Here is a 57,671-nt window from a genome sequence, read left to right as displayed (position 1 = left end):
CCCGCTCCGGCAATCTTCCCCGACTCCCTCTCCCTGACCCCGCGCGCACCCAAGTTTGAAGGACGAGGTACTACGGCGCCGTCCTCTTCGAAGAGTGAGGACGGCGCTGTGGAGGGTGAGCTCGAGAAGTAAGACCCTCGCGCTTATGCGCTCCAAAGGGACGCCGCCCCGTCAACACCCTTAACGCACGCTTCGCGATTCCGCTCACTCTCATGTGCTCGCGCGCTCGCACGCGTGTCGCTTCATCCCGATGCCAGTTGATCGCGCGATATCTCTCTTTTGCTCTCGCTTATCTTCCGGGGTCAGAGTGAGTAGTGTTTGCGTGCGGGGTGTCGGTCGGCCAACTGGCTCGGGGCTGGCGTTAAGGGTGTTGGCCGACCGACACACCACACGCACCCTGCACACGTTCCCGCACGCACCACCACCGGCGACGTCCCCACTAAAATCCCTTTCCCGTTCTACCTAACGGAACACCCGCGAGCGCCCGGGCTCTCGCCCCGCCTAATCTTGAGGCAGACACCACCTCCGGCTTCTCACCGTTGAGCAGCCGAGCAGATACCTCAAGAAAGGGTGCTTATGTCACGCGAAGAAATGGAGTCCCGCCCCTTCACCGCGGCGATTGTGGGCTCTGGCAATATCGGCTCCGACCTCATGTTCAAGCTGATGCGCCGCTCCAAGCTCATCAACCCCAAGTACATGATTGGCATCGACCCCAACTCAGACGGTCTGGCGCGCGCTGCCAAGCTGGGTCTGACCGCCAGCCACGAGGGCGTGGACTGGTTGCTCTCCCTGCCCAAAGATGAGCTTCCTGACTTCGTGTTTGAAGCTACCTCTGCCAAGGCCCACGAGTCTAACGCTCCCCGCTATAAAGAGGCGGGCATTCGCGCCATTGATCTGACTCCGGCGGCGGTGGGCCCCTACATCTGCCCGCCGGTGAACCTGGATTCTGTTGAAGATATTTGGAACGTCAACATGATTACCTGCGGCGGCCAGGCAACCACCCCGCTGGTGGCCGCCGTCTCTAAGGTCGTAGATGTTGAGTACGCCGAGATCGTGGCTTCTCTTTCCTCCAAGTCGGCTGGCCCCGGCACCCGCGCCAACATCGATGAGTTCACCGAAACCACCTCGGAGGCCCTGCAGAAGGTCGGCGGTGCTCAGAAGGGTAAGGCGATTATTATTCTCAACCCCGCCGAGCCGCCGGTGATGATGCGCAACACCGTCTACTGTGCCCTGCCCGCTGAGGCGGCAGCCCCGGGCGAGCTCCAGGAGAAAATCAAGGAATCCATCGCAGAGATGGTTGCCAAGGTACAGGAATACGTGCCCGGCTACGAACTCACCGCTGAACCCCAGTTCGACGAAGCGAACGAGCGCTGGGGCGGCTGGGGTCGCGTGACCATGCTGGTTCAGGTGCGTGGCGCGGCAGACTACCTGCCCGAATACGCGGGCAACCTCGACATCATCACCTCGGCCGCAACTCGCACCGCAGACATCATGGCTGAGAAAATCCAAGCAAAGGCAGGTAAGTAAGACATGGTACAGGTACTTCCCCACCACCCCGGCGGCCCCTACGAAGTCCGCCTGACTGACACCACCCTGCGCGACGGCTCCCACGCCGTCTCCCACCAGTTCACCGAGCAGAACGTGCGCGACGTCGTCCGCGCCCTGGACGACGCTCGGGTGGAGGTCATTGAGGTGACCCACGGCGACGGTCTGGCGGGTTCCTCCTTCAATTACGGCTTCTCGGGCACCAACGAGATGGATCTGATTTCGGCGGCGGTGGATGAGGCGAAAAACGCCAAGATTGCCTGCCTGATGCTGCCCGGTCTGGGCACCCTGCACGAGATGAAGGAGGCGCGTGAGCGCGGAGCTGAGGTGATTCGTATTGCCACCCACTCCACCGAGGCAGACATCTCGATTCAGCACTTCCAGGCTGCCCGTGAGATGGGTTTTGAGACCGTGGGCTTCTTGATGCTCTCCCACATGAACACTCCGCAGGGGCTGGCAGAACAGGCTCGGATTATGGCTGATGCGGGTTGCCAGTGCGTTTACGTGGTGGATTCCGCCGGCCACCTGATTCTTGAGGATGTATCAGACCGGGTTGATGCCCTGGTGCAGGAACTCGGTGACGACGCTCAGGTGGGCTATCACGGCCACCAGAACCTTTCCTTTGGCGTTGCTAACTCGGTGCTGGCGGTGCGCGCAGGTGCCCGCCAGATTGACGGTACCCTGGCTGCCCTGGGCGCTGGCGCCGGTAACTCACCCACCGAGGTGCTGGCGGCTGTTTTTGAGCGACAGGATATTAAGGCTGACGTGGATGTTCCTAAGCTGCTGGACGCCGCCGAGGACGTCGTCAAGCCGATTATGACCCGCATTCCGCTCATGGACCGCTCCTCGATTGTTCAGGGCAAGGCAGGCGTTTACAACTCCTTCCTGATTCACGCCGAGCGAGCCGCTGAGCGCTACGGTGTTCCCGCCCACCTGATTCTTGAAGAGATTGGCGCCCGCAAGCTGGTGGGTGGCCAGGAAGACATGATTATTGATGTGGCGGTGGCGCTGAAGAAGGAGATGGCGAACGGCTAGTCAGTAGCAGATTCGCTCGGTACACTTTGAGGGCGGGAGTACACACATACATGTGTACTCCCGCCCTCAAAGTGTACCGAAAGGGGCCTTAGCCGAAGGTAATTTCCAGGCTGCCCAAATCGCCGTAGTCGGCGGTGATTTTCTCGCCCGAGACCACCGGTAGAGCCCCGGTGAAGGAACCGGTGAGCACAAACTGGCCAGCTTTGAGGCTCACGCCCTGCTCAGAGAGTACGTTCGCCAGCCAGGCAAGGGGTTCTGCGGGGTTGCCCATCACATCGCGGCCTGTTCCCGAGTCTTTCTCCTCCCCGTTGATGCGTAGGGTGCAGGGGACTTCGGTGAGTTTTTCAAAGGGGACGGCGATCGGTTCGGCTCCCAGCACGATTGCGCCGCAGGAGGCGTTATCGGCTACGGTATCCACCAGTTTGATGTTCCAGTCCTCCACCCGGGAATCAATGATTTCGATAGCGGGGTAGACCGCTTCGGTTGCTTCCAGCACGTCTGCAACGGTTACGTCGGGGCCGGTGAGGTCTTTGGAGAGCTTGAAGGCGAGCTCGGGTTCAACCTTGGGCGCGATAAAGCCGCTGGTGGGCACGGTAGCTCCTGCCTCGTAGACCATGTTGTCGAGGAAGAAGCCGAAATCGGGGGAGTCTACGCCCAGTTGCTTCTGCATGGCGAAAGAGGTGAGGCCAATCTTGTGCCCTGCCAGCTTGCGGCCGGCCGCCAGGTGACGGTTGAGCTGCACGGTCTGAATAGCGTAGGCATCGTTGAGGGTTGTATCTTCTAGCTGCTCTCGAATGGGCGCAATGGGCTTCCTGCTCTCGGTTGCCTCAAACAGCGCATTGCCGAGCGTCTCAATCTTTGCCGAACGGTCGGTCACAATTAACTCGCTTTCTCTGGGGCCTGCTCAACGGTGAGAAGGCAGAATAAAGGTACCGTGACTCACGCTACCGGGGTTACTCCCAAGAAAAGGATTGAGGGTTTCACTGGGTGGAACGGCTAGCAGAGCGCTCCTGGGCATTCATCGTGGCAGCGAGCGCTCGCGTGGCCTCAAAGCACACCTGGCGCAGCATGGTGGCGTGATTTTGCGGTATAAACCTACCCACTGGCCCCGAGACCGAGAGAGCTGCAACCGGGCGGCGGTTGCGGTCAAGAATTGGGGCGGCAACACAGTTGAGGGTCCGTAAGATTTCGGCGCGGTCGTAGGCAAGGTTCTCGGCACGAACCTGAGCGAGTTCTGCCCGGAAAGATTCGGGGTCAACGATGGTATTGGGAGTCCAGGCGCGTAGGGGCTGGGTAAGAACTTCCTCAATCGCTTGGGAATCGTGGGCCAGCAACACCTTTCCCACCGCGGTACAGTAGGCGGGCACCCGACCGCCTATGCGGGAGGGGCTGCGCACGTGCATGTGGCCGTAGAGTTTATTGAGATAGACAACGTCTTTGCCGTCGAGAACCGCCAGATGCACGGTCTGTTTTGTACGGGAGTAGAGGTCGGCGAGGAAGGGCGTGAGCACATCGCGCAGGGTTTGTTGAAAGTCAGACTCATCGGTGTTGGCGAGATCCTGAATCATTTTGCCCAGGCGGTAGTGGTCACCTACTCGCTCCACCGCACCGTTAGATTGCAGAGAAGCCAGTACCCGAAACGCCGTTGACTTGGGTAAGCCGGTGCGGCGGGCAATCTCGGTAACGCCAATTCCCGTGTAGGCTTGGTCGCCAAAGGCGTTGAGCACGTCCATAGCCTTGTCGATAGCTGATCGCTTATCTGGAATTTCACTGCTCATGGCTACCTCGCGGAATGGTGGTGTGACTTACTCCACCAGTGTATACAGTGGCCTAGGCTACGCGAAAATGTGTTTCATTGCTTCTCAGCGCAACTACTTCTGCCCCCAACCCCTGAGCTTCTTGGAGCCCGCCATAAATGCCTTGGCCGCAAAGCGGGCGCCCCGGGCAGAGGCGGTGTTGCTTTCGGCGAGCGAGTTCAGCTCCTCGGCGCTGGTTGCTTCAACGGGCTCCACTGAGCCGATGTCGCTTGCCTGCTCCGGGGCCAGCTCCTGCGGTTCCTCCTCGGGCGCTAGCCGCGCGTCGTCCGGAAAATCAGCAGGTAGCTCGCCCAGCTTCTCGTGCGCCTGCTTGATGAGCGCGGCGGCAAATTCCTTGCGGGCTCGGGTGGTTTCCATGACCGAGCTACCCGAGCGAATCAGCTGTTCCCCCGACTTGACCAGCAGGAACATCTGCGGGTTGCGCGCACCAATCTGCGCCACCGCAGCGATCGCGTTCAGGGGCGAAACACCTGACTGCCCCTCCTCGTGGGCAATGGGCTGATCGAGGGTCCGCAGCAGCGCGTGGATGTCGCCGCCCAAGATCTCTGTCGCCGCGTCGTCCGCGTTCTCCGGCGCCCGACCGTGCAGCAGAGCCAACGCGAAGAGGTAGGTCTTAATGCTCTGCGAGGAGCCCACGTGTGCGGCGGTACTCACGCCCTGGGCGGTTTTCTGCGTGTAGGCGGAGATATTCTGGACGACGCCCGCCTGGCTGGCCGCGCGCGTGAGGTTAGCAACGCGGGAGTTGCGGGTGGCGGCGTTAAGCGCGCCGGGAATCATGTGGTTGATTCCTGTTTCTGCTCCGCCCACCAGCACAAAGTCGCGGCTAAATTTCTGGTCGATTCGCTCCGCAATCTGGGCGGGAGTTTCTTCGGGAAATTTTCTGCGCAGGGACCTAATGCGACGAATAGCCAGGGGCTCCTGGGTTTCTTCGGGGCTCGCCTCGGGCGAAGGGTTTGAGCTCTGCGCTGTAGCGGTGCGGTCTTGGTCGGTCATGGCTTCATTGTATCTTCCCGCTCAGAAGCCGGCTTCTGAACATTAAGTCGCTAAATAAACGGCCTTTTGTTCAGAAGCCGGCTCCTGAGTAGGAAGAGTCCAAACTACCGAGCGAACTTCAGCAGCTCGGGAGCAATACCGATGTAGGTGTGCGGGGTGAGCTCTGAAAGGCGCTTTTCAGCCTCGGCAGATAGACCCAGCTCAGCCACGAATTCCTTGAGGCGGGCGGCGTCCACGCGGTGGCCGCGGGTTAGTTCCTTCAGGCGCTCGTAGGGGTTGTCCATGCCCTCAACCCCGGCGATGGCCTCGGCGCGCATCACCATTTGAATGGCCTCGGCAAGAACCTCCCAGTTCTCGTCCAGGTCGGCCGAGATAACGTCCTCGGCAACGTCCAGCCGGGCAAGACCCTTGGCAACATTAGAGATTGCCAGTACCGAGTGGCCGAAAGCCACGCCGATGTTGCGCTGAGAGGAGGAATCGGTGAGGTCGCGCTGCCAGCGGGACTGAATCAGGGTGGAGCCCAGGGTGTTCAGTAGGGAGTTGGAGATTTCCAGGTTGGCTTCGGCGTTCTCAAAGCGAATCGGGTTCACCTTGTGCGGCATGGTGGAGGAGCCGGTTGCCCCCGCCACCGGAATCTGGCGGAAGAAGCGGATGGAGATGTAGCTCCAAATGTCGGTGCAGAGGTTGTGCAGCACCTGGTTGAAGTGGGCGATGGAGGAGTAGAGCTCTGCCTGCCAGTCGTGGTTTTCAATCTGGGTGGTCAGGGGGTTCCAGTCCAGGCCCAGTCCGGTCACGAATTCTTCGGAAATCTTCAGCCAGTCGGCCTGGGGAGCGGCGGCAAAGTGGGCTGAGAAGGTGCCGGTTGCACCGTTGATTTTGCCCAGGTAGTCAGCCGATTCTACAGCCTTGACCTGGCGGCCCAAGCGGTAGGCGAAGACCGCCAGCTCCTTGCCCAGGGTTGAGGGGGTGGCGGGCTGGCCGTGGGTGCGCGAGAGCATGGGCACGTTCTTGGAGGCCTCTGCCATCTCGTTAATCTGCTCGACGAGCGCGCGGGCGGCGGGCAGCCACACGTTAGTGACGGCGTCCTTGATGCCCAGTGCGTAGGAGAGATTGTTGATGTCTTCGGAGGTGCAGCCAAAGTGAACCAGCGGCTTCAGGCGCGCCAGGCCCAGGCCCTCAAGACGGTTGCCGATGAAGTATTCGACTGCCTTCACATCGTGAACGGTTACAGCTTCGATTTCTGCCAGTTCAGCCACCGACTCCTCGGTGAAGTCGGTGACGATTGCGCGCAGACCCGCCTTCTGCTCATCGGTGAGCGGTTCGAGACCGGGGAGAACCTTGTTTTCGCAGAGGTAGATGAACCATTCAACCTCCACGTGCACGCGGTCGCGGTTAAGGGCTGCTTCGGAGAGGTAGTCAACCAGGGGTTCGGTGGCGGCCTTGTAGCGACCGTCGAGAGCGCCGAGGGCGATTCCCGCGCCGGTAAGGGAGTGGCGGCCATTGGGCAGAGTAGTGCAATTATCACGATGAGACATGCTTCTATTTTGACACGCGCGCTCGGCGGTGCCGGTGAAGTCGGCGTAACGGGGGAGTAAAACTCCCGGCGTTGCGGGCGAACCTGTGGATAAGTGCCGGGATTCCGCTCAAATCTTCCACTCAAAACCTGTGGATAACCAGATTTAATGATGTTTAATGCTCTTTTATCCACAATTTATATTTTTGCTATTTACAGCCTGATTTTAATCTCTATAGTTTTGGGTATGGACAAGAATCGCAGGAAGGAATGCGGCAATGGGTCTTGATGCGGGTGAAGTGCTGTCTGCTGTGGCCGGTCTTGGATTAGGGACGGCGGCCAGTGCAGCGGCTGCCTCGGAGCTGGTGGGCCTGGGGCAGGTGGTGCGGGAGCGTGCCTTTGCTCTTGCTCGGGAAGTAGAGGGGCTGGCCCGCCAGTCGGACTCTGCCCAGCAGGGGCTTGCAACCTGCGAAGAAATTCCATGGAAGGGGCAGGCTGCCGAGGCTTTCAGGCTGGTGGTCCATGAGCGCCAGCTTCGGCAAGGGCAGTGTTCCGAGGGTCTGAGTAATGCCGCCGAGACCGTGCGCCTGGCAGGTGAGGCTTTGGCTGCTGAACTGGATGCCCTGGCGGGGTCAATTTCTGCCGCGGGTCGAGCCGTAGATTCAGCGCTGAGACAGGCGGCGTCGTCCTTACCCGAACTCAGCGACGTCACCGACCTCTTACGCGACCACAGCGTGGTGTTTGCGCAGTCGCAGCTGGATTCGCTGATGAGCCAGCCGCTGGTCAGCTCGGTGAAGCGGGTTTTAGCCTAAAAGTTTCTGAGGGAGAGAGGGAGAAAACATGGCGGGTGTGGCTCAGAGGGAGCTGGCGATTGCCGGGGGCGGCGGGCGCCTGTATGTAGATACCGATTCGATAGAGGAGGCGGGGCTGCGCCTGACGGCCCTGGGTGAAGAAAATCTGAGCATCGGGGCTAGGCTGGCTCCGCTTGCTGCCCAGGTGGCGGCCCTGCTGGGCCTTGAAGCTACCGGCACAGGCGCCCGGGCTGCTGGCATGCTGACTGCGGCGGCAGCGGCTTGCGGTGCTCAAGGGCTGGAGCTGATGACTGTGGGCTCCAGCGCGAAAACCGCGGCTGAGACCTATGCCCAGGCAGAAGACGTTGCCAACCGCTGGCTGAACGAGCTGGCGCTGGAGGTGCCGGGAGCCTTCTACTGGCTGGCAGAGCAGTCTGCTCCGGACGGAAAAATCGGCGAGAAAATCGATGAATACACCGGGGATATTTGGCTGTCTGAGCTGACCGCTAAGGCTCTCTTTGGGTTTGGCTACTACCTAGATACGAAATTCAATGGTGAGGGCTTCGCCAAAATCCGCGCCAAGAAAGCCCTGGATAAGATAGGAATTCCGGACTCTCTGCGCGAGGGTCTGGCTGATTTTGCCTTTGACCTATCCAAACCCTGGGGCTCTTACCGGGATCTGGCGGATGATAGCGTTCGGGTGAAGAAAATCGATTCGGCAGACCGGTCATCTCGCGGTGCCCAGGCCCGCTCTGACCTAGAAAAGCAGCTAATCGATTACCCAGAAACCGCTCTTGACTACGCCCACAACCTCGATATTGTGGGGCAGCTGATTGAGAATAACGACCGCGAACATGCCGCTGCCGGGGACGTGATTGAATACGGCGGCATCTATTTTCAAGTGAGCCGCGATGAGCAGGGGAATATCTCTGAGGCCCGCGTCTACGTGCCCGGTACCGACATGGATAAAAAATTTCTTCCCTACTCGGGGGAAATTGCCTCGGTGGGGAGCAACCTTGAAGAAGTCAGTCATGATCCCACCACCCCGATTGAAGACAGCACTGCCTACATACAGCTACTGGATCGCGGGCTCCGTGAACTCGGGCTGGAAAACTCCGGGGTGCCCGTCTATCTTGCGGGCTTTAGTCGCGGGGGAATCGTGGTTGCTAATGCAAGTAGCAATACAGAAATGCGCTCAAAATATAACCTGCAGGGCGCCTATATTCAGGGTGCGCCGGTGGGCGATGATTCCCTGCCAGACGACATTCCCATTACCGTGGTCAGAGATCGCGGAGATACGGTTCCCAAACTTCAGGGAAACGGGCGGGAGCCTTTTCAGGCAGACAATGTGGAATATATCGACACCGACTACTTCGGTGTCACCGAAAGCGGCAGGGCTGAGGCAGCCTCTGAAGACATTGATTTCTGGGGCTCTCACGGCTCGGCAGAATACGTTGAAGCCTTGAAGGCCTCTGGCGGAGCAGAGGGTCAGCTGAGTGAGAATGACCCGCTTCAGCAGGCAGAAACCTACCTGGTTGAGGGCTCCACCTGGTCACCTTCTACCACCAATGACGACATTGCTTTTTACACCGAAACCAGCATGGCGGTGGCTGGCTACGACCTGGTGGAAACTGTCGGAGACAGACTCAAGAATCCGCTCATGCAGGCCTTGCCCGACCTGTCCGAGGATTTTGACTACAGCGATTTTTACACAGACTATATTGCCCCGCGCATAGAAGAGCACCCGAGTCTGAGATACCTCAGCCCGGGTGCTACATTCCACGGCTACCGCTATTATCTCTATGCTCAAACCGCGCGGGCCCGGGCAGAAAATGCGGCTGAATTCGCCTACATTCCGCCCGAGCCCGCTCAGTAGCTAGTAGCCAGGAGCTAGCTTATGCAGGGTACATGGGGTTGTGACCCGCGGTGACCTTTTCCGACTCTCGTACGGGGCCGGGAGCGGTGGCGCCTGCTGCCTCATCGAAGGGGGAGCCACCCAGAGCCTCGCGGCCGTGCGGGGTCAGCCAGCCGGAAAGATCCGGGCCCGCGGGCACAATCTGAGTGGGGTTAATGTCCTCGTGCACGATGTAGTAGTGTTCCTTGATCTGCTGGAAATCTACGGTATCGCCGAAGCCGGGGGTCTGGAAGAGGTCGCGGGCATAACCCCAGAGGTTGGGCATGGAGGCCAGGGTCTGGCGGCCGCACTTGAAGTGGCTGTAGTAGACGGCGTCAAAACGCACCAGGGTGGTGAAGAGGCGAATGTCAGCCTCGGTGATGTGGTCACCCATCAGGTAACGGCGAGTAGACAGGCGCTCCTCTACCCAATCCAGCGCCGTCCACAGACGTTCAAAAGCTGCCTCGTAGGTCTCCTGAGAACCGGCAAAGCCGCAGCGGTAGACTCCGTTGTTGATCTCGGTGTAGATGCGCTTCATGACGTCGCGCATCTCGTCTTCGAGTTCGGCGGGCCAGAGGTCGGGTGCGCCTTCGCGGTGGAACTGCTTCCATTCCTTGGAGAAGTCCTCGGTAATCTGGGGGAAGTTGTTGGTGACTACCGCGCCGGATTCAATATCAACGATAGCGGGAACAGTGATACCGCGGGGGTAGTCGGGGAAGCGAGCAAAGTAGGCTTCCTGCAGGCGTTCGATACCCAGAACGGGGTCAACGCCGCCCTCGTCCAGGTCAAAGGTCCAGGAGCGAATATCGTGGGTGGGGCCGGGCAGGCCTACCGAGAGTACATCTTCAAGTCCCAAAAGACGGCGCGCAATCAGGGTGCGGTTTGCCCAGGGACAGGCGCGGGCGGCAACCAGGCGGTAGCGGTTCGCTTCTACGGGCCAGTAGTCGCGCTCGGCGTCATCGGCAAAAGCAGAGGGGTCTGCCACAATGCGGTCTTCGATGTAGTTGGTGTCGCGGGTGTATTCCTCACCTGCGTGAACGTAGGCGCCCTTGGTGGAGTGCTCGTTGGGGGAAGTGTTCTTGCTCATCTTGGTATCTGCCACCTTCGTCTTTGGGAAATACTCTCCTTACAGTATGAAGCATTTTCATTGAAAACGAAAGTAAAATTATTTTTATATTCAAATAAATTTAGGAAGTAAACTTCTGACCAGTCTCTTCACTGGGTGAAACGCGGTGTGGGAAGAAGGCCCCGCGCATACTAAGATGGGCGTTATGCGCAACACAGAGAAACCCCAGCCCCGCCCCGTTTTTGAGAAGCTCCCCAAGTATTCGGCAGGAAAGCCCCCGGTTGCGGTGGAGGGGCTGACCCAGTACAAACTCTCCTCCAACGAGAACCCACTGGGCCCGGTCGATGAGGTGCGGCAGGTGCTACGGGACTTTGACCAGACCCACCGCTACCCCGACTCCCTGGCAACCCGTTTGCGCACTGCCCTGGGCCAGCAGCTGGGGGTTGACCCCGAAGATATCGTGACCGGCGCCGGAAGCCTGGGGGCACTGACCCAGATTCTTGCCACCTTTGCCGGTGGCAACCCCGACGGCAGCCAGGACGAAGTGATTTACTCCTGGCGCTCCTTTGAGGCCTACCCCATCTGCGTGGGCCTGGCCGGTGCCAAGAGCGTGCAGGTTCCCAATAACTCCGATGGTTCCCACAACCTTGCTGCCATGGCAGAAGCCATTACCGAGCGCACCAAGGTGATTCTGGTCTGCACCCCCAATAACCCCACCGGCCCCGCCGTCACCGAGGCTCAGGTGCGGGACTTTCTGAATAAGGTGCCCTCTCGCGTGTTGGTGGTGCTCGATGAGGCCTACTTTGAGTTCTGTCAGGCAAGCGAAATTGAAGCCGGTACCCAGCCGCCGGTCAACGGACTCAACGTTTACCCCGACTACCGCAATGTCGTCGTCCTGCGCACCTTCTCCAAGGCGCAGGGGCTGGCGGGGTTGCGCGTGGGCTACTCGATCTCCCACCCCGAAATCACCGAACACCTGCGCGTCGGTGCTACTCCCTTTGCGGTCAGCTCCCTGGCGGAGGAGGCGGCTATTGCCTCAATCGAACACAGCGACCAGGTGATGCAGCGGGTTCAGCATCTGGTGGCAGAGCGCGAGCGCGTCAAAACTGCCCTGGAAGCCCAGGGCTGGTGGATTCCCGACTCCAAGGCAAACTTTATCTGGCTGGCCACCGGGGAACACACCCCGGCCTTTAGCGCGCTCGCCGAGGAAAATGCCCTGTCGGTGCGGGCTTTCGGCACCGAGGGCGTGCGGGTGAGTATCGGTGAAGACGAGGCGAATAGCCGGCTCATCAGAATGTGCGAGGGCTTCCCTCACAAGGCGCAACGGCCTGAGTAGGGTAGAATACGTGAGCTGTTACACCCCTTTCTTCTGGGGCAATCTCAGTGCTCAGGCATAGTCTTAAGCACAGTAAGTATTTATTCATCTGCACGGAGGGCATATGAGCACCCAGGTGGGCGCAGACCACAGCGCCGCAGAGAATCCTTTTGGCATTCCACCGCGGATTCAGCTAATGAATGAGGCGGGCGAGGTGAGCCAGCACGAGATCTTCAGTTCCTATCTTGAAGATGTGGACGGCGAGGTGCTCAAGAAGCTCTTCCGTCAGATGATGGTCACCCGCCGGGTGGATGATGAGGCTACCTCCCTGCAGCGCCAGGGCGAGATGGCCCTTTGGGCTTCCTGCCGGGGCCAGGAGGCGGCCCAGGTGGGTTCTGGTTTTGCCTATGCGCCCAACGACTATATTTTCCCCAGCTACCGCGAGCACGCCCTGGCACATACCCGCGGGGTGGATTTTGGGGAGCTGCTTCAGGTTTTCCGCGGCTCGGCCACCCTGGGCTGGGATGCCAAGAAGCACAACTTCCACGCCTACACCCTGGTACTGGCGGCGCAGGTGCCGCACGCGGTGGGCTATGCGATGGGCCTGAACTTCGACGCCGATATTGAGGAGCAGACCGGGGTGCCCCAGACCGGCCAGGGCCAGGTGACCGATCCGAGTAAGGACGGCGCGCGCCCGGCTGTTGCCGTCTACTTCGGCGACGGTTCCTCCACCGAGGGTGAGGTGCACGAGTCGATGGTCTTTGCAGCTTCCTACAACGCCCCGGTGCTCTTCTTTGTGCAGAATAACCAGTGGGCTATCTCGGTGCCCTTCTCCACCCAGTCTCGGGTGCCGGTATCTACCCGGGCGGCGGGCTACGGCTTTGAGGGCCTGCGGGTAGACGGCAACGATGTTCTGGCCGTGATTGCCGCAACCCGCTACGCGCTGGAGAAGATTCGCGCTGGCGAGGGCCCGGTTCTGATTGAGGCTGAGACCTACCGGCTCAACGCCCACACCACCGCTGATGACCCCAGCCGCTACCAGGCGCCGGAGATGCTTGAGGCGGCTCAGGCAAAAGATCCGGTGGTGCGTTTGGAGAAGTACCTGCGCCAGCAGGGTCTTGCCGATGATGACTTCTTTGAGTCGGTCAAAGCCGAGGCCGAACAGACAGCCCGGCAGACCCGCGCCAGCCTGCTGGCCTCAGAGCCGCGCGATTTGGACGAGCTGATGGGCGCCGTCTACGCTGAGCCGCACCTGCAGGTGGAGACAGACCGGGCTTTCTTCCGCGAGTACATGGACGGCTTTGAGGACTAGGGATTAGAGATGACTGTAGAGAAACTTCCGCTATCTAAGGCGATTACCCGGGCGCTGCGCTACGAGATGGTGTCTAATCCCAAGGTGGTTGTGCTCGGTGAGGATGTAGGTAAGCTCGGCGGCGTCTTCCGCGTGACCGACGGTCTTCAGGCCGAGTTCGGTCCCAAGCGAGTCATGGATTCACCTCTGGGGGAGGCCGGTATTATCGGCACCTCTATTGGTATGGCGATGCGGGGCTACCGGCCGGTACCCGAGATTCAGTTCGACGGCTTTGTCTTTCCCAGCTTCAACCAGATCACCTCGCAGCTGTCTAAGATTTATTCGCGCACCGCGGGCCAGTACCAGGTGCCGGTGACTATCCGCCTGCCCTACGGCGGTGCAGTGGGTTCCCCCGAGCACCACTCCGATTCTCCCGAGGCCTACTTTGCCCACACCCCGGGCCTGCGCGTGCTGACTCCTTCTTCAGCCCACGATGCCTACTGGATGCTGCGCAAGTCGATTGAGCATCCAGATCCGGTGATTTTCCTCGAACCTAAGCGCCGTTACTGGGCCAAGGGCGATGTGGATTTTTCCGATGAATCCTATGACCCTTTCAAGGCAGCTGTGCTGCGCGAGGGCTCAGACCTAACCCTGGTGACCTACGGACCGCTGGTTCCGGTGGCCCTAGCCGCCGCCGAGGCCGCTGTTGAAGACGGCCACGACCTTGAGGTCATTGACCTGCGCTCCATCTCGCCCATGGATACCGAGACCGTTGCCGCCTCGGTAGAGAAGACCGGCCGTCTGGTGATTGCCCAGGAGGCGCCCAGCTTCGTCTCCGTTGGCTCCGAGCTCGCCGCCGCTATTGCCGAGCGCTGTTTCTTCTCGCTGGAGGCACCGGTGCTACGCGTGGGCGGCTTCCACATGCCCTACCCCGTGCCCCGCGCCGAGAAAGAATACGTGCCCGGTATTGACCGTATTCTCGAAGCGGTTGACCGTTCCTTCACCTACTAATTTCCGCCTACAGTCCAAGGATTATTCATGGCTCAGATTTTCAAACTTCCCGATGTCGGTGAGGGCCTGACCGAGGCTGAAATTGTCTCAGTTAAGGTTGCCCCCGGCGATACTGTCTCTATCAACGACATTCTCTTTGAGGTAGAAACCGCCAAGTCCGTGGTGGAGCTGTCTTCCCCTTTTGAGGGCACGGTAGAGACCGTTCACGTGAGTGAGGGAGAGACCGTCGAGGTCGAGTCTCCGCTGGTGACGATCAGTGGAGGGCAGGACGACGCTGGTTCGGCTGAGTCTGCTCCTACCGCTGATACCGCCGCTGCCGGCTCTGCTTCGACAGGCGGGGAAAGCCAGAAGATTTTGGTGGGTAACGGACCCAGCGCAGACCCGGTCAAACGCCGCGCCCGCAAGAAGCCCGCCAAAACCGCCCCCGCGCCGTCCCCGGCACCCGCTCCGGTCAACAGTGCTCCGGTGCAGCAGAGCAGCGCCCAGCTCGAGGCCCAGCAGGAGCGCAAGCTACTGCGCGGCAGCCTGGGGGAGTCGCTGGGCGGTCTGACCGAGAAGGCCTCTGCCCTGCTGGAAGAGCGCCTGCGCAAGAATTCTTCTAGGGGCGAGGTGGCGGATAGGCCGGTAGGCTCGATTCCGCGGCGTCCTACACTGGCGAAGCCCCCGGTGCGCAAGGCGGCCCAGGATATGGGCATTGACCTGGCCCACGTAACCCCCACCGGCGGCCACGGCCAGGTGACCAAGCGTGACCTGCTCAACTACGCCGCCCACGTGCGCGATGCCGATACCTCATCGGAGGCACCCACCGCCGAGACCCCGGATTCCTTCTGGATTCCCGCCGGTGCCTGTGGCGACCGCATCGAGCGCATCAAGGTGCGCGGCGTGCGCAAGGCAACCGCTAAGGCAATGGTGAACTCGGCCTTTACCGCACCGCACGTCTCTATCTTTGTAGACGTGGATGCAAGCCGTACCATGGAGTTCGTCAAGAGGCTCAAGAAATCCCGCCACTTTGAGGGCGTGAAGGTTACCCCGCTGCTGATCCTTGCCAAGGCGGTGATTTGGGCAACCGCCCGCAACCCCCAGGTTAATGCCACCTGGACTGACTCAGAGATTCTGATTAAGCACTTCATGAATCTGGGTATTGCAGCCGCCACCCCGCGCGGTCTGATGGTTCCCAATATCAAGGATGCTCAGGATCTTTCCCTGCGCGAGCTGGCGCTTGCGCTGAACGAGCTGACCGTGCGTGCCCGTGAGGGTAAGACCCAGCCGGCAGAAATGAGCCAGGGAACCATGACCATCACCAATATCGGCGCCCTGGGCATTGATACCGGAACCCCGATTATTAACCCTGGCGAGGTTGCGATTATTGCCTTTGGCACCATTAAGCAGAAGCCCTGGGTGGTGGACGGCGAGGTAATTCCGCGCTGGGTGACCACCCTGGGTGGCTCCTTCGACCACCGCGTGGTGGACGGCGACCTCTCGGCCCGTTTTATGGCAGATGTGGCTGCGGTGCTGGAGGAACCGGCGCTGCTGCTTGACGAGTAGTGACCTGCTTGCGGGTGGGGTGTTAGGGGTTATAGGCAGATAAGTGTGTCCCGCCCCGGGCGCCTCACCCGAGAAAGTGGCAGAAAAGTGTGGCCACTAACATGTTTGGCGTTTATCGAGAATGGGTCAGTGTACTGAGTCGCCGCTTAGATTACAGACGCCGCTTCAACGACGTTTCGCCGGTAACGAACCGGCGATTTGTCGTTGAAACGGCGACTCGATAAAACAGGGTCATCTGCACGGTCTGCCATAATCACCGAGTGGCCATTTTTAGACCGTTTTCCTCCGATTTTCGGTATAAAAATGGCCTCTCGGGAAAGCTCAGCGATGACAAGGTATAGGTTTCTTCTTGCCGGGCTATCTAGGGTACAAGTGAAGTCCCCGAGTACAAGTATTGTCTTGTACTCGGGGACTTCACTTGTACCTTTGGCCTCTTCACGGGAATTTGCTTGTATCTTAGGTCTACTAACAGGAATCTATGTGTACCGAGAGCTTGTTTCAGCTCAAAATTCACGACTGGTCCATATTGCAGGTGCTGGAGTTTTGGGTGGGGGAGGACTGGGGTTAGCTTCTGGGGCTAAGTTGTGGGGCTGGTTGCCTTGTGGCTGTTGGGGTGCACTTTTCTGCCTATAACTCGGTTTTAGGTAGAGAAAAGGCACGATGGCCGCTCCTTCAGGGGAGCGGCCATCGTGCCTTAGAAATATGCATGTTCCACGGCTTAGAAAAGCTGTAAAACCTGCTTTATTAGTGTGGAACGGCTTGCCTGACATCCCCCAACGTCGTGGCAAGCACAAGGCGAGTCCCCCGACACGCCTTTCCGACTAGTTCCATTATTCCAAACCGTTACTTTCTTGTATGTCCCTAAATAAACTGACAATAAAGCAACAAATAGCCCACAGGTGTGGTTAAGCTAGAAGCGGTCTATCTCCCCGGTGGGAGAAATTTCTACCGCCGAGGGCTCGTCATCCTCTGAATTACCGTCGTGCACCAGCATCACCGCAATGGGATCGCCCACCGGGAAAGCGCGAATCGTAATTGTACCGCCGCTAGCGTCTTCGAGCATATCCACCGCCGCCGTAGTCACCGCGCGCATCACCGAGACCGGTAGCTGCTCCCCGCGCTCGTCCAAAATATCCACCTTGGCACCCCTGCGCCGGGCCTCTAAAGCGGCGTCCAAAATCTTCTGATTAACCACGTAGCGGCCGCGGATCGTATCGCGCAACTGAGCCTCGGTGAAGCGGAACTGTTTGATTTCCTCGGCGGTAACCGGCTCTGGATTATAGGCAATGCGGTGCAGCATATCCTCGGTAAGAGTGCGCACCTCGTAGACCCGCTGGGCCGCTACATCGCGGGCGCCTACCTCGGCAGCCTGCCGCAGCTCCGCGTTCTGCAAAAGGATGCGCGCCTGCCGGGCACGATGGCTCGCCTGCTCAATCTGATACTTGAAGAGGTGGGCTGCAAAAACAATCATACAGGGCACCAAAAAGAGCGCGGCAATATGGATGGTGGGTACAAAGAGCACCAGGTGCCACTTCAGCACCAGAAGAGACGAGAAAAATAGAACCGCCCAGCCTGCTGTAATGTGGTTTCGAACCACCAGCACCGAGCTGATCAAAACAATCACCATCAGCGGCAGGGTGATGTTTCTAGGATTGATGTTGTGGGGCAGGGCCGCGAGCATCATCTGCACCGTTCCCAGTGAAACTAGCAGAATCAGCGGAATCATAAAGGGCGGCAGCTGAAGGTTGCGGCTGGGGAAGAAGACCAGCAAGAAGCCCCAGCCAATCGAGGCAAGAAGGGGCACCCAGGCATAGGGCTCGGTCAGGGCAGCCGAGTTGTACCAGAGCAGAAATTCAACAAGCACGCAGCCCATGTAGAGGGCCAGGCTCACCCGGAAAAAGCCCGTGGAGTAGTAGGCACTAGACACTAGAGTTCACCCGGCCATTGAACGGTTACCCGGGTGCCGCGGTAGGGAGCTGACTTAATGGTCACTCGGCCTCCTACCTCTTCCATGCTGCGCAGCATAGAGACGCGCACACCCATGCGGCTCATATCGAGATTCTTCATGTTAAAGCCCTGGCCGTGGTCGAGCACGGTGCAGAAGATGTAGGGCTGGTCCTCGTCGGAGCGCAGGGCAGAGGCCGGGCGGCGCATCTCGGTGCGGATACTGATTTGGGTAGTGCGGGTTCCCGAATGACGCGCGGAGTTCGAGACGGCCTCGGTGACGGCGTGGGTGAAGGCGCGCGCCACGTTACTGGGAATCTCGGATTCGGGATCTGCCTTGGGTAGGTCTGATTCGTCGTTTTCTACGAAGCGTAGCCGGGAATTCCAGGGGGCAACCCCCACCGCAATCTGCTCGGTCAGCGATTGAAAGGTGGAGGGGCGGGCGGTGGTGGAGAAGCGTTCTGACTCGTCCTCAAGTACCCCAATAGCCCGCTGGGCCAGTGCCCGGGTACGGTCTGCGATGGGGCCTTCGGTGCGGCTGGCATCGAGCAGGGCGGCCATCACGTTATCGTGTACCAGCTTGTCGAACTCCTGCAGGGAGTGGGACTGGTCGCGGGAGCGGGTCAGCTGGAGCTGGGCGCTGAGAGTCTCGGCGTAGAGGTTGTCAGATTTCTCGGTGTAGTAGTAGGCCGCGCAGAAAAAGAAACCCAGCAGCAGGCAGCAGGTCAGAAGAAAGAGTCCGCGAGCCACCGCCTCGCTGTACTGAATATCCAGCCCCGAGGTCCAGGAGGAGCCCGCCACGCTGACGGCGTAGGCCAGGCCGAAACCCAGGGAATGCAGGGTGGTGCTACGCAGGCCGTCTGTAGTGATGGGCGTGATAAGTCCGTAGAGGCCGATGAGGGTGCACCAGGGCACCACTGTGGAGGCGTTTTCGGTGATAGCCAGCGGGTAGGTGAGATATGCCCCGTAGGCAATATACAGGGCGGGGGTTACGGTGGCCCGGGAGTATTCGCGGCGAATCCCGTTGTAGATGAGCCACATGCTGTTGGTGATAACCAGCAGGGCAAAGATACTGTGCCAGCTGGCAAAGTTGTAGCCGCTCATCTTGAGAGCGGGGTAGTTCTGAAAGATAAGAGCTACCCCGAAGACAGCAAAGAAAATCTCAAGAGAGCAGAACAAAACAAGGCTACTGGGCCCAGAAACCTGTCGATTGCTGGGGGACCAGGGCCTAGGAATGAGCCAGCTTGTTTTGCGGAGGGACTGTGCAAGCTCCTTAGTTGCACCTCTTGCGTGCTGCACCGGGGGAACCTCTGAGTATGAAGGGGGAAAGAAAGACGAAAAATGAATTAGAAGTAGCGCTCTGCGGTCTTAACGTCTTCCATGCTGTCTACCAGCCCGTCTTCAATAGCGCGAATGCGCAGGTCAATCTTGGTGGGTGCGGGGCGGCCAACACGGGCGTACTTTTCGCGGATACGGTCAATGTTGGTCTTGACCGCTGACTGCTTGATGCCCATGCGGCGGGCTACCTGAACCTGGGCAAAGCCCGAGGCGTAGAGGCGCAGGGTCTCCTGCTCGCGAGGTGAGAGAGCAGCTCGGGAGAACTCGTGGTCGCCGTCAATGGCCGCTGCCAGTTCTTTGGTAACAACTGCCTTGCCGTTGGCGATGTTCTGGGCTTCTTCCAGGGCGTGTTCCAGGGGCTCTGACTTACGTACCAGGCCCAGGGCACCCGACTTGAGCGCCTCGCGAATCAGGCTGGGGTTCTCGCCGATGGAGAAGATGAGAACTTTAATGCCGGCCTGGCGCAGTAGCTCAACGTTTTCTGAGGGGCGGGAGCGATCCTGTAAGGAGAGGTCGAGAAGAACCACATCGCACTCGCGCTTGACCTTGCCCAAATCTGCAGTTTTAGGGTCGCGCGGGTTGCGCCCCAGAGCCACCAGAAGTTCGCTGACCGTAGGAGATGCTGCGACAAGATCGACCCCCTCGGTCTTGTCTGCTACAGCTCGCATACCTTCGCGAACAACCTCGTGATCGTCAACGATAGCTACTAAAGTATCTGTCATTTTTCCCCCAAGTAAAAGCAGATGTACCCCTTTCGCCGAGGTTGTTGAGTCAGCGAACGAGGTCTGGTGTATTTATTTAAATTTTTGATGAAACTTGTTCAAGTGATTGTCATTTTAGCTTGAAGTCTCCCATAATTTTTCTTCAAGCTGAGAAATGACCTTAAAAAGGCCACACCAGATAATGACACTTTGCCCCAGTCTCGGCAAGCTGGTTGCTGAGATGTCGATGATAATTCTGGTTACACCCTGTAGTTTTCAGGCGGTAGCGCCTGTGACTTTGCGAGTTTGCGGTGGTAGCGGGTGCCCAGGGCAGAACCGCAGAGGCTGCCGATGAGGGCCAGCACCAGCAGTACCAGCACTCCGGGCAGGTCGGTGATAACACCGCGGGCAAAGAGGTTCTGTAGACCCAGCTGGGGCACCCCGGTGGCAATCTGGCCAGCCACTGTGAGTGTTATCAGGGTTGAGACAATAATGGCCAGCAGGTGCCACAGCCACACACCCAGCCCCTGCTTGAGCGGAGCAAGCCGGGCCATGCGCGCCGCGGCATAGCCGCCCAGGGCAAAGCTGAGAAGATAGAAGAGGCCGGCGAGAATGAGCCAGAGTCCTGGCCCCGCGGTGCTGCCGGTTAGCGGATGAATCAGTTGGTCAAAGCCCTCCTGAAAACTGCCGAAGGAGGGAATTCCCACCAGGCCGGACAGTCCGGCCAGCGCGTAGCTGCTGAGGTTCACCAGGCTGTAGGCAACCAGCCAGCCCAGAAGGGCCGGAAGAAACTGAATGCGGGCGTAGTTTTTGCCGGAGTAGGACGCCGCGTGGTCGGCCGGCATGGAGTAGGTGGCAGGCTGCCCGGTATAGTTCGGTGCCGCCGGATTCGGGGTAGGGGCGCTGGCCGGTCGGTTCTGGTGGGGAACCTGCTGGGGTTCCGGCTGCCGATAGGTCAGCGGCTCGGTGGGATCCTGGGCTACCCGCCGCGGCCTGGTGGCAGAAATTTCGGTGGGGGAGCGCTGATCCTGCGGGCTGAGCACGCGGGTGGGGCCGGCGTCGTCCTCATCCTGCTCCTCATCAAACGCGAAGTCCCAGGCATCCAGTGCCTCTGTGCGGTCTGAATCGGGCGACTCAGAACCAAAACGGCGAGTTGAATCCATGACCTAGCCCCTAACGCATCCTAGAAAAGTACATAGCTGATGGCCTAACGATCCCAGAGGGCCATTGCCCCAATAATGAGTGCGCCCAGTAGGCAGGCAACCAGGCCCACCGCAATCATGCGGCGAATAATCTGGTGGATGAGCTCGCGAATTTCTTCTTCGCTGGGCGGGGGTAACTGTTTGTAAGCCATGGCTTTAGTATGTCAGGTGGGTATTCATGGCACAATCGTGTGTATGCACAATGCCCAGAATCAAGCCTCAGCTGAAGAAACTTGGCCGCTGCAAAACCGGCTCTGGACCAAGAATTACACCGAAAAAACTCAGAATGTACTGAGTCTGCCAGAGACCTCTCTGAGCCACCTGATGGAGCAGGCGGTGCGGGAAGTACCGCACAAGATTGCTCTGCAATTCTTCGGTGCCACCACCACCTACGCTGAACTGGGCGAGCAAATCCAGCGCGTTGCAGAGGGGCTGCGTAAGGCGGGAGTCAATGCGGGCGACCGCGTTGCCATTATTCTGCCCAACTGCCCCCAGCATATTGTTGCTTTCTACGCGGTGGCGCGCCTGGGCGCTGTGGTGGTAGAGCACAACCCGCTCTACACTTCAGCCGAGCTGCGCCATATGTTTGAGGATCACCGCGCCAAGGTGGCGATTGTCTGGGATAAGGCGGCTGAGCACGTGACCAGCCTGCCGGCAGACGTTCGCCCGCAGGCCATCTTTGCGGTGAACATGATCGAGGCCATGCCCCTGCACATGCGCACCGCCCTAAATCTACCCCTGCGGTCGATGAAGAAGTCCCGCGAGAAGCTGGAAGGTCACGCCCGCGGAACCAAGAGCTGGAAGTCCCTGCTGAAAAACGAGCCGATTGACCCCAACCACCACCGGCCCACCGCCCACGACCAGGCGCTGATGCTCTACACCTCGGGCACCACCGGCACGCCCAAGGGGGTTATGCTCACCCACCGTAACCTTGAGGCCAACGCCCGCATGGGGGAGGAGTGGATTCAGCCCAGCGACGATGAAGTATTTTACTCGGTGCTTCCCCTCTTCCACGCCTACGGTATGACTTTGGGGTTGACCATCGCGGTGCTCTGCCAGGCCCGCCTGGTTATATTCCCCACCGTGGATATTGACCTGATTCTCAAGGCCATGAAGAAGGTGATGCCCACCCTTCTTCCCGCTGTTCCGCCGGTTTACCGCCGCCTGCTAGACACCGCTGAAGAGCGCGGAATCTCGATCAAAGGTATTCGCTACGCGGTCTCCGGTGCCATGAACCTGCCGCCCGAATTGGTGGCTGAGTGGGAGGAGAAGTCGGGAGGCTACCTGGTAGAGGGCTACGGCCTAACTGAGTGCGCGCCCCTGGTTTCGTGCAATCCGCTCAATGACACCCGCCGGGCAGGGTCCATCGGTATTCCCTTCCCCGATACCGACCTGCGCATTGTTGACCCAGAAACCGGCCAAGATGTGCCCCTGGGGGAGGAGGGCGAGCTCTGGGTGCGCGGCCCCCAGCGCTTCAAGGGTTACTACAAGCGTGAAGAAGAGACCCGCGCCTCCATCACCCCCGAGGGCTGGCTGCGCACCGGCGACATCGTCAAGATGGACGAAGACTACTTCCTCTACGTGGTAGACCGCATTAAAGAAGTCATTATTACCGGTGGCTTCAACGTCTCGCCCAGCGAGGTGGAGGTGGCGCTGCGGCGTCATGACTCCGTTGCGGACGCCGCGGTGGTGGGTCTGCCGCGCGAGGGCGGCGGAGAGATGGTGGTGGCTGCGGTGATTGCCGCCGAGGGCTACGCCATTGACGAGGCGGAACTGCGCGAGCACTGCTACAGCGAAATCACCCGCTACAAGGTGCCCCGCCGAATTTTTGAGGTTCAGGACTTCCCCCGCTCGATGCTGGGCAAGACCCTGCGCCGGCAGGTGCGCCTGCAACTGGAGGAAAAATACGGCAAACAGTAGTATTACGAATTGTTACATTGTGACGCCGTGTGCCGTTAAAAATGCCTTATAACTACTCATTTTTAGCGGCACATGGCGTCTGCTTTTCTGCCGTGTTTGAATTGAAGCAATCACTTTGTAACGGCTCCGATCGGGGCCGGAACAGCTCACATTTTGTATGACAGAAAGATTCATAGCCGTGAAGAAATTCGTTGCCTCTCTCGCAGTACTGCCCCTTGCCTTTGGCCTGGCTGCATGTGGTTCAAACTCCTCCGAGCAGGGAGCCGCATCCGGTGAGTCCGGCGACCCCATCACCATCGGTGTTGTGGGCGCAGACGCTGTACACGATGCTTTCGTAGAAGAGGCAAAGGCCGAGGGCATTGAGGTGGAGATTCAGGATCTCTCCGACTACAACCAGCCCAACCCCGCTCTGGAAAACGGCGACATTGACATCAACTGGTTCCAGCACATCGACTACCTGGCTAACTACAACAACTCCAACGGCGGAGACATTGCTGTGCTGGGTGGAACCGAAATTTACCCCCTGGGTCTCTACTCTGAGAAGTACGATTCGGTAGATCAGATTGGTGAGGGCGAGACCATCGCAATCCCCAATGACCCCACCAACTCGGTGCGCGCCCTGCTGGTGCTTGAGGGCAACGACCTGATTTCCTTCAAGGATCCCAACGTTCAGTACCCTACCGTGGATGACATCGATACCGAAAACTCCAAGGTTGAGGTTGTAGCCGTTGACGCAACCCAGGCTGCCCTCTCCCTGGGCGAGAACGCTGGCTCTGTCATCAACAACGACTTCCTGGCTGACGCCGGCCTGGAGGCAACTGACGCCATTGCTGTGGACGACGCCTCCTCCGACGCCGCTAAGAAGTACGCCAACGTCTTTGCCGTACAGCCCGAAGATCTCGACAACGAGACCTACAAGAAGCTTGTAGAGGTCTTCCACTCCGACGCTGTACAGCAGGCTGTCTCCGACAACACCCAGGGTACCGCCATTGAGGTGAACGACTCCCAGGAGGAGCTGAACAAGATTCTCGACGAGACCGAGAAGGCCCTGCAGGAACAGCAGTAACAACACTCACGCACAGAAGCGGTAGCCGTACCCCTGCCCGCCTGATACCTTGAAAACTCACGGTGTCAGCGGCAGACCCAGCGGTTACCGCTTTTATGCCGTCTATGCCTACTACGTCAAAAGCACGAAAGCATACTATGAGCTCAGAAATAGCTAAGGCCTCGCAGCCGGTTTCCCAAGACATGGTGGTTCTTGAAAACGTCACCAAAGAATTCAAGACCGGTAAAAAGACCTTTGCCGCGGTCGATGATGTTTCGCTGACCATCAAACGCGGAGAAATTTTCGCTATCATCGGCTACTCTGGCGCCGGTAAATCAACCCTGGTGCGCCTGATTAACGGTCTGGAAACCACCACCTCGGGAACCCTGACCGTAGACGGCCGCACCATCTCGGGCCAGCGGGAATCAGCCTTGCGCGAGGCACGCCATAACATTGGCATGATCTTCCAGCAGTTCAACCTGATGAACTCCCGTACCGTTGCCAGCAACGTAGAATTTCCGCTCAAGGTAGCGGGCTGGGACAAGGCAAAGCGCCGCGCCCGCGTGCAGGAAATGCTGGAGTTCGTGGGCCTGGCAGACAAGGCGAAGAGCTACCCAGACCAGCTCTCTGGCGGCCAGAAGCAGCGCGTGGGCATTGCACGTGCGCTCGCCACCTCGCCGTCCTTGCTCCTGGCTGACGAATCCACCTCAGCGCTCGACCCCGAGACCACCTCAGAGGTGCTTTCCCTGCTGAAGAAGGTCAATGCTGAGCTCGGTATTACCGTGGTGGTTATTACCCACGAGATGGACGTCGTCTCCTCCATCGCAGACCGCGTGGCGGTCATGGAAAAGGGCAGGGTCGTGGAACTGGGCAATGTCTACGACGTTTTCTCTGCCCCGCAGACCGAGGTGGCCCAGCGCTTTGTGGCAACCACCGTCAAGCAGGCGCCGTCCAAAGACGAAGCAGCAGAGCTCAAGGCCCGCCACCGCGGCTACCTGGTCAATATCGAAATTACCGAGGGCAACCAGGGTATCGGCAAGGTGCTCTCTTACCTGGGCAACCGAGGCGTGCAATTCAACATCGTGCAGGGCGGCTTGGAAACCCTACAGGGTAAGTCCTACGGCAACCTGACCCTTGAACTCATCGGCGAAGTCACCAGCGTAGACGCCGTCATTGCCGAACTCGGCACCGTAACCCGCGTGAAAGAGGTGCGTTCATGAACACCACCGGCAAGCTCGTAGCAGTCAACGAAATCAACTGGGAGACTTTCTTACCCGGTAAGCTCTGGCCCGCTATTCTCGACACCGTCTACATGGTGGCGGTGACCATGGTGATTGCAGGTTTCATCGGTCTGGTGATCGGCGGCCTGCTCTACACCACCCGCCAGGGCAACATTCTGGCCAACCGCCCGGTGAACTTCATTCTCAACGTCATCGTCAACGTGGTTCGCCCCATCCCCTTCATCATCCTTCTGGCGGCCCTGGGCCCCTGGACCGTTGCCGTCGTCGGCACCCGCCTGGGCACCAACGCAGCCATTTTCGCCATGTGCTTCGCGGCGGTCTTTGCCATTGCCCGCATCGTGGAGCAGAACCTGGTCTCCATTGACCCCGGCGTGATTGAGGCAGCCCGCTCCATGGGCGCGTCAAAGGCGCGGATTCTCTTCTCGGTGATGATTCCCGAGGCGCTGGGCCCCCTGATTCTCGGCTACACCTTCCTGGTAATCGGCGTGGTCGACATGTCGGCAATGGCCGGCTACGTGGGTGGCGGCGGCCTGGGCCAGGTGGCCATGGTCGATGGCTACCAGCGCTTCAACTCCTACGTGACCTGGACCGTGGTGGGCGTCATCATCATTATGGTGCAGCTGATTCAGTTCGTGGGTAACGTGCTGGCGCGGAAGGTCATGCGCCGATAAGGACGCCGCCGGGTTCGGTTCTCTTGCTGAGTTAGGTTCGCGTCGTCCGCGGGAGCCTCTAGCGCCTGATTCCCTCAACGCCGCCGCAAGCCCTAGGGGCTTGGGGCGGCGTTTCAGTCCATACGGCGCGTCGAGGCCTCCCGCGTTCCGCCGCTAGTTGCGCCGCGAGCATGGGACAGGGCGAACGCGGCAGCGCCGTATGGACTGAGCCCCGCCCACGATCGCTCAGCGATCGCGGGCGGGGCGAGGGAATCAGGCGCAGAGCGTTTGCCCTGGCCCCAGCACAGCCACTATCGGCGAACCTAGCGCCCGCTAATCCAGCTGGAGTCGTAGAAGTCGTCGTCCCCATGCTTGATTCCGCGGGAGAGGTCTTTTTCTAGCTGGCGCTCGGCATAGTCGGTGGGGCGGATAATCGACTCGTCGTGGTCTTCGGGCGTGTAGACCGCCAGGGCAAAGATGCCGTAGAAGAGGGCAGCCATGAGCCACAGTAGCAGAGTGATTTCTGTCCACATGGCAACGTGGCTGCGCATCAGGTTCTCGTCTTCGGGCGCGAAGAGGTAGGGAACCACCGCAATGGCGATAATGGCTGAGGCAACCCCTAAGAGCACCAGGGAGTGCGGGAACCAGAACCACTTGGCTTTCTTGTTTTTGGCAACCGGCGCCTGGCCGGGAACCCGCAGGGAAGCGAAGCGGCGGCGTCGTACGGCAATCAGCAGAAAGAGCCCCACCAGCACCACCAGCAGACCTGCCCCGGCAAGGAGCAGGTGGCCGGTGAAGAGGGGCACCAGGGTGCAGAGCAGGCCCACCACAAAGAGGGTGAAACTGAGCCCAAAATACATGCGAACCCGGGCGGCTACCGCCCGGTGGGCAGGTACCGTATAGCCGGGCTCGCCCTCAGCGGGGGCGGGATCCTGAAAGAAAGCGCTGTAGTAGGCGCGATCCTGCTCGCTCATATCTTCAAAGCGGAGCCCGAATCGATTGTTGTTGCGCTTGGTCATTCTCTTCCCACCGCCTCTTTATGCTTGGTTTTCCTTATACATGGTGAGCCAGGTGTCGAGCTGAGCGTGGAGCTGGGAATCCTCAAAAGAGGTGAAGTAGCCATTGCCCTGCGGTGCGTTTTCGGGGGTCTGGGTAAAGACCATGGTCACCGTGCCCGCGCTCTGGGCGGCCTTGACTCCGGTACCGGAATCTTCAAAGGTCAGGGCGCGCTCGGGGGTTCCGCCCAGGCGCTGAACAGCCTCGGTGTACATATCGGGGGCGGGTTTGGGGTTATCGACGTCGTTGGCGCCCACCCAGGTGCGCAGGTAGGGTGCATATCCGTAGTGGTTGAGCTTGTGGGTGAGCAGCTTGCTCGATGAATTTGAGGCGACCGCTACGGGGAGAACCTCGGAGATTTTTTGCATGACCTCAAGGGCACCGGGAATCAGCTCGACACCTTCGCCGGCAACGCTGGCCTCCCTGGCGTTAATTTCCTCAAGAACGTGCTGATAGTGGTTCTCGAAGGTCTCGTTCTCTGGAACGGTCAGCTCGGCGAGAACCTGGGCAACTGCCTGGGCGGTGGAACCGGTCAGTTCCTCTTCAAGCTCGTCTGTCATGGTGGCGCCGTACTTGGCAAAGATTTGCTTTTGGTAGGCGTTCCAGCGGGTTTCGGAGTCGATGAGAATTCCATCGCAGTCGAAGACCACGCAGGTGGGGTACCAATCGTCAGATACGGTAGTGGTGAACATATGTCTATTCTTTCATAGACGTGGGGCCCGTGCTGGGCGGGCGTAAGATACTACCCGGTCAGTAGGTGTGCCCAAGCTCCCGTTCGTCTGAGGCGGGGGAGCGGGGGTGGCTTTGAGATGATGGATGTATGACTGATTCTGCTTCTTCTGATCTTGCTAACCATCCCGAGCAGGCCCGCCTGGTGCTGGTGCGCCACGGCCAGACCGACTGGAATCTTCAGCGCAGGTTCCAGGGCCAGGAGGACATTCCCCTCAACGACACCGGCAGGGAACAGGCAGAAGAAGCGGCGCAGAACCTTGAGAATTTTGCCGGTCTGGTGCGCGAGGAAAACAGCGGTTTTTCCTGGGACTCCGTGGTGACCTCCCCGCTGTCTCGCGCCTATGAGACCGGTTCGATTATCGCCAAACACCTGGGCCTTGAGGTGGAGGGAACCTACGAGGGTATGCAGGAGCGTAGCTTCGGCTCTGCCGAGGGCGTGCAGGTGACCCCCGATAACTGGCAAAATATTGAAGAGATTTTTGAGGGGATTGAGCCTCTTGAGAACCTGCGGAAGCGCGGTATTGCGGCGCTGAACACCGCCCTTGAAGAGCATGCGGGGCAGAATTTGATTGTGGTGGCCCACGGAATGTGGATTTCGCAGGTGCTAACCGAGCTCACCGGTGAGGAAGTGCCGATTCCTCCCAACGCCGCGGTGACTGAAGTGCGGCTGGATTTGCTCAAGCACAGTAACGAAGGAGTCTAAGGCATGGCTGAGAAGATTGACCTAACCGGTTCGCTGACCCTGATTCGCCACGGGCAGACCGACTGGAACAAGAACCACCTGATGCAGGGCTCCTCCGATATTCCGCTCAATGATCGCGGGCGCCAGCAGGCGGTTGAGACCGGCGATAAGCTGGCAGACTTGGGCTTGGGCTTTGACGTTTTGGTTTCTTCACCGCTGTCTCGGGCCAGGGAGACCGCCGAGATTGTGGGCTCCCGCCTGGGCCTGGAGCTGACTGCTACCTATGAGGGTCTGGTGGAGCGCCACTACGGTGAGGCTGAGGGCTTGGACATCCCCGAAGAGGCCCGCCGTGCCCCTGATGCTTTCTACCAGGGTGTGGAGTCTGAGCGCAGCGTCTATGTGCGCGGTGTGCAGACCCTGCGCGAGATTGTGCTAGCCTACCCCGGCCAGCGCATTATCGCCGTCTCCCACGGTTCCCTGATTCGCCGTGTGCTGTCTGCCTCCAACGGCAGGGAGTGGGCTACCCCGGTGCCCAACGCCGCCCCGCTGGAGATTCCCCTGGAGGGCCTTTTCGCCTGGCGGGAGGAAGATGAGCCGCTGCTGGTGGGTAAGCCCTAGGTGGCCTCGGTTCTTTTTCAGGACGCCGCTGCCGCAGCTCGAACGCGCAGGGCGGCGCGCGCCGTCCTTAGTCTCTACTGCCTGCTCGTAGCCGCGGTGGTACTCTGGCCCGTTCACGTGGACGCCAATGCCGGAGGGGAGAGCCTGAGGCTGCTCTTGGAGACCGGTCACGCGGTGGGGTGGCTACCTGCCTGGTTCGGCTATAACCAGGTGGAATGGCTCTCTAACGTGGTAATGTTCGTTCCCCTGGGTCTGTTACTCACCCTGCTTCTTCCTGCCCGCAGGCGCTTTGGGGCGGTAGTGATTTCTGCGCTGGCCACCTGCGTGATTGAGACGGTTCAGCTGCTGCTACCGGGCCGCACGTCGTCGCTGTGGGATATTTTTGCAAATTCCCTGGGTGGATTGTTGGGTTGGGGTCTGGGAATCCTGCTGATTCATTGTGTAGCTGTGCGATTGCGTGCAAAAACACCTGTGAAATAACACAAAAAACCACGGTTTTTCGCGCTTTGAGGGCGGTTTACATTGACGAAACAACACAAACCCACATAAAATCAAATGCGCAAGGCTAGTATGCAAACCATCCCACATAGACCTAGGTGATGTGCCCTTATGTTCGCTGAAGAACGTCGCGCTGAAATAGCGAAACTAGTAGCGTCTGCTCGTAGAGTAAATGGCGCTGAATTGGCGCGCCGCTATGAGGTCACCATGGAGACCGTGCGCCGTGACCTGGCGGCTCTGGAAGCTGAAGGCAAGCTTCGTCGCGTGCACGGCGGTGCTGTGACTGTTGAACAGTCTACTTCTGTGGAGTCTTCGATTGCTCTGCGCCAAAACATGAACACCCCCGAGAAGCAGCGTATTGCCCTGGCGGCCTACGAGCTCTTGCGGGATTCCGACGTCGGGGCTGTGGTTCTCGACGCCGGTACCACCATTGAGATTCTGGCAGACCGTATTGCCGCTGATAACTTCAGCCTCAAATCCGGCGCCGACCGTCTGGTTATTACCCACGCCCTCCACATCGCGGTGAAGCTGGCTGAGGCAGACGGCATTGTGCTGGATTTAGTGGGCGGCCAGGTGCGCAAGATGACCTGGGCGGCTATCGGCGCTCGTTCGGCTGAACACTACGCCTCAATCCGCCCTGATATTGCCTTTATCGGTGTCAATGGACTCGACGCTGAGTTCGGTCTGAGCACTCCCGGGCTCAACGAGGCAATTGTAAAAACCGCCATTGTTAAGTCTGCTCGTCGTGTGGTTTTGCTCTGCGACTCGGCAAAGTTTGGGCGTGAGTCTCTGGTGCGGTTTGCCGGCCTGGAAGATGTAGACGCCATTATTACTGACAAGGCCCCCGAGGGCGACCTCGCGGCGGCGCTTGAAGAATCTAACGTAGAGGTATTGATCGCATGATTGTGACACTAACGGCTAATCCCAGTATGGACCGCACGGTGGAGCTCCCCGGGGAGCTCAAGCGCGGTGCCGTGATCCGCGCTGAACGGGCGGTTCAGGATCCCGGTGGTAAGGGTGTCAACATCGCGCGTGCGCTGAAGGTCTCTGACTTTGAGACCGTGGCGGTTCTGCCCGGTGACGACGAGGACGCGGTGCTGACCAGCCTGCGCGAAGAGGGCGTTGCCTTCACCAACATGCCCATCGGTTCCCCGATTCGCTCTAACATCACCGTGGTGGAGCCCGATGGAACCACCACCAAGCTCAACGCTCCCGGTGAACCCCTCAATGATGTTGCCCAGCAGCAGCTGACCCGCCTGCTCATTCAGGAGACCCAGAGCGCTTCCTGGCTGGTGCTGGCTGGCTCCCTGCCTCCCGGCGTGCAGAGCGACTACTACTCGGTGGTCTCCCGCGCTATCCGCGAGGCCCAGGGAGAGAACGCGCCGCTGATTGCCGTGGACACCTCGGGCAACGCCCTGCGCGACGCCGTCAATGGCCAGGACGGCATGCCCAACCTGATTAAGCCCAACTCCGAGGAGCTCGCCGAGCTGGTGGGCCGCCCCGACGAGTGGCAGGAGCTTGAGGGCAGCGTTGAGCAGACCGCCCGCACCGCCGCTGAGCTGGTAGAGCGCGGAATCGACGCCGTGCTGGCCACTATGGGCGGCGAGGGCGCGGTGCTGGTCACCGCCGGCGGCGCCTGGCACGCCAAGCACGCGCCGGTGAAGGTCCGCTCCACCGTAGGTGCCGGGGACTGTTCGCTGGCCGGTTACCTCATTGCCCACGAACAGGGCAAGAGCCCTGCCGAGTGCCTGGTGCAGGCGGTGGCGCACGGCTCCGCGGCGGCGTCCATGCCCGGAACTCAGGTGCCCGTGCTCTCGGCAACCACCCCCGAGGCAGTCACCCTGACCGAAATTAACCTGTAAGCTTTACGTTTTATTCGAACATTCACAAGGAGGTCGGAGCATGTCTGCTCTGATTACCGCCGAGCTTGTCTCTCTCGACAAGAATCTCGGTGACTCTCGCTTTGATGTCATTCGGCACCTGGCAGAGGCAGTAACCAACGCTGGACGCGCCACCGACGTAGAAGAGCTCTACGCCGCCGGTAAGGCCCGCGAGTCCAAGACCGACACCGGTATTCCCGGCGGCATTGCGATTCCGCACTGCCGTTCCGCAGCGGTGACCGAACCCACCCTGGCCATGGCCCGCCCCAACCCCGGCGTGGACTTTGGTGCCAAGGACGGCCCGGCAGATCTGATTTTCTTCATCGCCGCACCAGACGGCGCTGACCAGGCCCACCTGAAGATTCTTTCCACCATGGCGCGCTCGCTGATGAAGAAGTCCTTCACTAAGTCCCTGCGCGAAGCCAAGACCGAGCAGGAAGTTGTTGACCTGGTCAATAACGCCCTGGGTCTCAACGCCGACGGTACCGAGAAGACCGCCGAGCAGAAGGAAGCCGAGAAGCAGGCTGCGGCAGAGCAGTCGGCCCAGACCTCCGGTTCCTCCGTTGCAGCGGGTTCCACCGGCGCAGCTGCCGGTGCAGGAACCGCCGCCGCGGCGTCGTCCTCAGCTCCCGCCCGCAAGAAGGTGGTGGCGGTAACCTCCTGCCCCACCGGCATCGCCCACACCTATATGGCAGCAGACGCGCTGACCTACGCCGCTGAAGAACTGGGCATCGACTTCAAGGTGGAGCCCCAGGGCTCCTCCGGTGGCGATAAGCTCACCGCCCAGGATATCGCAGAGGCAGACGCTGTGGTCTTCGCCAACGGCGTGCCCGTGCGCGACCGCGGTCGCTTTGCCGGTAAGCCCTTTATCGAAGGCCCCGTCAAGCGCGGTATCGACGAACCCGCCCAGATGATTCAGGAGGCTCTGGCAGAAGCCGAGAAGCCCAACGGCAAGCGCGTTGCAGGCGTTGCCGGTGAATCAGACGAGGGAACCGTTGAGAAAACCAGCTGGGGCTCCTTCATCTACAAGGCGCTGATGACCGGCGTCTCCTACATGATTCCCTTCGTGGCCGCCGGCGGTATTATCGTGGCGCTGGGCTTCCTGCTCCAGTCCATGACCGTCAGCAACCTGGGTGAGGTTGATACCGAGTCCATTCTGGCTAACTCATCGCTGACCAACCTGGGCGACGTGCCGCTCTCCCTCTACCTGGGTGCGGCCCTCCAGTACATCGGTGGCTTTGGCCTGACCCTGATGGTCCCCGCCCTCTCCGCCTACATCGCCTACGGCCTGGCCCAGCGCCCCGGTATCGCACCGGGCTTCATCGCCGGTTCCGTTGCTGTTGGTGTTAACGGTGGCTTCCTGGGCGGTATCGTCTCCGGTCTGCTGGCCGGCCTGTGCGCCTACTGGCTCTCCCTGCCTAAGCTACCTCGCTGGCTGGCAGCTATGATGCCCGTGGTGATCACCCCTCTGGTGGCAACCCTCTTCTCAGCGGGCCTGATGTTCTTCGTTCTGGGCGGGCCCATTGCCTGGATTATGACCGGCCTGACCGACTGGCTGAACTCGATGTCCGGCACCTCCGCTGTGCTGCTGGGTATTATTCTCGGCGCCATGATGGGCTTTGACCTGGGTGGTCCCGTCAATAAGGCGGCCTATCTCTTCGCTACCACCAACCTGGCCACCGGTACCGGTGCCCAGGAGGTTATGGCAGCTGTGATGATTTCCGGTATGGTTCCCCCGCTGGCTATGGCACTTGCCACCGCGGTTCGCCCCAAGCTCTTCACCGACGCTGAGCGCCAGAACGGCAAGGCAGCCTGGCTGCTGGGTGCCTCCTTCATCTCTGAGGGCGCTATTCCCTTCGCCACCGCTGACCCGCTGCGCGTGATTCCCTCGTCGATGATCGGTGCCGCTGTGGCAGGCGCTATCTCCATGAGCTCCCACGTTACCTCCCCCGCTCCTCACGGCGGTATCTGGGTTTCGGGCCTCTCCAGCAACATCGGAATGTTCTTTGTGGCAGTGATTGTCGGCACCATCGTTTCGGCTCTGATTTACGTTATTCTCAAGTCAGCAACCACCAAGAAAGATGCTGTGAAGAAAGAAGCCACCACCAGCGACGCTTCGGTTGCCGCATAAGTTCTACGGCAACTTGAGACAAGCACCAGAATTTAGATCTCATAACTAAAGGAAGAATTCATATGACTACCTACAAGGGTGTTGGCGTTTACGCCGGCCGTGTTGTTGGCACTGTTCTTCAGATGCCCGAGCCTATCCAGGAGCCCAAGGCTGGCCTGAAGCTGGCTGAGGGTGAGACCCCCGAGGCTGCCGCAGAGCGCATTCAGTTTGCCGCAGAGGCTGTGAAGGCTGATCTGCTCAGCCGTGCAGAAAATGCTGGCCGCGACGGCAAGGCTGTGCTGAAGTCCACCTCTCAGATGGCAACCGACCGTGCCCTGCTCAAGGGCGCTAAGAAGCTGGTGGAGAAGCAGGGTCTGGCTCCCGAGCGCGCAATCTGGGAGGCCGCTTCTGACTTCGCCAAGCAGATGGAGGCCCTGGGCGGCTACATGGCTGAGCGTGTGACTGATATTCATGACGTGCGCGCCCGCATTGTTGCTGAGCTGACCGGCCAGCAGGCTCCCGGTATTCCCTTCTCCAACGAGCCTTTTATTCTGGCTGCCATTGACCTGGCACCGGCTGATACCGCTACCCTGGACCCCAAGAAGGTTATCGCCCTGATTACCTCTGACGGCGGCCCCCAGGCTCACACCGCAATTTTGGCTCGCGGCCTGGGCCTGCCCGCTATCGTTGCGGCCAATGGTGTTACCGAGATTGAGAACGGTACCGAGATCTACGTTGATTCCAACGAGGGCATTATCGATACCGAGCCCACCCTCGAACAGCGCGATGCTGCTGAGAAGTACGCTAACCGCAAGCCCCTGCCCGACTTCGACGGCAAGGGTGTTATGGCAGACGGAACCTCCGTGCCCCTCTACGCTAACGTTGGCGACGGCAAGTCCGCTGAGAAGGCAGCCGGCCTCAATGCAGAGGGCGTTGGTCTGCTGCGCACCGAGTTCGGCTTCCTGGGCAACGACACCGAGCCCACCGTGGAAACCCAGGCTGAGACCTACAAGTCGGTCTTTGACGCTTTCCCCGGCCAGCACATTGTGGTTCGTACCCTGGACGCCGGTGCTGATAAGCCCCTGCCCTTCCTGAACGTCAAGGAAGAAGAGAACCCCGCTCTGGGTGTTCGCGGTTTCCGTACCGACTGGACTGTGCCCGGCGTGCTGACCCGCCAGCTGGAGGCAATCAAGAAGGCAGCCGAGGGCTCCGAGGCAGACATCTGGGTGATGGCCCCCATGATCTCCACTACCTCCGAGGCTCGCAACTTCAAGAACATGCTCGATGAGGTTGGCATTGAAACTCGCGGCGTGATGGTTGAGACTCCCGCGGCAGCTGTGAACGCCGAGGCAATCCTGGGCGAGGTGGACTTCGTCTCCATCGGTACCAACGACCTCACCCAGTACACCATGGCAGCAGACCGCCTGCTGGGCGACCTGGCGCACCTGAACAACCCCTGGCAGCCCGCCGTCCTGAAGATGATTAAGCTGACCGTCGACGGCGCTCGTAAGGCTTCGATCACCGCGGGCAAGAAGAAGTACGTTTCTGTCTGTGGTGAGGCAGCCGCTGACCCTGCTCTGGCAGTGGTTCTGGTTGGTCTGGGTGTTGATACCCTCTCCATGAATGCTGGCGCAATTGCCGCTGTTTCGGCAGTGCTGAAGTCAGTGACCAAGGAGAAGGCACAGCAGATTGCTGTGAAGGCTCTCTCCCAGATTTCCTCGGCAGAGGCAAAGGCGGCAGCCCGTGAAGAGCTGCCCATTCTGGATGAGCTCGGCCTCTAGCCTGTGGGCCAATAAGAAATTAGCAAACAGCTGGTTTGGTGCCTAAAAAGGTACCTTATCTGCTTTAGACTTTAGAGTGGAAGAAAATTTCCACACTCTTATTCAAGGAGAATCATCATGGCAGAACGTATTGCCACCATCGCAAGCCGCGTTGGCCTGCACGCACGCCCCGCAGCTATCTTCGCTGAAGCAGCTGGCGACCTGCCCGTTGAGGTTACTATTGCAGCTGAGGGCGAGCCCGCAGATGAGGCAATGGATGCAGCTTCAATCCTGTCTCTGATGTCACTGGGTGCTAAGCACGGTGACCGCGTTGTTCTTCGCGCAGAAGGCGACGGCGCTGAGGAAGCTCTTGACTCCCTGGTCAAGATCCTCGAGACCGATCACGACGCTGAGTAAGACTCTTAGCTCATAGGTTTCACAGAGGCCCCGCACCCTTGATGGGTGGCGGGGCCTTTGCGCGTTTAACGATCTAGGTCGGTACACATTGAGAGCCCAGTACATTTGTATATGTGTACTGGGCTCTGAATGTGTACCGAACTGCGCCGGTGTGAACTGAAGGTTCCCCCTGAGCCAATACTCACGCGGGTGCCTGCTGTAAACAGCAGGCCTATCTCGTTAGACTAAATGGAAGAGTAAAAACTAGATGCACTGCCCCCGGCGGCGCATGGTGAAAGTTGAGGCCCTTGCGAGAATTTAAAGCACGTTTTGCTACCGAAGCAGAGATTGCCCACTGGGATGACCACGTGATTGCCAACCCCAATGGCGGTAACCTGTTGCAGTCGGCGTCCTTCGCCTCCGTTAAGGCTAAGCACGGCTGGGAGCCCCTCTACCTGGTGTACGAAGGTACCACCGAGCTCAACGGTGAGAGCGCGCCCTTCCTGAGCTACAACCTGATTCTTCAGAAGTCTGTGCCTGCCCTGGGCAAGGTCTGGTACATGATTAAAGGCCCTGACGTAAATAGCGCCGAGGAAATCCCCGCCATTCTTGAGGCTAACAAGGCTTTCATCGAGGAGAACAAACTGGGTGTTTTCCTGGTGAAGATTGAGCCCGATATTATTGCCGATGAGCAGACCAAGGCTTTCTTCGCTAAGACCGGTCTGGTTAAGTCTTTCAACATTCAGCCCAATGACTCCACCGCGATTCTTGCCACCGACAAGAGCGAGGAAGAGGTACTGAAGTCTCTGAGCTCCCGCGGTCGTAACGCGGTGCGCCGTTCTGCCCGCGAGGGCTGTGAGGTGAAGCGGGTTGAGCTGACCGAAGAGAACATGCGGAAGATGTATGCTCTCATGGATACCGTGGGCCAGGGCAACGCCAACGTCAACCTGCGCTCTTTCGACTACTACCGCGATTTCTGGACCACCTTTGAGAAGGCCGGCCAGGGTCGCCTCTACTTCACCTATGAGGACGGCGAGCCCTCGGTGGGTGCCTACGTGATCAACTACGGCAACAAGGGCACCTATAAGGACGGCGGCTCGAAGCCCCGCCGCAAGCAGTACGGCGATTCCCACCAGGTGCAGTGGACTGCGCTGACCGACTTGATGAAGGAATTCAATATCGTGGAATACGATTTCTGCGGTACTCCTCCGGCGGATCAGCTGAAGAATAAGGATCACCACTACTACGGTCTGGGCCTCTTCAAGACCTCCTTCACCAAGAACGTGGTGGATTTTGTGGGTGTTTGGGATCAGGTGCTCTCACCGGCTAAGTACCAGGTTTGGAACCGTCTGGCTGAGAAGGTTATGCGGGGCCTGTGGGTTCGTAAGACCGGCCAGCCTTTCTACTAAAATTCTTTGCTCACCCCGGCTCTGGCCGGGGTGGGTGCTTTCTTGCGCGCCCAAACACTACACGTTGCTTGGCGCGCTGACTACCGACGGTAACTGAGAGGGGTGAGATGATGACTGAACCGGTGAAGAACCTTCAGCAGAAGTCTTACCCCTCTGCTTTTGACTCGGCGCCGGTGGAGCCTGAGACGGCATCGGCAGATGTTTTTGGTGCCTCGAGCTCCCTGCCGCAGGCAGGTGCTGCGGGGGAGAAATCCCAGGACGAGCGCTCGCTCGGCTCATCTGCCTTTGAGCGGGGGAGCGTGGGGGAGGAGTCCTCTGCCGAGCCCGATTCCTTCGAGTCGAGCCCCTTTGAACCCAACCCCGATACCGGTCAGGCACCAGCTTTGACCACGGCTTTGCCGGTGATTTCTGTGGTGGTGCCCGAAAAAGACCGGCTGCAGGGGGTGCAACCTGCCACCTATCCTTCGGCAGACCACACCACCGCCATTCCCAAGATTTCCCGCGGGGAGCGCAGGAGAAACCACCGCTGGGTGCCTACTTCGCTGAAGTCTTTTGTGCACGCTGACCAGTCACTGACCAAGCCCATGCGCGGTATGGCGCGCCTGGCGCAGAAACAGTTTGCGGTGGCCAGCCAGCAGCGTAGAGACCGCGAAGAGTACGTGAGGGAAAAAGAACAGGCGCGCGAGATCCTCAATTTTTCGCTGCGCCTGTCTGAGACCATGTTCCACTACGGGGCAGACACGGTCGATGTTGATTCGGCGATTGTGTCTGTCTGTGCCGCCTATGGTCTGGACGACATTGAAATTGATATCACCAACCAGTCGGTGATTATTAACTATGTCTCTGATATCGATCAGATCAATGTGAAAACCCAGATGATGCGCACGGTCTCAGACTCGGATGCTCCGGGGCGGCAGGAGAAAAAGGAGGAGCGCTTTAGCCACACGGTTATGCGCGTGGTGCGCTCCTGGTCAGAGAACTACGCTGCACTCGACGATATTTATAAGCTGATCTACGACATCACAACCCGGGGTCTCTCGATGCCCAGGGCAGAGCGGCGGCTGCTACAAATCAACGAGGCGAAGAAGCCCTATTCGCCCCTGCTGATTATGCTGGCAAATATCATGACGGCCTTTGGGCTGACCATGGGCCTGGGCGGTTCGCTGGCGGCAGGGATTGCGGCGGGTTTGGTCTTTTTGGCAATTCACTTTGTCAACCAGCTCATTGCCCGCCTGAACCTGCCCAGCTTCTTCAACATGGCAGCCGGTGCCGGTGTGGTGACCTTTACCGCGATTTATATCTCTGACCCGGAATCTATCTTCGCCTCTATCGGCGTGAACGTAGCGGCTGCCCATATCGTGGCGGCGGGTCTGATTATGATGCTACCTACCTCGCGCCTGGTCTCCTCGGTGCAGGATGCCCTCAACGGTTTTCCGCTGACGGCGGCGGGCAAGGTGGTCTCCACCGGTATGTCTTTCTTGGGTATCGTGGTGGGGTTGGCCTCTGCTGTGATGGTGCTGGGCATGATTGGCACCGCAGAACTCAACATTGAAGAGACGGTTTTTGACCCGGCGAACGTGTGGGTGCACTGGATCTTTATGATGATTGCCTGCGTTGCTACCGGCATGACCTTTCAGGCTCGCTGGAAGACCCTGCTGTGGGTTGCGCTGATTTCCTCCTGCGGTATCTGGACCTACAACCTTATTCTGCTGGTTTTGGGTGCTGATTCGAGCAGGGCCGCTACCGCCGGAGCTGCCCTGGTGATTGGTCTGGCTTCTACCTACCTGGCCTACCGCCTGCACGCCCCGGCAGCTATCTTCTTTGTTCCCGGTCTGACCTTCCTGCTCCCCGGCCTCTCTATATTCCGTGGCCTGTATATGTTTACCGTGGAGACCAACTTCAACTCCACCGGTGTTCCCGGCATGGTCACGGCGGTGGGCATTGTTGTTTCTATGGCTTCGGGCGTGGTTCTGGGTAGCTACATCATGCAGAACATTATTCAGCGGGTTCTGCGCCCCCGCCGGAATTCCGCCTCCGGCTTTACCGAGACCCAGTCGATTCAGGTACTCGACCGATAGTGTGAGAACATATTTCTGAAGATTCCACGCAACCGGGTGTAGAGGGGCGAACAGTGGAGAAAAACGAGCAGGGACTCTCTCAGAGTGCCTACCCGTCTGCCTCGGCCTTTGAGCAGACCGCTCAGTACCAGCAGGTACCTTCTGCCGAGGATGACCCGCAACCTTTTGGCGCCCAGTCCACCGGCGGGCTACCTGTCGGAGCCTTTGGGGCACCCGGAACTTTACCCCGCACCTCACCGGCGCAGGCGGCCCCTGCAGCGGCGGCGTCGTCCTCAGAACCAACCAAACCGCTGGAGAAAACCAGTCTTCCCCACCCCAACGCTCTGCCAGTCGTCAGCGCTGAGGGGGCATTCGGGCCGGTAGCAGAAGATCCTTTTAGTCCGGCAGAGCCGAAGGAAGAAGACCTGGCTCCGCTGACCACCACCGTAACGCCGATTAGTGTGGCTGAGACACCCTCGACAACCGACGGTATGCAACAGGCGGCCTACCCCTCGGTAGCGCCCCAAACCTCTGGTATTCCCAAGGTGGCATATAAGCGGAAACTGGGGGCTGGCCAGGCGGTTCGCAGCTCCATTAAGTCCTTTATGCAGCCCAACCAGTCGCTGACGGTGCCCATTCGCGGCGTGGCGCGCGTGGCCCAGCGCCAGTTCACCATGGCAGCCAAGGTCAACCGTGAGCGCTTTGTGCAGAAGCAGGAGGAAGCCCGGGCGGTTCTCAACTTCACAGTGCGCCTGGCAGAGACCATGTTCCACTACGGCGCCGACACCATGGACGTCGATTCGGCGATTGTGGCGGTCTGCTCCACCTACGGTTTGGACGACGTTGAGGTAGACGTCACCAGCCAGTCGGTGCTGATTAACTATGTCTCTGACATTTCGGTGGATGAGGAGAACAAGCAGCTCTTCTCATCCTTTGGCGCCCGCACCAGCGAACGCTTTACCCACACCGTGGTGCGGGTGGTGCGCTCTAACTCAGAGAACTACTCCTCGCTTGAGGCGATTTACCGGCTGATTCACGCAATCACAGAAAAGGGTCTTGACCGTAAGGCGGCAGAGCGGCGGCTGCACGAGATTAACACCCGCCCCAAACTCTTCTCGCCGGCGGGAATTTTGGGCTTTAACCTGCTCATGGCTGTGGCCTTTACCTTCGGCGTGGGTGGCTCCTGGCGCGCGGCGATTCTTTCCTTCTTCGTCTTTATCGCGGTGCACTTTGCCATGCAGTGGGTGGGTAGACTCAAGCTGCCCAGCTTCTTTACCATGGCGGTGGGCTCGGGTGTGATTACCTCGGCGGCCATGTACGTGACCCACGAGGCCTCGGTCACCGAGGCGCTGAACTTCTATGTTTCCGGCCCCCACGTGGTGGCGGCGGGCCTGATGATGCTGTTGCCCACCGCCCGGCTGGTCTCTGCCTCCCAGGATGCGCTGACCGGCTATCCGCTGACCTCCGCCGGTAAGTTTGTGACCACCGGGGTGAGCTTTATTGGCCTGGTGGTCGGTATTGCTCTGGCGCTGACCGTGATGAGCTTCTTCGACGCGGTCAGCATGGATATTCGGCAGGCGGTCTTTAACCCGCCGCCGCTGTGGGTCAGCGTGGCGGGTATGGCCCTGGGGTCGGTGGCGGTGGTGGCCGCTGCCCAGGGTACCTGGAAGAACATGTTTTGGGTGCTGGTGGTTTCGCTCTCAGGCCAGGCGGTCTACTACGGCATGAGTGCCCTGGTAGACCAAGAGCCGGGCAAGCTCAACGTTGCCCTGGGTGCCTTCGTGGTGGGATCGGTCAGCGCTGTGCTCGCCTTTAGGCTGCACTCGCCCCAGTCGATTTTTGCGGTGCCGGGCATTATGTTCCTGCTTCCGGGTCTGACGATCTTCCGCGGCCTCTACTCGGTGGTGATCGACCCCGATCCCCTGGCCGGTATCGCCAACATTCTCGACGCTTCGGCAACCATTCTGACCCTCTCCGCCGGGGTAATTCTGGGTATATACATCACGCAGAATATAATCCAGCGCATCATAGAACGGCGCCACCCCGAAGACCAGCATCACGCCCCCACCGGTAGCTTTGAGGCCCCCATCAACCGCTAGTCGGGCGCGGGGGAGCTGAAGATTTAGGACGACGCCGCGGCGACGTCGTCCTACCCCTAGGCCAGCTGCCAGTTGACCGGCGTGACACCCTGCTGCACCAGAAGCTCATTAGCCCGGGAGAAGGGTCGGGAGCCGAAGAAACCCCGCGAAGCGGAGAGGGGCGAGGGGTGGGCAGACTCAACGCAGGGGTAGTTGCCCAGCAGGGACTTGGCATTGCGGGCGTCCCGCCCCCAGAGAATACCCACCAGGGGCTGATTGCGGGCAGCCAGTGCCTGAATGGCGCAGCTGGTAATTGTCTCCCAGCCCAGGTTCCGGTGGGAGCCGGCGTCCCCCGTGCCCACCGAGAGCACCCTGTTCATGAGCATGACGCCCTGGCGGCTCCACTGCGAAAGATCCCCGTGCTCGGGAGTCGGAATGTTCAAGTCTGACTGGAGCTCCTTATAGATATTTTGCAGGGAGCGGGGAATGGGGCGAACATCGGGCTTGACCGAGAAAGAAAGACCCATAGCGTGGCCGGGAGTGGGGTAGGGATCCTGACCGATGATGAGCACCTTGACGTTTTCCATCGGTTCTTTAAAGGCGTTGAAAATATCGTGGGCGGGCGGCAGGGTCTGGCGCCCAGCGCGGTGCTCCTCCCGCAGAAAATTCCCCATGGCCCGAATATTACTTTCGACCGGGGTAAGAGCTTCAGCCCAGTCAGGGGCCATAATCTCGGTTAGGGGCTGAGCGGGCACAATACACCTCACACGGGTTGGTGGCTTTCAAAAGTCTCTACTAAGACTAGGCTATCGAAGAGAAGAAAATCTGCTGTATCTGAGGAGGGCAATGTCTGAAGAACCCGCAGAAGGTCTGCTGGACGACCTCGAAACCGGCATTATCTCCATCGAAAAGCGCCGCTGGAAGTACCCCGGCGCCAAAGAACAGGCTATCCGCACCGAGCTGGGCCTCAGCCCCATTGCCTACTACCAGCGACTCAACACCATGATTGATAACCCGAGAATCATCGCTGTGGAACCGGCCCTGACCCGGCGCCTGCGCGAACACCGCGACCATGCCTAGATTCTTCCTTTAAACCGGCGAGACTCCCGCGCCCAACTGTGTACCCTAGAGGATGAAGATTTCCTCCCCGCTGATTAACCCCGAGAGGTAGCCTCCGTGAACTCCTTCCCCCACGATGAATTTGACGACGTTCCCGAAGACTCTCAACGTCGCGGTGCCTACCGGGGAAAAGTAGAAGATCCCAAGGCCTCTCCGCGGGGTTTCATCGGAATTTTGACCTTTGGCGGGCTGGCCCTGCTCATTGGTGCCCTCATGTTTATTTTCCAGCCGCGCACCCTCGCCCCCGACGCCTCCTCAACGAACGCCGAGAGCTCAACCAGTGCGTCGTCCTCACCCACACCCCGCGAACTCCGCGACCCCGCTGAAGTGAACGTCGAAATCTACAACGGCGGCGCCTATCCCGGCGCAGCCGCCGAAGTTGAACAGCAGCTGGAAGACGCGGGCTATCAGGTAACCGCAGCCGCCAACTGGCAGGGTGTGCCGCTGAGCCAATCGATGGTCTTCTACTCCAACGGCTACGTGAACGAGGCCAGCGAGCTGGCAGACCAGCTCAGCATTGAACTCATCGACTCAGACCCCGAGGCCTCCGCCAACCTCTACATTGTGCTGGGCCCCGACTACACCGGGGGAGCAAGCCCGAGTGGGTTGGCAGCGGAATAAGTGCTGCCAGGATGCCGACTCCCCCAACCTCCCTTAAACGCCCGCTCTGCGATTTCGCTTGCTCTTGTGTGCTCGCAGGCTCGCACCCGCTGCGCTACATCCCGATGCCAGTTGGTGGAGTCGGCATCCTTCCATCCTTCCTCCCTGTGCGCTGAGGGCGATTAAGCCTGTCAATCTCCTGTAAAAGGTTTGCGCTCTCCTAGAACAAGTGCCAAGATTGGTGTTAGCACTCTCAGTGTCTAACTGCTAAATCGCAGTGCTAGATTTAGCGGCCCACTGAAAGAGAAACAATGTACTTTCAGCCGTGAGGCGCCCCGCCCTCGTGAAGAGCGCGAGTCGGTGGAGCGTCGTCCGTCGCGGGCACAGCTGAAAGAAAAGGAATTCTTAGTCCAGGAGGGATTAAGCACAACATGGCAAAGCTGATTGCTTTTGATGAAGAAGCACGCCGCGGTCTCGAAAAGGGTCTGAACACCCTGGCAGATGCTGTCAAGGTAACCCTGGGCCCCCGCGGTCGCAACGTTGTTCTGGAGAAGGCATGGGGCGCACCCACCATCACCAACGACGGCGTCTCTATCGCTAAGGAAATCGAACTCGAAGATCCTTACGAGAAGATCGGCGCAGAACTGGTTAAGGAAGTTGCTAAGAAGACCGACGACGTCGCTGGCGACGGCACCACTACCGCAACCGTTCTGGCTCAGGCACTGGTTCGCGAAGGCCTGCGTAACGTTGCAGCCGGAGCTGACCCCCTCTCCCTGAAGCGCGGCATTGAGAAGGCAGTTGAGGCTGTTACCGCTGAACTGCTGAAGTCCGCTAAGGAAGTTGAGACCGAAGAAGAGATTGCCGCAACCGCATCTATCTCTGCTGGCGACCAGGAAATCGGTAAGCTCATTGCCGAGGCAATGGAGAAGGTCGGCAAGGAAGGTGTTATCACCGTTGAGGAGTCCAACACCTTTGGCCTGGAACTCGAACTGACCGAGGGTATGCGCTTCGACAAGGGCTTCCTCTCCGGCTACTTCGTGACCGACCCCGACCGCCAGGAAGCTGTTCTGGAGGATCCCTACATTCTGGTAGCGAACTCCAAGATTTCCAACGTTAAGGATCTCGTTCCCGTTCTTGAGAAGGTCATGCAGTCGGGTAAGCCCCTGCTGATCATTGCTGAGGACGTCGAGGGCGAGGCTCTGGCTCTGCTGGTTCTGAACAAGATGCGCGGCTCTATCAAGTCTGTAGCTGTTAAGGCTCCCGGCTTCGGTGACCGTCGCAAGGCTCAGATGGCTGATATTGCTATTCTGACCGGCGGCCAGGTTATCACCGAAGAGGTTGGCCTGTCTCTGGATCAGGCAACCATCGACCTGCTGGGCCAGGCTCGCAAGGTTGTTGTGACCAAGGACGAAACCACCATCATCGAGGGCGCTGGCGATGCCGCAGCTATCGAGGGTCGCGTGGCTCAGATTCGTGGCGAAATCGCTAACTCGGATTCCGACTACGACCGCGAGAAGCTGCAGGAGCGCCTGGCTAAGCTGGCAGGCGGCGTTGCAGTGCTCAAGGCCGGTGCGGCAACCGAGGTTGAGCTCAAGGAGCGCAAGCACCGTATTGAGGACGCCGTGCGTAACGCTAAGGCTGCCGTTGAAGAGGGCATTGTCGCCGGTGGTGGCGTTGCCCTGATTCAGGCTGGCGCTAAGGCTTTCGAGAACCTTTCCCTCGAGGGCGACGAGGCAACCGGTGCAAACATCGTGAAGGTTGCTATTGACGCTCCCCTGAAGCAGATTGCTTTCAACGCTGGCCTGGAGCCCGGTGTTGTTGCTTCTAAGGTTCGCGAGCTGCCCGTGGGCACCGGTCTGAACGCAGCAACCGGTGAGTACGAAGACCTCATGGCAGCGGGTATCAACGACCCCGTGAAGGTAACCCGCTCTGCCCTGCAGAACGCTGGTTCCATTGCAGGCCTGTTCCTGACCACCGAGGCTGTTGTGGCTGACAAGCCCGAGCCCGCCGGTGCTAACCCCGCCGCAGGCATGGACCCTGGCATGGGCGGCATGATGTAGCGAGCACACCATCGAGGTGCTTTTTGATAGGACGGCGCTCCTCGGCTTCGCGTGAACTTTCGGGTTCGTGCGGGGTGGGGGAGCGTCGTCCTTGTAAGAATGAGCGTGTACTTTTCTCCATAGAGCTTCCGCGAGGGGGCACATATCGTTCACAAAATGGCTGTTTTTGGGCGTATTTTGAATGATATGTGACCCCTCGCGGTGGGGCTAGACAGGGGCGATATGATGAGCCTTAACGGGTATACCCCGTATTTCCGTACTAAGAAGCGAGGAGAGGAAAACATGTCTCATCAAAGTATTTTTCATCGTCTAACCAGGGGTGCGCTTGCCGGAGCCGCAGGTGTTACCGCCCTGAACACCGTCACCTATCTCGATATGCTCACGCGCGGTCGCGGGGCGAGCGACGTTCCTGCCCGCATGGCTGAGAAGACGCTGGAACTGGGCGGAATCGAGATGCCCGGTGATGAGGAAACCCGGGAGAACCGCCTTGAAGCCCTCGGCGCTTTACTCGGCATTGCTGTGGGCACCGGGGTTGGTGTTTTGCACTCGGCCTCGGGCATGGCCGGTCGTCTTCCTTTTGCGGCGGAGTCTCTGCTGGTCGGAGCGGCAGCAACGGCGGCCTCGGATATTCCGATGGCTTTGACCGGGGTTTCTGATCCTAAGACCTGGGGCCTTAAAGGCTGGCTGAGCGATGCTATTCCGCATGCTGTTTATGGGGCTGTAGTTGCGGGTGTTATTCGCAAGACTCTTTGAGGGGCTTCTCTGCACGGTTAAACGCCCTGTCGGTGTTAACCCGTGCCGCAGGCATGGGTCCGACACCTGTCGGCATGATGTAATTGACTGAGTCGATTTGAGGATGGCGCTCCTCAGCTTCGCACGAATCTTTGGATTTGCGAAGGGTTGAGGAACGTTGTCTTTTCTTTTAACTTTGTCCGCTCATGACGTTCCGAAGGAACCTACAAAACGGGAGCAACTTTATCCTGTGGGGAGGTAAAGTTATTTCTAAAAATCTTGCATCACTCCAACTCCGTTCTGCGAGCTTGGATAGAAATGGAAATACTTAAAGCATGGCTCAGCAACGTCTTCAACTTACCTGGTACAACAAAGATAAAGCTCTAATACCTATCGAGTCCGGGAAGTATGGCTATACGTGGGTTGATCCTTCTGACCCTCGTTACTGCGAAACTCATACTTTGGTTTATGACGATTTTGTTGAAGGTGTGCAGTCTGAGAAGACTGAAGAGTTTTCTTATTCTGAGCGTGCTGACCTTGAGCCACAGGATGATAATCTGCTGATTCTCGGTGAGTCAGGTGATGTTCTTGAAGCACTTACTCGAGTGCCCGAGCTTGCTGAAAAATATGTGGGCAAGGTGAAGCTTATTTACATTGACCCGCCCTTCAATACCGCACAGACCTTTGCTAATTATGAAGATAATTTGGAACATTCTGTATGGCTGACCATGATGCGCGACCGTCTGCTACATATGAAGAAGCTACTTTCAGACGATGGGTCGATCTGGGTGCACCTAGATGATGTAGAAAACCACCGAATGCGGGTACTCATGGATGAAGTATTCGGTGTCGGTAACTTTATGTGTGAAGTTATCTGGGAGAAGAGAACAACCCGAGAGAATCGTTCGGTAGTTTCGGTTTCAACAGATTTTATACTCGTTTACACCAAAAAGAGAGGCGACTGGTCACGGAGCCGTAATCTTCTTATGAGAGATGGATCAGAAGGGTACATAAACCCGGATAACGATCCCCGTGGCCCTTGGACTTCTGTTCCTTTTACTGCACAGTTTAACCCTGCCGAAAATGAAAGATGGTCGCAAAGATATAGGCTCAGAACTCCTGCCGGCTTAGAGCTAGAACCTCCTGTAGGTTCTGTGTGGAGATTTACTGAACCTAGATACAATGAGCTAATAGTCGATAACAGAATCTGGTTTGGTGCTGATGGTAAAGCAGGTCCACGCCTCAAAAAGTTTCTTTTAGAGGTGCAAGGCGGTCTGGTTCCTCATACGCTATGGACAGCGTTGGAAGTTGGTACAACAGATACAGCAAAACGCGAGATTCAAGCTTTGTTTCCCAACAAGGCTGCTTTTTCCACCCCTAAACCCGAACGTCTACTCGAACGCATCATTCACATTGGCTCTAACCCCGGTGACATCGTTCTTGACGTTTTCGCAGGCTCTGGCACTACTGCCGCAGTAGCTCAGAAAATGGGGCGCCGCTGGGTAACCTGCGAGCTGGTAGAAGATACCTTCAACCGATTCACTAAAGCTCGTTTAGAGAAAGTTGTGAACGACCAAGACTCCGGTGGAATCACTCGAACTAAAGGTGAGCGTGTCGCGGCCGATAATGTTGAGTTACCCGAAGGCGTTTCAGCGGATGATGCCGCTAAATTCACTTCTGTGCTGAATAAGCTTATTGCAAATGACCCAGAGGCGAAGAAAGACCCTCGAATCAAAGCGCTCAAAGTTGCATCAAAGACTAAACGTACCAAGGAAGTTATTAACTGGCGCGGCGGCGGTGGGTTCCAGGTTGCACACCTGTCACCTTCTTGCTTTGACTACAGCCCAGATCTAAACCGTGTCATGTTAACTTCTGAAGCTACCGGGCAGACTCTGGTGGAGTCAGTAGCTGCTAATCTTGGTTTTTCGCTATTGCACTCTGAGGATGACCATACGTTCGACGCTCGGCGTGGAAATGCTCTATTGAAAGTTATTGAGGGAGTTGCAACTACTGATGTGGTGGACTCGCTGGTAAACCACATTCAGCCCGGTGAGACGATTGTTCTGGCTGCTACCACTGTGATGGATGGCGTACGTCAGCACCTGCGCCGTGTAGTGAAAGGTTCCCGAGTAGTATCCCTGCCAGACGGTGTATTTAGCTACAGCAAAGACGGTGACGAGTAATGAATACTAGACTTAACATCAGCTTTGACTCCGATATGTTGGAGTCCATTAGCTCTGAATTTGATTTGCGAGCTCCTAATAAAGAAGCACTTCGCCGGTTAATCTTTACTCTTGACGGTGATTATGACCCATCTGTAATGCAGGTACTTAACCTTGCCACGGGCGTTGGCAAGACATACCTCATGGCCGCTTTCGTGGAGTATCTGCGTCGTCAAGGGGTAGGAAACGTTGTTATCGTGACCCCGGGTAAAACAGTTCAAACCAAAACGGTACAGAACTTTACACCGGGCTCAGCTCGATACATCACCGGTTCGGCTGTTCCGCCCGAGGTCGTTACGCCGCAAGATTACTCAGCTTGGGTAGCTCGACAAAATGGAGCCGACAGGCTGGCATTTGGTAGGGAAGTACCAGCCTTGGCATTTATTTTCAATATTCAGCAACTCATTGCGCCCAAGGACGCTGATGGCGATACCCGAGGTGGAACCCAAGATGCAATCCGTCGTAAGCCACGACGGTTTGATGAAAATGCCGGAGTTCTGTTTGACTATCTTAAAAATCTGGATGATCTGGTTGTCATCGCAGATGAATCTCACTTGTACGGCTCGAGCGCAGTAGCATTCAACGCAGCTCTAAAAGAGTTAAACCCGGCAGCAGCTATTGGTTTAACGGCTTCGGTGAATAAGAAGACTGACCATGTAATTTATGAGTACCCGCTTTACCGTGCTATTCAGGATAAATACGTTAAAGCACCAGTTCTAGCTTTTCGCAAGACTGGGTACGGCACAGATGTAGCATCAGAAGAACAGCAATTGCGCGATGCCTTGCAGCTACGTTCAATCAAGCAGACATATTACGATTCTTATGCAGCAAGCCAAAACTGCAATCGTCTTAATGCAGTTGTATTCGTGGTCTGCTCCGACGTTGATCATGCGACTCAGGTTGCTGGGCTTCTTCGTACTCCCGAGTATTTTGGAAATGACGAAGCCGTTTTGCAGGTGGATTCAAAACACGAAGATGAAGCTACACAACGTAAGCTGAACGAACTTGACCTACCAGATTCACCGGTGTTTGCTGTAGTAAGTGTGAACAAACTTAAAGAAGGTTGGGACGTTAAGAATATTGCAGTTGTTGTGACTCTGCGAGCTATGGCTTCTGAGGTGCTCACCCAACAGACAATGGGCCGTGGTCTCCGTCTACCCTTTGGCCGTTACACTGGTGTGTGGCAGATTGATCAGCTCGATATTATTGCTCACCAATCTTTCACTGAACTACTTAATTCAGAGAACGTTCTTCAACAATTTGGACTGGAGGAAGCGGTTGCAGAACCTGATAAGGCTCAAGCTGAAGATGCTATTCGCAGAGCGGCAGAGAATTCTGCTGTAGGAACTGGCATGGCCTCAGGTTCTACAGATGATTCCCATCAGCAAGAAGAACGGGGCTCAGAACTTCCCGGTACTACTAGTCCAAACGCCAACATGGGTGACTCTGGAAGCCAAACAAGTGCAGTTTCTATCGGTAATGAAAATGGTGAGGTGTTTCCCGGCATTGGTGTACGCGCAATTACTGATTCCACCTCTGATACCGAACAGGAACAATCATGGGAATTAGTTTCAATTGAGAGAAACCCTGCTTTCGCTGATGTGACTTATCAGTTCCCGGTAACCTCAATTACCGTGCAACAACCTCCTATCGATCTTTCAGAGATTGGTGTTAGCCAGATAGAACAGGCTGCTCGGCGAGTTACCTCTACCGGTGATGTATTGCTACGCAAAGAGATTATTGCTGCGCTCGGTAAAAAACTGCGAGCAGAGGACCGTGAAAGTGCAGAGGTAGATTCAGTCCAGGTTGATGATGCCAGTGCTAAAGAGGCGCTCGTCAAACTTGTGATGAATATGCCCTTGGTTCCTAAAACAGAACAGACTGCTCGTTATGTAGGAACTTTCCTTGTACCGAAATTTATGCAGTCTGTGAACTTTACTGGTTGGACAGTAAAATCACTTGACTCAGCACGCGTTGAATTACACAAACTGATACAGACTTACACAGCGGAAACCCTGCGTTCTACGCGTGAAGTGCCAAGCATTCGGCCAAAGCCTTTACCTGGTGAAGGGTATGTTCTGCCTTTAGGTAAGAAGGTACATGATCAGATTGATTCTCGTGAACAGTTTGTTCGCGGTCAGGTATATCGTGGGTGGTTTAAGTCGCTGTTTGCTGAGGAATCGTTTGATTCTTATACCGGTGAATACCAGCTTGCACGTTTATTGAATACCTCACCTGGTATCGTGTGGTGGCACAGATTGCATTCGCATAATAATGCATTTGTGTACTACAACGCTAAAGACCGATATTTTCCTGATTTCGTTGCCCTTGATGCTAGCGGTGTCTACTGGATCATTGAAGGTAAAGACGAGCGTGGGCGCGATGACATTAAAGTGCAGGCTAAACGAAAAGCAGCAGAGACTCTTGTACAACGATTAGCTGCTGAAGATACCTATGAGAATCAGCACTGGGGCTACCTTATTGCCTACGAACAAGATATAGATCGTGCAGACTCTTGGGAAGACCTTAAAGCTTTCACACAGCCTGTCAGCAATTCGCTGTAATGCGCTTTAGGCGATCATTATCTTGGAAACAAAGGATAGGGGTTTGAAGACGGCGAATGATCGGTCGGAGAGTAAGAAGCATGATTCATTCCTCATTGCCAACTTTGCCGATACTGTGAATCGTCTGCGATATACATACGAGACCCATGAAAAGGCGGCTCCGAGGTATACGAACTATGAAATCGCGCGAAAGCGGATTCTCATCGTATGCACTACACTTGCGACTGGCACGTTTGTGACTTCACTTTTCGCGGTGGCTGACTCTAAATCCCCAGGCCCTGTTAGTGTTGGTCTATTTGCTGCGCTCGCAACCTTTGCAGCGTTCATCGGCGATGTGCTCGACTTTTCGCGGAAACAGCAACGGCACAATGAGGTTCCGCTGACTTAGGTGCTGGTTGTCTCTAGCCAATAGCCATAAGACAGGGGTAAACTGAGGAATTTTTAAATAAGCTTCCTAGCCTGGTTTAATCTAAGAATTTACAATGCCTGAAGAGGATAGAGATTTCTATATAAGTCAGTCTCGTTCTGTGGATTGTTTATGTTCAGGCCCATAGATTCCTCCAATTGAAGTACCATCTAATTTTTGCGAAATTTTTGTTGCAACTTCAATGACCATTGGCGCCATCCCCTCAAGATCAGACCATGTCTTTTCCAACGTCAGAACTGAGAAACTAACTGCATGCGTAACTTGTCCCAGGTAGTTACAAATGGGGGCAGCTATGCATCTAATGCCAGGAACATTCTCCTCATCATCAATTGCATACACCTTTTCTCTAACGTCTTCAAGCTCATTAATCAGTCGCTTCTTATCAACGATGGTGTTGGGAGTGAGTCGAGTTAAAGGGTGTGAATCCAAATATGATTCTACGAGTGGGAGACATCTGTAGGCAAGCAATGTTTTGCCAATGCTTGTGGAATGGAGACTTAACCTACCTCAAATTTTTGAAGGCATATAGTACGGTTTAGGAGCCCGCTCGACGCCTATATATAGAGCCTCGGTATGGTTATCAGCGCCCAAATGAACTTGACAGTCTGTCGCAAATGCTGCTTCACGCATCAGTGGCTGGGCATACGAAGAGGTATCAATCTTTTAAACACCTTGCTGGCCTAGGTCAGCGCTGCTCGCCCCGGTAGATAGTTGCCGTTTCCATCTGTTTCTGCAAACTCATGAAAGATCTGCCCTTGAGGCTCGTCAGCCTCATGGGCGCCTTGTAGAGCCGAATGAAGTTGCTCAAGCTGTAGCTTATCTCGCTTCTCCGCATAATGGGTCGACTTCAGGAGTGGCTCTAGCCGTGGATGGGAGTATAGGTACTCCGGCTTCGTCCCATTGGATAGTAGGGAAGCTTGTTTGCAGGAGGGGGGGAAAGTTGCCTTGAAATACGTGGCACGGGTGGGCAGTCCTGGTATGACGCAATCCCTGTTACATATCTCTATATGTTTACCCGCGGCTAGGGGCGGCAGCCTCGGATATTCCGATGGCTCTGACCGGGGTTTCTGACCCCAAGGTCTGTGGCCTTCAAGGCTGGCTGAGCGATGCTATTCCTCACGCAGCGTATGGGGCTGTGGTTGTGAGTGTTATTCGCAAGACTTCTGCTTAGGTAACCGCGCAAAGCCCAACCTTCAGTGCACGGATTTATAACTAGTAAGATCCCTCTCCGATTAGCTGTAGCTGGTCAGAGAGGGACCTTACTGGTTGCAACCCGCTAAACCGCCACGTCTTCTTCCAGCATGGCTGCGCGGTAGGAAAGGAGCTGGCGCTTGAGGGCGTGGGTCTTCTCCCAGGCTGCGCCCAGCAGGAGCACCACCACGGCCAGAATCATCCAGCCGGCTAGAATGCCGAAGCCCGGGCCTGACCCAGCATCGGGGAAGTACTGAATCTGGCGGATGGTCTGAATAAAGCCTGAGCCCACCCAGAAGTTGTGGAGCCAGCCAAAGAAGGCGGGCTGTAGAACAGGCTCGAATACTCCGCCGCTTGAAGTAAAGTTCAGCGCCACGAAAATTGCCGAGAAGGTCAGGGTACTCCAGCGCCGCACCAGGGGATGCAGGCCAATGGTCACTGACAGAACAATCTGCACATAGATAGCGGCAACCAGCCAGATTGCCCACTCGTGGCCTTGGAACATCTGCATGACAAAGCGGGCGAAAAGAAAATCTACGGTTGCGAGCAACAGGCCCAGGGGAACCATCAGGGCTAGACGGCGGCGGTAGGAGTAGGAATTACCGGCCACCGCAATAGCAATGCCCAGTGAATAGGCAGAAACGCTGAGAACCACCAGGAAGAAGAAGCTGTTCTGGCCCGCACTGTCGTACTCATCGAGAGACACCACTTCGCGGGTGGTCATGGGAACGTTGGCCTTTTCTGAAACGGCAGAGAAGATTCGTACCACCACGCCGTTGAGGGTCTCTGAATAGGCCGGTGCTGTCAGAAGTTCGCCTTCGGACTCGCCTGGAACATAGGCGCCGGCGACCTCCATGCGCTCAATGGCGTCTTCAGCCAGGGTCTCTGAGGGGTAGACCTTCACATCTACCTGGTCGCCCAGGGCAGTCTGTATCTGATCGGCAGCCTGAGTGGCTTCTGGGGTTTGGTCCACCACCGCAACCGGAACGTGGTGCGGCTCGGGCTGGTGAAAACCTGCCAGATAGGTGACTGTCATAAACAGACCCATCAATATAGTGGGTAATAGATGGTTTAGAAACGCACTGAGCGGTAGCTTGTCAGAAGAGGAATGGAGAGAGGTCATAACGGCGATATTAGCAGGCTACCTGTTTATTTTGGTCAAAAATACCTTAAATTTGAGGAGAATCTCATGAGCAAGAACAAGCCCGACGACGCTACCACGGCAGATTTGGCACGAGAGCTGGCGGAGTTCTCCCTGGGTCTGAGTAGGGCTCTCCGCCAGGAACAAAACCCCTCAACCGCCCTTTCGATGATGGCGGTCTCTGTTCTTTTCTCCGTCTACGAAAATCCCGGGATCACCACGGCTGAGCTTGCCAGGCAGTACCGCATGGCCCCGCAGTCCATGCGCCCATGGGTGGTTGAGTTGCTCACCAAAGAGATGATTTCTCGAACCTCTGATGACCGGGACAGGCGGGCCCACCGCCTGGCCGTTACCGACTTGGGCAGGGCCTCCCTGGCTGAGGAGAGGGAGCGGCACATGGCTACCCTGACCTCTAATATCAATCAGCACTTTCCCCTAAAAGACCAGACAAGGCTCCTCGAAGCGGTGCGGGAGCTGAAAGTGTTACTCCAGACTACGTAGTTCTCTCACGCCCCGATTTTGCTCAGAGATGTAATAGTGATGCGCACCTCGGCGAGATAGACCTGCCTAGGCGTAGAATAATAGCCGCCCAAATTCCCGAGACCAGAAAGAGCCGCCATGTCGCAGACAGCCCAAGCAACGCCGTCCCGCCCTCAGGCCTGGCTCTGGACCCTGGTCGCCTTCGCTTTCACCAGCCAGACCGCGCTGAACATGGCGCGGCCGCAGATGAGCTACAAGCTGATTGAGATGGGCGCTAACGAAACCCTGATTGGTGCGTTGACCGCCCTCTACGCGCTGGTGCCGGTTTTCCTGGCTATCTGGTTTGGCCGGTACACGCAGCGGGTTAAGAACCTGCGCCACACGGTGATGAACGGCGGCATTCTGATTGGTGTGGGCGCGGCGGTCATGGCTCTGGCCCCCAATATCACCGGCGTTGCTATAGCCAGCGTTCTTCTGGGCTTCGGCCACCTGATTTTTGTGATTGCCTCGCAGGCTTCGGTCACCCGCTACTCCACCGACGCCAGCCTCGATAAGGGTTTTGGCTGGCAGACTGCCGGTATCGCTGCGGGCCAGATGCTGGGCCCCCTGCTGGGTGGTCTGCTGCTGGGCACCAGCACCGGCGGCGACCGCATGCACCTGATTAACCTGGCCCTGTGGGTGGGGGCCGCTTTTGCTATTCTCTCGGTGCCGCTGATGCTCTGGCCGGTGCGCCTGAAAGAGATGCCCGCCCTCACCGCGGAGATTCCGATTACCTCCCAGAACCCGGTGGTTGAGCAGACTGCCACCGTGGAGATCAAGGACGACGCTCGGGCCGACTCCGCGGCGGGCGGCCGGGCGGCGTCGTCCTCCCAAAAGAAGGGCGACCAGAACCCCGGTAAAGCAACCACGGCTAAAATTCTCAAGCGGCACGGGGTGCTCTCCAACATGTTTGCCTCGCTGGGTATGCTGTCGGTGACCGATATTCTGATTTCCTTTATGCCCCTGGTGGGCGAGGCTGTTGGGGTTTCACCTGCCTGGGTTGGAGTGCTGCTGGCGATTCGGTCGGCGGCCACCATTGTCTCCCGCTTCTCACTGTCGAGTCTGGGCCGCCGCTGGAACCGCAGCCAGCTGGTGATTACCTCCCTGCTGGTAAGTTCCGTGCTGATTGCGCTGACTCCGCTGACCCTGGGCAGCGCAGTGGTTTCGGTGATTGCCATGGTAGTAGCAGGCTTCTTCGTGGGAATTGCGCAGCCGCTGACCATGACCATGGTGGTCAAAGAGGTACCCATTTCCTGGCGCTCGCCCGCGCTGGCGGTGCGGCTACTGGGCAACCGCCTGGGCCAGGTGACCATTCCGCTGGTGGCCGGTGCGGTGGCAGCGCCGGTTGGCCCTGCCGGTGCTATCTGGTTTACCTGCCTGCTGATTGGAATCTCGGGGGTAGAGAAGACCGTGAACTACCTGCGCACCGGCCCCACCACCATGGACCTTTAACCGGCTCCGGTAGAATAGTTCCCCATGCAGTGCCCTTACTTTGACGCCAACATTTGCCGCTCCTGCACCCAGATGGGTGTTCCCTACACGCAGCAGGTGCAGGCTAAGGACGCCGAGGCACGCGCACTGCTGAGCCCCTTTGGCGAGATTGACTGGCTAGAGCCGGTGGCCTCTGCTGAAGAGGGTTTTAGGAACAAGGCCAAGATTGTGGTGGCCGGTAGCGTTCAGGAGCCCACCCTGGGTATTGTCAATCCCCGTACCGGAATCGGCTCTGACCTTTCCGAGTGCGGTCTCTACGAACCCGCGCTTTCGGCCATGATGCCGGTTTTCCGCGCCCTGATTCAGCGGGCCCAGCTGACCCCCTACAACATCAAAACTCAAAAGGGGGAGCTGAAGAATATTCTGGTGACCCTCTCGCCCAACGGCGCCTCAATGGTGCGGTTTGTGTTGCGGTCTAAGAAGCTACTTGTGCCGATTCGCCGTGAGATCCAGCGTCTACAGGCTGAGATTCCGGGGCTGACGGTGGTTTCTGTCAATCTGTTGCGCGAGCCGATTGCCCTGGTAGAGGGGGCCGAGGAGATTATCCTCACCGAGGCTCAGACCCTACCCATGCAGCTGAGCGAGCTGAGTCTGCACCTGCGCCCCCAGTCTTTCTTTCAGACCAACACCGCCATTGCCGATGCCCTCTACCATCAGGGCCGGGAGTGGGTGGCGCAGGCTGCCCCGCGCAGCCTGTGGGATCTCTACTGCGGGGTGGGCGGCTTTGGTCTGCACGCGGCTACTGTGCTGGACGGCGCCGCTGAAGTCACCGGTATTGAGGTCAGTTCCGAGGCGATTGCCAGTGCGCAGCGTACGGCGGGCGAGCTCAAACTAGAGAACATGCACTTTGAAGCCGCCGACGCCACCGAGTTTGCGCTGGCGGCGGCACCGGTGGATTATCCTGAGCTGCTGGTGGTGAACCCGCCCCGTCGAGGCATAGGCGAGAAGCTGGCTGACTGGGTTCAAACCAGTGGAATTCAGACGGTGATCTATTCCAGCTGCAACGTCAGATCCCTGGCCAAAGACCTTGAGTGTATGCCCGGCTTTAGGGTGGCTAAGGCCCGGGTGCTGGATATGTTCCCCCAGACGAACCACTATGAAGTGATTACTTTGCTTGAACGCAAAAAATAGAAATGGTAGCGGGTTATTTCAATATTTAGCTTTCTCTGTGAGTAATATAATCAACAAAGCAACCGCAATTTGTGGAAGATACCTACCAAGATTAGGGGAAAAGTGAGCTCGACACCGCAAAAGCAAGACCGCCGTGTTCGCCGCACTCAGAAAGCGATTGAGCAGGCTTTTGCAGAGCTGATGGCAACCAAGGATATTAACTCCATTACCGTCAGCGAGCTGGCTGAGAAGGCCGATATTCACCGTGCCACTTTCTACTCCCACTATTCCGATATTCCCTCCCTCTACGAGACCATTCAGAAATCTGTGGTGGCGGGGCTAGAGACGATCGTTGCTCCCGACCCTGAGCGCGGTAAGAACATGAACGGCGAAGAGGTCTTTGGCATGATGGTCGATTATGTCTACGACCGCAAAGAGATCTTTAAAATGCTGCTGACCCGTTCCAGCACCCGGGAGTTTTTTGAGGAGCTCGCCCACCTGTTTGAGACTCTTTACCTGGAGATTTTCTGGAGCGACGTTACCGATGACATCACCCGCGATGACCTTCAGGTGCTGGCCAAGTACCATGTCTCAGGCTGTATTGCGGTGATTAACGACTGGGCCGAGAAGAACTTTGCCGATTCTCCCGAGCGCGTGATCCAGACCCTGGCTGTGGTTGATAGTCACTTCGATAAGCTCATGTATCGGGTGACCAAGTCTGAGACCTCAATATTTGATAGCTAAAGTTTTTTCTTTGACGAACGCCTCTACCGTCGGTTTCGCGGTAGAGGCGTTTTCAGTAGTACCGTAGAGGGGTCAGTCTTATTTGTCAGAGGAAAGGAAAACCGTGCCGGAGAATCAGCAACAGAGCACGTTTGCTCCCTTTCTTCTTTCCACCCCGCAGCACAGCGTGCGGGCTCACGGGGCAATGCAGCAGGTTGATGCTACCGAGGCGCTAGCCGTTGCCCGCCAGCGGGGCAGCGGAGTGGTGGGCCTGGTGCCCTTCCATCCAGACCGGCCTGCGCAGCTGATGGTTCCCGAGCATCTGGAAATTTCTGCACCGCTGGCCGGGAAAGAGACTCAGCTACCCCAGCCTGACTCCGTAGAGGGAATAGATAACCCCGACTTTCGCGCGGCGGTGGCGGCAGCCGTGGCGAGAATGAATGACGGCGAGCTCGATAAGGTGGTGCTCTCCCGTCTACTGTGTGCCCACTACGGGCAGGGCGCTCCCGCACCCCGGGAGATTTTCAACAATCTTCTGGTGCAGCAGCCCCGCGCCTACGTTTTCTCGGCGAAACTGCCCGGCTCCGACTCCTATCTCATGGGGGCCTCACCCGAGCTGGTCTTCAGCACCGAAAACAG

The 57,671-nt window shown here is 58.1% G+C and carries 50 protein-coding genes and 2 pseudogenes (2 of these 52 only partly in view); 37 read left to right on the top strand and 15 right to left on the bottom strand.

Annotated features, from left to right (window positions below; all coding sequences use genetic code 11):
• From IEV00_RS05735 to dmpG, 3 genes are all read left to right on the top strand, one after another.
• A protein-coding gene (locus IEV00_RS05735) for a di- and tripeptidase (RefSeq protein ID WP_373868222.1) crosses the window boundary here: on the top strand, positions 1 to 132 show its end. The gene continues 666 nt to the left of window position 1, outside the view; the window shows 132 of its 798 coding nt (coding positions 667–798); its start codon lies off the left edge, out of view; the stop codon is at positions 130 to 132.
• Positions 133 to 576: 444 nt separating this feature from the next.
• Complete coding sequence (locus IEV00_RS05730; RefSeq protein ID WP_229723083.1) at positions 577 to 1,527, top strand: acetaldehyde dehydrogenase (acetylating); 951 nt, start codon at positions 577 to 579, stop codon at positions 1,525 to 1,527.
• A gap of 3 nt (positions 1,528 to 1,530) precedes the next feature.
• On the top strand, positions 1,531 to 2,580 hold the full coding sequence (dmpG, locus tag IEV00_RS05725) for a 4-hydroxy-2-oxovalerate aldolase (protein WP_188359300.1): 1,050 nt from the start codon (positions 1,531 to 1,533) through the stop codon (positions 2,578 to 2,580).
• Between the two features lie 88 nt (positions 2,581 to 2,668).
• Here dmpG and IEV00_RS05720 read toward each other — a convergent pair whose 3' ends face one another.
• From IEV00_RS05720 to purB, 4 genes are all read right to left on the bottom strand, one after another.
• Positions 2,669 to 3,457 carry a 2-keto-4-pentenoate hydratase gene (locus IEV00_RS05720; protein WP_229723082.1) on the bottom strand — a complete coding sequence of 263 codons (789 nt, stop codon included), beginning with the start codon at positions 3,455 to 3,457 and terminating at the stop codon, positions 2,669 to 2,671.
• Positions 3,458 to 3,560: 103 nt separating this feature from the next.
• A complete protein-coding gene (locus IEV00_RS05715) occupies positions 3,561 to 4,358 on the bottom strand; it encodes an IclR family transcriptional regulator (protein ID WP_188359299.1) in 798 nt (265 codons plus the stop codon).
• A 93-nt stretch (positions 4,359 to 4,451) separates the two neighbouring features.
• Positions 4,452 to 5,390 (bottom strand): hypothetical protein, encoded by a 939-nt coding sequence (locus IEV00_RS05710; RefSeq protein ID WP_188359298.1) that lies wholly within the window; start codon positions 5,388 to 5,390, stop codon positions 4,452 to 4,454.
• A gap of 104 nt (positions 5,391 to 5,494) precedes the next feature.
• Positions 5,495 to 6,925: an adenylosuccinate lyase gene (purB, locus tag IEV00_RS05705; RefSeq protein ID WP_188359297.1), complete on the bottom strand. Its 1,431-nt coding sequence runs from the start codon at positions 6,923 to 6,925 to the stop codon at positions 5,495 to 5,497.
• Positions 6,926 to 7,181: 256 nt separating this feature from the next.
• Here purB and IEV00_RS05700 point away from each other — a divergent pair, with 256 nt between their 5' ends.
• Together IEV00_RS05700 and IEV00_RS05695 are read left to right on the top strand one after the other, a co-directional pair.
• On the top strand, positions 7,182 to 7,715 hold the full coding sequence (locus IEV00_RS05700; RefSeq protein ID WP_188359296.1) for a hypothetical protein: 534 nt from the start codon (positions 7,182 to 7,184) through the stop codon (positions 7,713 to 7,715).
• A gap of 28 nt (positions 7,716 to 7,743) precedes the next feature.
• Positions 7,744 to 9,570 carry a hypothetical protein gene (locus IEV00_RS05695; protein WP_188359295.1) on the top strand — a complete coding sequence of 609 codons (1,827 nt, stop codon included), beginning with the start codon at positions 7,744 to 7,746 and terminating at the stop codon, positions 9,568 to 9,570.
• Between the two features lie 19 nt (positions 9,571 to 9,589).
• Here IEV00_RS05695 and IEV00_RS05690 read toward each other — a convergent pair whose 3' ends face one another.
• Complete coding sequence (locus IEV00_RS05690; protein ID WP_188359294.1) at positions 9,590 to 10,675, bottom strand: glutathione S-transferase family protein; 1,086 nt, start codon at positions 10,673 to 10,675, stop codon at positions 9,590 to 9,592.
• A gap of 184 nt (positions 10,676 to 10,859) precedes the next feature.
• Between IEV00_RS05690 and IEV00_RS05685 the strand changes: the two genes are divergently transcribed.
• The 4 genes from IEV00_RS05685 (at position 10,860) to IEV00_RS05670 (ending at position 15,816) form a co-directional block, all read left to right on the top strand.
• Positions 10,860 to 11,990: a histidinol-phosphate transaminase gene (locus IEV00_RS05685; protein WP_229723081.1), complete on the top strand. Its 1,131-nt coding sequence runs from the start codon at positions 10,860 to 10,862 to the stop codon at positions 11,988 to 11,990.
• A 103-nt stretch (positions 11,991 to 12,093) separates the two neighbouring features.
• Positions 12,094 to 13,281: a thiamine pyrophosphate-dependent enzyme gene (locus IEV00_RS05680; RefSeq protein WP_188359293.1), complete on the top strand. Its 1,188-nt coding sequence runs from the start codon at positions 12,094 to 12,096 to the stop codon at positions 13,279 to 13,281.
• A gap of 9 nt (positions 13,282 to 13,290) precedes the next feature.
• On the top strand, positions 13,291 to 14,271 hold the full coding sequence (locus IEV00_RS05675; RefSeq protein WP_188359292.1) for an alpha-ketoacid dehydrogenase subunit beta: 981 nt from the start codon (positions 13,291 to 13,293) through the stop codon (positions 14,269 to 14,271).
• Between the two features lie 27 nt (positions 14,272 to 14,298).
• Positions 14,299 to 15,816 (top strand): dihydrolipoamide acetyltransferase family protein, encoded by a 1,518-nt coding sequence (locus IEV00_RS05670; RefSeq protein ID WP_188359291.1) that lies wholly within the window; start codon positions 14,299 to 14,301, stop codon positions 15,814 to 15,816.
• A gap of 910 nt (positions 15,817 to 16,726) precedes the next feature.
• Here IEV00_RS05670 and IEV00_RS05665 read toward each other — a convergent pair.
• From IEV00_RS05665 to IEV00_RS05645, 5 genes are all read right to left on the bottom strand, one after another.
• Positions 16,727 to 17,743 carry an ATP synthase subunit B family protein gene (locus IEV00_RS05665; RefSeq protein WP_188359290.1) on the bottom strand — a complete coding sequence of 339 codons (1,017 nt, stop codon included), beginning with the start codon at positions 17,741 to 17,743 and terminating at the stop codon, positions 16,727 to 16,729.
• On the bottom strand, positions 17,743 to 18,939 hold the full coding sequence (locus tag IEV00_RS05660; protein WP_188359289.1) for a sensor histidine kinase: 1,197 nt from the start codon (positions 18,937 to 18,939) through the stop codon (positions 17,743 to 17,745). The genes IEV00_RS05665 and IEV00_RS05660 overlap by 1 nt, the downstream gene beginning before the upstream one ends.
• 167 nt (positions 18,940 to 19,106) lie before the next feature.
• Complete coding sequence (locus tag IEV00_RS05655) at positions 19,107 to 19,820, bottom strand: response regulator transcription factor (protein ID WP_188359288.1); 714 nt, start codon at positions 19,818 to 19,820, stop codon at positions 19,107 to 19,109.
• A 239-nt stretch (positions 19,821 to 20,059) separates the two neighbouring features.
• Positions 20,060 to 20,962 (bottom strand): hypothetical protein, encoded by a 903-nt coding sequence (locus IEV00_RS05650; protein WP_188359287.1) that lies wholly within the window; start codon positions 20,960 to 20,962, stop codon positions 20,060 to 20,062.
• A gap of 44 nt (positions 20,963 to 21,006) precedes the next feature.
• The gene (locus tag IEV00_RS05645) at positions 21,007 to 21,153 is read right to left on the bottom strand and encodes a hypothetical protein (protein WP_188359286.1); all 147 of its coding nucleotides are present in this window, start codon (positions 21,151 to 21,153) and stop codon (positions 21,007 to 21,009) included.
• Between the two features lie 43 nt (positions 21,154 to 21,196).
• On the opposite strand from IEV00_RS05645, the gene IEV00_RS05640 reads away from it, so the two are divergent.
• From IEV00_RS05640 to IEV00_RS05625, 4 genes are all read left to right on the top strand, one after another.
• Positions 21,197 to 22,921 carry a long-chain-fatty-acid--CoA ligase gene (locus IEV00_RS05640; protein WP_188359285.1) on the top strand — a complete coding sequence of 575 codons (1,725 nt, stop codon included), beginning with the start codon at positions 21,197 to 21,199 and terminating at the stop codon, positions 22,919 to 22,921.
• Positions 22,922 to 23,099: 178 nt separating this feature from the next.
• Positions 23,100 to 23,987 (top strand): MetQ/NlpA family ABC transporter substrate-binding protein, encoded by an 888-nt coding sequence (locus tag IEV00_RS05635; RefSeq protein ID WP_188359284.1) that lies wholly within the window; start codon positions 23,100 to 23,102, stop codon positions 23,985 to 23,987.
• Positions 23,988 to 24,124: 137 nt separating this feature from the next.
• Positions 24,125 to 25,186 carry a methionine ABC transporter ATP-binding protein gene (locus IEV00_RS05630; RefSeq protein ID WP_229723080.1) on the top strand — a complete coding sequence of 354 codons (1,062 nt, stop codon included), beginning with the start codon at positions 24,125 to 24,127 and terminating at the stop codon, positions 25,184 to 25,186.
• Complete coding sequence (locus tag IEV00_RS05625) at positions 25,183 to 25,878, top strand: methionine ABC transporter permease (protein ID WP_188359283.1); 696 nt, start codon at positions 25,183 to 25,185, stop codon at positions 25,876 to 25,878. Before IEV00_RS05630 ends, IEV00_RS05625 begins: the two co-directional genes overlap by 4 nt.
• Before the next feature lie 302 nt (positions 25,879 to 26,180).
• Here the strand turns inward: IEV00_RS05625 and IEV00_RS05620 are convergent, their stop codons facing one another.
• Both IEV00_RS05620 and IEV00_RS05615 read right to left on the bottom strand, forming a co-directional pair.
• Entirely contained in the window at positions 26,181 to 26,876 is a 696-nt protein-coding gene (locus IEV00_RS05620; protein WP_188359282.1) for a hypothetical protein, read from the bottom strand.
• Positions 26,877 to 26,894: 18 nt separating this feature from the next.
• The gene (locus IEV00_RS05615) at positions 26,895 to 27,605 is read right to left on the bottom strand and encodes an HAD family hydrolase (protein WP_188359281.1); all 711 of its coding nucleotides are present in this window, start codon (positions 27,603 to 27,605) and stop codon (positions 26,895 to 26,897) included.
• 128 nt (positions 27,606 to 27,733) lie between these two features.
• Here IEV00_RS05615 and IEV00_RS11145 point away from each other — a divergent pair, with 128 nt between their 5' ends.
• From IEV00_RS11145 to IEV00_RS05565, 11 genes are all read left to right on the top strand, one after another.
• The gene (locus tag IEV00_RS11145) at positions 27,734 to 28,348 is read left to right on the top strand and encodes a histidine phosphatase family protein (protein WP_229723079.1); all 615 of its coding nucleotides are present in this window, start codon (positions 27,734 to 27,736) and stop codon (positions 28,346 to 28,348) included.
• A gap of 3 nt (positions 28,349 to 28,351) precedes the next feature.
• Complete coding sequence (locus IEV00_RS11140; protein WP_229723078.1) at positions 28,352 to 28,945, top strand: histidine phosphatase family protein; 594 nt, start codon at positions 28,352 to 28,354, stop codon at positions 28,943 to 28,945.
• The gene (locus tag IEV00_RS05605; RefSeq protein WP_188359280.1) at positions 28,946 to 29,425 is read left to right on the top strand and encodes a VanZ family protein; all 480 of its coding nucleotides are present in this window, start codon (positions 28,946 to 28,948) and stop codon (positions 29,423 to 29,425) included. It begins immediately after the preceding gene.
• A gap of 129 nt (positions 29,426 to 29,554) precedes the next feature.
• Positions 29,555 to 30,346: a DeoR/GlpR family DNA-binding transcription regulator gene (locus tag IEV00_RS05600; RefSeq protein ID WP_188359279.1), complete on the top strand. Its 792-nt coding sequence runs from the start codon at positions 29,555 to 29,557 to the stop codon at positions 30,344 to 30,346.
• Positions 30,343 to 31,305: a 1-phosphofructokinase family hexose kinase gene (locus IEV00_RS05595; protein WP_188359278.1), complete on the top strand. Its 963-nt coding sequence runs from the start codon at positions 30,343 to 30,345 to the stop codon at positions 31,303 to 31,305. Before IEV00_RS05600 ends, IEV00_RS05595 begins: the two co-directional genes overlap by 4 nt.
• A gap of 40 nt (positions 31,306 to 31,345) precedes the next feature.
• On the top strand, positions 31,346 to 33,454 hold the full coding sequence (locus IEV00_RS05590) for a PTS fructose transporter subunit IIABC (protein ID WP_188359277.1): 2,109 nt from the start codon (positions 31,346 to 31,348) through the stop codon (positions 33,452 to 33,454).
• A 62-nt stretch (positions 33,455 to 33,516) separates the two neighbouring features.
• Positions 33,517 to 35,214, top strand: coding sequence for a phosphoenolpyruvate--protein phosphotransferase (gene ptsP, locus IEV00_RS05585; RefSeq protein ID WP_188359276.1), 1,698 nt, complete (start codon positions 33,517 to 33,519; stop codon positions 35,212 to 35,214).
• A gap of 117 nt (positions 35,215 to 35,331) precedes the next feature.
• Positions 35,332 to 35,610 (top strand): HPr family phosphocarrier protein, encoded by a 279-nt coding sequence (locus IEV00_RS05580; protein ID WP_188359275.1) that lies wholly within the window; start codon positions 35,332 to 35,334, stop codon positions 35,608 to 35,610.
• 287 nt (positions 35,611 to 35,897) lie between these two features.
• Positions 35,898 to 36,998, top strand: a complete 1,101-nt coding sequence (locus IEV00_RS05575; protein WP_188359274.1) for a lipid II:glycine glycyltransferase FemX — start codon at positions 35,898 to 35,900, stop codon at positions 36,996 to 36,998.
• A gap of 107 nt (positions 36,999 to 37,105) precedes the next feature.
• Positions 37,106 to 39,076 (top strand): threonine/serine exporter family protein, encoded by a 1,971-nt coding sequence (locus IEV00_RS05570; protein WP_188359273.1) that lies wholly within the window; start codon positions 37,106 to 37,108, stop codon positions 39,074 to 39,076.
• Positions 39,077 to 39,129: 53 nt separating this feature from the next.
• On the top strand, positions 39,130 to 41,154 hold the full coding sequence (locus IEV00_RS05565; RefSeq protein ID WP_188359272.1) for a threonine/serine exporter family protein: 2,025 nt from the start codon (positions 39,130 to 39,132) through the stop codon (positions 41,152 to 41,154).
• Positions 41,155 to 41,210: 56 nt separating this feature from the next.
• On the opposite strand, the gene IEV00_RS05560 is transcribed toward IEV00_RS05565, so the two are convergent.
• Positions 41,211 to 41,891 (bottom strand): uracil-DNA glycosylase, encoded by a 681-nt coding sequence (locus IEV00_RS05560; RefSeq protein ID WP_188359483.1) that lies wholly within the window; start codon positions 41,889 to 41,891, stop codon positions 41,211 to 41,213.
• Between the two features lie 88 nt (positions 41,892 to 41,979).
• Here IEV00_RS05560 and IEV00_RS05555 point away from each other — a divergent pair, with 88 nt between their 5' ends.
• From IEV00_RS05555 to IEV00_RS11245, 7 genes are all read left to right on the top strand, one after another.
• Positions 41,980 to 42,213: a DUF3263 domain-containing protein gene (locus tag IEV00_RS05555; RefSeq protein WP_188359271.1), complete on the top strand. Its 234-nt coding sequence runs from the start codon at positions 41,980 to 41,982 to the stop codon at positions 42,211 to 42,213.
• Between the two features lie 96 nt (positions 42,214 to 42,309).
• Positions 42,310 to 42,873 (top strand): LytR C-terminal domain-containing protein, encoded by a 564-nt coding sequence (locus tag IEV00_RS05550; protein ID WP_188359270.1) that lies wholly within the window; start codon positions 42,310 to 42,312, stop codon positions 42,871 to 42,873.
• Between the two features lie 410 nt (positions 42,874 to 43,283).
• Positions 43,284 to 44,912 carry a chaperonin GroEL gene (gene groL / locus IEV00_RS05545; RefSeq protein ID WP_188359269.1) on the top strand — a complete coding sequence of 543 codons (1,629 nt, stop codon included), beginning with the start codon at positions 43,284 to 43,286 and terminating at the stop codon, positions 44,910 to 44,912.
• Positions 44,913 to 45,194: 282 nt separating this feature from the next.
• Positions 45,195 to 45,665 (top strand): hypothetical protein, encoded by a 471-nt coding sequence (locus IEV00_RS05540; protein WP_188359268.1) that lies wholly within the window; start codon positions 45,195 to 45,197, stop codon positions 45,663 to 45,665.
• 314 nt (positions 45,666 to 45,979) lie between these two features.
• A complete protein-coding gene (locus IEV00_RS05535; RefSeq protein ID WP_188359267.1) occupies positions 45,980 to 47,827 on the top strand; it encodes a site-specific DNA-methyltransferase in 1,848 nt (615 codons plus the stop codon).
• Positions 47,827 to 50,430 (top strand): DEAD/DEAH box helicase, encoded by a 2,604-nt coding sequence (locus tag IEV00_RS05530; protein WP_188359266.1) that lies wholly within the window; start codon positions 47,827 to 47,829, stop codon positions 50,428 to 50,430. The genes IEV00_RS05535 and IEV00_RS05530 overlap by 1 nt, the downstream gene beginning before the upstream one ends.
• Positions 50,431 to 50,545: 115 nt before the next feature.
• Positions 50,546 to 50,818: a hypothetical protein gene (locus IEV00_RS11245; RefSeq protein ID WP_373868232.1), complete on the top strand. Its 273-nt coding sequence runs from the start codon at positions 50,546 to 50,548 to the stop codon at positions 50,816 to 50,818.
• A gap of 126 nt (positions 50,819 to 50,944) precedes the next feature.
• Here IEV00_RS11245 and IEV00_RS05525 read toward each other — a convergent pair.
• A pseudogene (locus tag IEV00_RS05525) lies at positions 50,945 to 51,349 on the bottom strand (IclR family transcriptional regulator); the annotation flags it as partial.
• Between the two features lie 250 nt (positions 51,350 to 51,599).
• Between IEV00_RS05525 and IEV00_RS05520 the strand changes: the two are divergent.
• Positions 51,600 to 51,765 (top strand): annotated as a pseudogene (locus IEV00_RS05520) (SDR family oxidoreductase); the annotation flags it as partial.
• Positions 51,766 to 52,133: 368 nt separating this feature from the next.
• Here IEV00_RS05520 and IEV00_RS05515 read toward each other — a convergent pair.
• Positions 52,134 to 53,084, bottom strand: coding sequence for an ABC-2 transporter permease (locus IEV00_RS05515; protein ID WP_188359264.1), 951 nt, complete (start codon positions 53,082 to 53,084; stop codon positions 52,134 to 52,136).
• A gap of 153 nt (positions 53,085 to 53,237) precedes the next feature.
• Here IEV00_RS05515 and IEV00_RS05510 point away from each other — a divergent pair, with 153 nt between their 5' ends.
• The 5 genes from IEV00_RS05510 to IEV00_RS05490 form a co-directional block, all read left to right on the top strand.
• Positions 53,238 to 53,690 carry a MarR family winged helix-turn-helix transcriptional regulator gene (locus tag IEV00_RS05510; protein ID WP_188359263.1) on the top strand — a complete coding sequence of 151 codons (453 nt, stop codon included), beginning with the start codon at positions 53,238 to 53,240 and terminating at the stop codon, positions 53,688 to 53,690.
• Positions 53,691 to 53,807: 117 nt separating this feature from the next.
• Positions 53,808 to 55,160, top strand: coding sequence for an MFS transporter (locus tag IEV00_RS05505; RefSeq protein ID WP_188359262.1), 1,353 nt, complete (start codon positions 53,808 to 53,810; stop codon positions 55,158 to 55,160).
• Positions 55,161 to 55,184: 24 nt separating this feature from the next.
• Complete coding sequence (gene rlmC, locus IEV00_RS05500; RefSeq protein ID WP_188359261.1) at positions 55,185 to 56,330, top strand: 23S rRNA (uracil(747)-C(5))-methyltransferase RlmC; 1,146 nt, start codon at positions 55,185 to 55,187, stop codon at positions 56,328 to 56,330.
• Between the two features lie 102 nt (positions 56,331 to 56,432).
• A complete protein-coding gene (locus IEV00_RS05495) occupies positions 56,433 to 57,053 on the top strand; it encodes a TetR/AcrR family transcriptional regulator (protein ID WP_188359260.1) in 621 nt (206 codons plus the stop codon).
• A 103-nt stretch (positions 57,054 to 57,156) separates the two neighbouring features.
• Positions 57,157 to 57,671, top strand: the 5' end (the start) of a protein-coding gene (locus IEV00_RS05490; protein ID WP_229723077.1) for an isochorismate synthase. 574 nt of this gene lie beyond the right edge of the window; 515 of the gene's 1,089 nt are visible here — the first part of the coding sequence; the start codon lies at positions 57,157 to 57,159; the stop codon falls past the right edge of the window.

It is taken from the genome of Rothia aerolata (assembly GCF_014635585.1).
Lineage (GTDB): Bacteria > Actinomycetota > Actinomycetes > Actinomycetales > Micrococcaceae > Rothia > Rothia aerolata.
This window is presented reverse-complemented; position numbering and strand designations above follow the sequence as displayed.

Bases quoted from the DNA above. Each gene is read 5' to 3' on its own strand.
- IEV00_RS05730 (WP_229723083.1), top strand. From the start codon at position 577: ATGTCACGCGAAGAAATGGAGTCCCGCCCCTTCACCGCGGCGATTGTG.
- dmpG (WP_188359300.1), top strand. From the start codon at position 1,531: ATGGTACAGGTACTTCCCCACCACCCCGGCGGCCCCTACGAAGTCCGC.
- IEV00_RS05715 (WP_188359299.1), bottom strand. From the start codon at position 4,358: ATGAGCAGTGAAATTCCAGATAAGCGATCAGCTATCGACAAGGCTATG.
- IEV00_RS05710 (WP_188359298.1), bottom strand. From the start codon at position 5,390: ATGACCGACCAAGACCGCACCGCTACAGCGCAGAGCTCAAACCCTTCG.
- purB (WP_188359297.1), bottom strand. From the start codon at position 6,925: ATGTCTCATCGTGATAATTGCACTACTCTGCCCAATGGCCGCCACTCC.
- IEV00_RS05700 (WP_188359296.1), top strand. From the start codon at position 7,182: ATGGGTCTTGATGCGGGTGAAGTGCTGTCTGCTGTGGCCGGTCTTGGA.
- IEV00_RS05695 (WP_188359295.1), top strand. From the start codon at position 7,744: ATGGCGGGTGTGGCTCAGAGGGAGCTGGCGATTGCCGGGGGCGGCGGG.
- IEV00_RS05690 (WP_188359294.1), bottom strand. From the start codon at position 10,675: ATGAGCAAGAACACTTCCCCCAACGAGCACTCCACCAAGGGCGCCTAC.
- IEV00_RS05685 (WP_229723081.1), top strand. From the start codon at position 10,860: ATGCGCAACACAGAGAAACCCCAGCCCCGCCCCGTTTTTGAGAAGCTC.
- IEV00_RS05680 (WP_188359293.1), top strand. From the start codon at position 12,094: ATGAGCACCCAGGTGGGCGCAGACCACAGCGCCGCAGAGAATCCTTTT.
- IEV00_RS05675 (WP_188359292.1), top strand. From the start codon at position 13,291: ATGACTGTAGAGAAACTTCCGCTATCTAAGGCGATTACCCGGGCGCTG.
- IEV00_RS05670 (WP_188359291.1), top strand. From the start codon at position 14,299: ATGGCTCAGATTTTCAAACTTCCCGATGTCGGTGAGGGCCTGACCGAG.
- IEV00_RS05655 (WP_188359288.1), bottom strand. From the start codon at position 19,820: ATGACAGATACTTTAGTAGCTATCGTTGACGATCACGAGGTTGTTCGC.
- IEV00_RS05650 (WP_188359287.1), bottom strand. From the start codon at position 20,962: ATGGATTCAACTCGCCGTTTTGGTTCTGAGTCGCCCGATTCAGACCGC.
- IEV00_RS05645 (WP_188359286.1), bottom strand. From the start codon at position 21,153: ATGGCTTACAAACAGTTACCCCCGCCCAGCGAAGAAGAAATTCGCGAG.
- IEV00_RS05640 (WP_188359285.1), top strand. From the start codon at position 21,197: ATGCACAATGCCCAGAATCAAGCCTCAGCTGAAGAAACTTGGCCGCTG.
- IEV00_RS05630 (WP_229723080.1), top strand. From the start codon at position 24,125: ATGAGCTCAGAAATAGCTAAGGCCTCGCAGCCGGTTTCCCAAGACATG.
- IEV00_RS05625 (WP_188359283.1), top strand. From the start codon at position 25,183: ATGAACACCACCGGCAAGCTCGTAGCAGTCAACGAAATCAACTGGGAG.
- IEV00_RS05620 (WP_188359282.1), bottom strand. From the start codon at position 26,876: ATGACCAAGCGCAACAACAATCGATTCGGGCTCCGCTTTGAAGATATG.
- IEV00_RS05615 (WP_188359281.1), bottom strand. From the start codon at position 27,605: ATGTTCACCACTACCGTATCTGACGATTGGTACCCCACCTGCGTGGTC.
- IEV00_RS11145 (WP_229723079.1), top strand. From the start codon at position 27,734: ATGACTGATTCTGCTTCTTCTGATCTTGCTAACCATCCCGAGCAGGCC.
- IEV00_RS11140 (WP_229723078.1), top strand. From the start codon at position 28,352: ATGGCTGAGAAGATTGACCTAACCGGTTCGCTGACCCTGATTCGCCAC.
- IEV00_RS05600 (WP_188359279.1), top strand. From the start codon at position 29,555: ATGTTCGCTGAAGAACGTCGCGCTGAAATAGCGAAACTAGTAGCGTCT.
- IEV00_RS05595 (WP_188359278.1), top strand. From the start codon at position 30,343: ATGATTGTGACACTAACGGCTAATCCCAGTATGGACCGCACGGTGGAG.
- IEV00_RS05590 (WP_188359277.1), top strand. From the start codon at position 31,346: ATGTCTGCTCTGATTACCGCCGAGCTTGTCTCTCTCGACAAGAATCTC.
- ptsP (WP_188359276.1), top strand. From the start codon at position 33,517: ATGACTACCTACAAGGGTGTTGGCGTTTACGCCGGCCGTGTTGTTGGC.
- IEV00_RS05580 (WP_188359275.1), top strand. From the start codon at position 35,332: ATGGCAGAACGTATTGCCACCATCGCAAGCCGCGTTGGCCTGCACGCA.
- IEV00_RS05570 (WP_188359273.1), top strand. From the start codon at position 37,106: ATGATGACTGAACCGGTGAAGAACCTTCAGCAGAAGTCTTACCCCTCT.
- IEV00_RS05555 (WP_188359271.1), top strand. From the start codon at position 41,980: ATGTCTGAAGAACCCGCAGAAGGTCTGCTGGACGACCTCGAAACCGGC.
- groL (WP_188359269.1), top strand. From the start codon at position 43,284: ATGGCAAAGCTGATTGCTTTTGATGAAGAAGCACGCCGCGGTCTCGAA.
- IEV00_RS05540 (WP_188359268.1), top strand. From the start codon at position 45,195: ATGTCTCATCAAAGTATTTTTCATCGTCTAACCAGGGGTGCGCTTGCC.
- IEV00_RS05535 (WP_188359267.1), top strand. From the start codon at position 45,980: ATGGCTCAGCAACGTCTTCAACTTACCTGGTACAACAAAGATAAAGCT.
- IEV00_RS05530 (WP_188359266.1), top strand. From the start codon at position 47,827: ATGAATACTAGACTTAACATCAGCTTTGACTCCGATATGTTGGAGTCC.
- IEV00_RS05515 (WP_188359264.1), bottom strand. From the start codon at position 53,084: ATGACAGTCACCTATCTGGCAGGTTTTCACCAGCCCGAGCCGCACCAC.
- IEV00_RS05510 (WP_188359263.1), top strand. From the start codon at position 53,238: ATGAGCAAGAACAAGCCCGACGACGCTACCACGGCAGATTTGGCACGA.
- IEV00_RS05505 (WP_188359262.1), top strand. From the start codon at position 53,808: ATGTCGCAGACAGCCCAAGCAACGCCGTCCCGCCCTCAGGCCTGGCTC.
- rlmC (WP_188359261.1), top strand. From the start codon at position 55,185: ATGCAGTGCCCTTACTTTGACGCCAACATTTGCCGCTCCTGCACCCAG.